Genomic DNA, 55646 nt, shown 5'->3' on the forward strand with positions numbered 1-55646 from the left:
CGGTCGGCGTCGACGAGGTGGACGCCACGAGTTGGCACGACAGCGGCCTGGGCTTCGTCCGCTGTCTGACACGCAAACGTATCGACACGCTGGTGACCCGGTTCGACTGCGGAGCCGTCAATCGGGACCTGTTGTTCTTTATCGGCGGCGAGTGCGAACAGGTCGAGCACTGTCGCACAACCGCTCTTGGAATTCCGCATGACCGATTGCCATGCATGCGGTGTCGCATACGCCGTGCATGTCGAACGCCATTGTACCGTTTCGCGTCGGTTCGATGGTTCGGTTCTGCGCAGATCCGGGCCCAACGCATGCTCATGGCGCGGACGGGGTCTAGCGCGGCGTCGATCGAGTCCTCAAACTCGCGCCGGACACGGCGTTCGCCGATATGGTGGGAGCGCTCGATCTCATGCTCGACGTCCGTGCGGTTGATAATTTTAAAGTATGGCGAAATTCGGCGATGGATGACGTCCTAGTTTCCCCGAGGTGCCGGTCCGGATATTCACCGAGGCAATGAACCTAGCTCAATGATCCCTTGGCGTGGCGGAGCGTTGTTTCGATGCATCCTACTGCCATCAGGAGATAGCCATGAAGATCACGCGTAATGCATCGTCGCCGTCGATGACGGGCCAGGTTCCCGCCAATTTTTCCGGCACCGTCCGGATCGACAATATGGCGCAGCCGAACGCGCCTGGGCGTGCGTCGACCGCGGTCGTGACGTTCGCGCCCGGCGCGCGGACGGTGTGGCATACGCACCCGGCCGGCCAGACGATCGTGATTACGGCGGGCAAGGGCTGGGTTCAGCGCGAGGGCGAACCGCGCGAGGACGTCGGCCCAGGTGATACGGTGTATTTCGATGCGGGCGAACGGCATTGGCATGGCGCGACGGCAACGACCGGGATGAGCCATATCGCGATCACCGAAGCCGTCGACGGCAAGAATGTCGATTGGCTCGAACCGGTAACGGACGACCAATATGCGAGCTGATTGGTTGAGCGTGCTGCGGTCGCTGCCGATCGCGGCGACGCTGCTGGCCGGAACATCGGTCGGACAGGCACAGACCGTCGTCCGGCGCGACTCCGTCGAGGCCAGACCGGGGCCGGCCAAGACCTTTACGGGTCGCGTCACCGTGCGAAGACTGACGAACCCCACGCCCCCCGGACAAGCCGGAACTGCGCTGGTCGCCTTCTCGCCTGGTGCGCGGAGCAATTGGCACACGCATCCGGCGGGCCAGACGCTTTACGTCACGCAAGGTTGCGGTTGGACGCAGGAAGACGGCGGACCAGTCGCCCGCATCTGCCAGGGCGATATCGTTTACGTGAAACCGGGGGTGCGCCATTGGCACGGTGCGACAGCGACGACCGGCATGAGCCATCTTGCGATCAGCGAGACGCTTGCGGGTGAGAACGTGACTTGGCTTGAGCCCGTCACGGAAGCTCAGTTCAAGGGCCCGCAACGCTGAGCGGCCCCGACGATCGGCAAATTGGCCAGGCGACGTTGCCCAACAGGGCGGATCTCGCCGATTTTGCCTATGTCCTGGCGATTGCCCGGCACCGCAATTTCCGTCTTGCCGGGCTGGAGATGGGGGTGAGCGCGTCCGCGCTCAGCCATTCGCTCAAGGCGCTCGAGGGGCGCCTCGGCGTACGCCTGTTCAATCGTACGAACCGATCCGTCACGTTGACCGCCGCCGGGGAGGAGCTGCTTGCGGCGATCGACGCGCCGCTCGCGGCGATCGGGCAGGCTGTCGAGAATCTTGCCCGGTTCCGGGACAAGCCGGCCGGGCACATTCGCCTCAACGTCGTGGCGGACGCGGCGACGCTGCTGCTCGGGCCCGTAATGCCGGTGTTTCTCGATCGCTATCCCGACATCGCGGTCGATATCGTCGCCAGCAACCGTCTGGTCGACGTGGTTGGCGAGGGGTTCGATGCCGGGATCCGCTATGGCGGCACGGTGCCCGAGGACATGATCGTTCAGCGACTGTCGCCGGATCTGCGCTGGGTCGTCGCTGCGTCCCCCGGCTATCTCGATCGGTTCGGCGTACCGACACGTCCCGAAGACCTGCTCCATCATCGCTGCCTCGGTGTGCGCCTGGGGGACGACCGCATCTACCAATGGGAATTCGAAGGTCCCGAGGGAGAGTTCGCGATCGCGCTGCCCAGCCGCGTCACGGTGAACGAAACGCCGACGATGCAGGCGATGGCGATCAACGGCGCGGGCATGATGTACGGGACCGAACCCGCCTTCGCTCCCCACGTCGCACAGGGCAGCCTGCGGCTTGTGCTGGAGGACTGGTCGACGACCGGCCCTGCATTTCATCTCTATTATTCCAGCCGGCGGCAGGTGCCTGTTCCGCTCCGGCTGCTGCTTGACCTAATCCGGGAACTACGTCCCCTCGGATGACGACCCCGTCGATTAATGAGTCAGCTTCATCGGGGCATGGACGCAAGTGCCGGTAATCAGCGGCATGCGGCGGCATTATCTGACTATCGACAGCGCGCCGTTTCTCGACCGCTCGCTGACGTCAACAACTGTGACCAGGAGAAGGCCACATGGCAGGCGAACCGACCAACGCACGCGATACCTTCGGCGATATCGCCCCCAAGCTCGCGGAAATTACCGACAAGGTGCTGTTCGGCGATGTATGGGCGGACGACACGCTGTCGCCGCGCGACCGCAGCCTCGTCACAATCGTCAACTTGGCGGCGCTGTATCGGCACCACGAGCTTGGCTTCCATCTCAAGAAGGGAATCGAGAACGGCCTGACTCAGGACGAGATCATCGCCGCGATCACGCATACAGCCTTCTATGCGGGCTGGCCGACCGCGATGACCGCGATCCAGGTCGCGCGCGACGTCTTCAAGGACAGCTGAGTCATGCCGCATGCCCTGGTAAGCGTGGTGGCGGGGCATCCCTCGCCGCCCAGCAGGCGCTCGCGGCACGGATCGTCGCTGCCGTTACCTACACGGTCGATAGCGAGGTGGACGAGGTAAGTAGCTGAATGTCGATCCGTCTCAGAGCCCCAGCGGACGCATCTCCCGGATGAGTTCGATCAGCAGTCTGAGGCCGGTCGGCACCTGGCGACGGCTGGAGTAATAGACGTGGTAGCCGGGGCCCATCGTCGCCCAGTCCTCTAGCACCAGTTGCAGTTCGCCTCGTGCGAGGTGGGGCGCGAAGGATGCTTCCATCCCGTACATCAGGCCGGTCCCCGCGAGCGCCATGGCCAGCATGGCCCGGCCGCCGTTGACGAGGATCTTGCTCGGTACGGGAACGGAGAACTCGCCCTCGGGACCTTCGAACTCCCACCGATAGATATGGGCATTGCCGAGACGGATCCCGAGGCAATGATGCTGGTTCAGATCGGACGGATGCTGCGGAACGCCGAACTTATCGAGATAGGCGGGGGACGCGACCACCACCCAGCGAAGTTCGCCCGACAGACGCTGCGCCACCATGTCCTCGGGTACCGTCCCGCCGTACCGGATCCCGGCATCGAAGCCGTCGTCGATCACGTCGGTCATCTGATCCAGCGCGGCGATGTCGATCTCGATATCGGGATACCGCTCGATGAAGACCGGCATGATCGGCGCCAGCAACAGCGGTGCGGCTTCCGCGGCCACGTTGAGTCGAACCCGCCCGGTCGGCGCGTCACGATAGCGGTTGAGCCCTTCGACCGCCTGATCGATCGTGCCGAACGGTTCCGCCACCTTGTCGCGCAGTTCCTCGCCGGCCGCGGTCAGTGTGACGCTCCGGTTGGTGCGATGCAGCAGGCGGACGCCAAGCCGGGCCTCGAGCCCCTTCAATGCGTGACTGAGCGCCGATGCGCTGACTCCCAGTTCGAGCCCGGCAAGCCTGAAGCTTCGATGCCGGGAGATTGCGAGGAAATAGGTGAGGTCGGCAAGATCGGATCGACTGGTCGGCATGGGGTATCCTGCGCTGTGCGGCTGCGATCAGAGTCTGAACGTTTCATCGTCTCCATCTTGCCGAAACGCTACCCGCGATCACGGAAAGGGGCTCGGCGTCGTAAGTATCGGAGACCTGCAGTATCTGCACGCCCGGAGACAGCGAGGGAGCTTTCGCGCTCGGACCTCAGTTGTGCTCGGGAGCAGCGTCGTGCTGTCGGATGGTGACCTGGACATCGCCTGGGCTGGCTAGATCGGCGTAGGGCTCGTCGATCCGACCGATGACCACGAGGCCCGGAGAGCGCGGGCCATCCTTGTGATACAGCGCAATGTTCCCCCAGGGCGCGTAATACCCGATCTCTCCCGCGCGAGGTGTGACCGTGGCCGGTACACCGTCGCGGGTCAGTGGCCGGGGCAGCGTGGCGATCTTCTCTGTCGCGGCATAATCGGTCAACGTCAGGTCGATCGGGAGTTGCGCGAGAAAGTCGCGTGCCGATGGGCTGTCCGAGATTTGCGCGGTCCACTGGTGGGTTCCGGCATCGATGTCGATCTTCGTCATTGCCGATACCTCTCGGGCGGTGCCTCTACTGGATTTCCGGTTTTGGTCGCCGTCGTGGCGGGTTGGCCGTACGCCGCCAACGAGGCTGACTCGCTACCAGGTGTCACACGATCTCCGGCAGGCTGGCGAGGTGCTTCTCGAGCGTCATCGGATATTCGCGCACCCGCATGCCGGTCGCATTGTAGACCGCGTTGGCGATTGCTGGCGCCACGCCCGTGAGGCCCAGTTCGCCGACGCCCTTTGCCTTTAGCGGCGACATGGTCGCGTCGACCTCGTTGATGAAATGCGCTTCGAGATGCGGCACGTCGGCGTGAACCGGCACTTCGTAACCGGCGAGATCGTGATTGACGAAGAACCCGAAGCGGGTGTCGACCGCCATCTCCTCCATCAGCGCGGCACCGATACCCATCGTCATCCCACCGATCACCTGGCTGCGCGCGGTAGTAGGATTGAGAATTCGCCCGGCCGCGCAAACCGCTAGCATGCGGCGGACGCGGACCGCGCCGGTAAAGGCGTCCACGGCGACCTCGGCGAAATGCGCGCCGACGGTCTGCTGGGCATATTGCTTGCTCAGGTCGCCATATTCCATGGAGTCTTCAGCGACGATCTCGCCGTCCTTCGCTGCATCGGCGAGCGCGATCGAACGGCCCGCCGAGCTGACGCGGCCGTCCGCGAACGTCACGTCGGCCGTGTTGAAGCCCATCCGCTGCGCCACCAGGTCGCGTAGCTTCGCGCAGGCTGCGTAAACACCCGCGGTGGTCGACGCTGCGCCCGCCTGACCGCCGGAGCCGGGCGTTTCGGGGAAAGTGGAATCGCCGAGCTTCGCGGTCACATGGTTGAGGGGCACGCCCATCATCTCTGCGGCGGTCTGCGCGACGATCGTGTAGCTGCCCTGGCCGATGTCGGTCATGTCAGTCTCGACCGTGACGCGACCGTCCTTGCCGAGCCGGACGCGCGCACCCGCCTTCATGATCGGCGCGCCGCGGATCGCGCTGGCCATGCCCATCCCGATCAGCCACTTCCCGTCGCGCCGGCTACCGGGTTTCGCGACCCGCGCATTCCAGCCGAACCGCTCTGCGCCCTCTTTCAGGCACTGCACGAACGGCCGGGTCGAGAAACGGCGCTCGGGCTTTTCGGGATCGACCTGCGTGTCGTTGGCGATCCGCAGCGCGACCGGATCCATGCCGAGCTTCTCGGCCAGTTCGTCCATCGCGACCTCGAGCGCCATCATGCCCGGTGCCTCGCCCGGCGCGCGCATGGCGTTGCCCTCGGCGAGATCGAGGGGCGCGAGATAGCGACGCAGCAGTCGGCTCTCGCCGGCGTACATCAACCGCGTGGGCAGGGTGGTAGGCTCGGTACGGCCCCCCGCTAGATTGCCCGACCAACTGTCGTGACCGATCGCGACCAGCTTGCCGTTCTTCGCCGCGCCCAGCCGGACCCGCTGGATCGTCTTCGGCCGATGGATCGTGTTGTTGAACATCAGCGGGCGTTGCAGAACCAGTTTGACCGGACGCCCTGATACCCGGGCAGCGAGGGCAGCCAGCGCGAGATCGCTCTGCGTCGTGCCCTTGCCGCCAAAGCCGCCGCCGATGAAGGCAGAGTGCAGGCGGATATTCTCCTTCGGCGTGCCGATGATCAGGCCTAGATCGCGGCAGCCCCAGTTCATCGACTGGATCGAGGTCCAGCAGGTGAGTTTGTCGCCATCCCACCGTGCGATCGTTGCATGCGGCTCCATCATCGCATGCGCGTGATCGGGGACGGTGTAGGTCTCGTCGACCTTGACCGGGGCACCGGCGAACGCGGTCGCGAAGGCGCCGACCGACAGTTCGCTCGGGCCGCCGAACGCTTCCTTCGGCGCGATCGGGCTCGCTGGCTTCTGCGCGGCGAGATCAAAGCGACCATTGCCGCGCGCGTAGCTGACGCGGATCAGGGCCGCCGCGGCGCGCGCCTGTTCGAACGTATCGGCGACGACGACCGCGACCGCCTGGTGATAATGATCGACCATCGGCCCGGCGAGGACGCGCTGGACGTAGAATTCGCCCTTGCCGATCGGACCCGAATTCTCGTGCGTAACGATCGCGCTGACGCCGGGTGCGGCGCGGGCGGCGGTCGTGTCGATGCGCTCGATCCGTCCCTTGCCGATCGCCGCGCCGAGGATGTAGCCATAGGCTGCACCCGGTGCGACGTCGTGATGCTCCGCCGCATAGCGCGCGGTGCCGGTGGTTTTCAGGGGACCTTCGACGCGAGGATGGGCGCGCCCCACGACTTTCAACTGGTCGATCGGCGTCGTGCCTGCGGGCGTGTCGAACTTCATGCAGGGGTCTCCAGATCGGCGAGGAACCGGTCGTGCGTCATCGGACGCGAGAACATAGGGAAGGTCTTCGTGACCGCCGCCTCTTGCTGTTCGGAACTGAGCGTCGCGGTGCAATCGGTCAGCGTGACCACGCGGAAGCCGCGTTCATAGGCCGAGCGCATGGTCGATTCGACGCAGCAATTGGTGAGGAAGCCGGCGATCACGAGATCGGTGATGCCGCGCTGGCGCAGGATGAAATCGATGTTGGTGCTGGCGAAGCAGTCGAGGCCGCGCTTGCCCTCGACCACGATGTCGCCGTCGGCCGGTGCCATCGCATCGGCAATCGCCGCGCCCCAGCTGTCCTTGCGGAAGGCCTGCGCCTGCTTGATGCCGGCCAGAATGCCGTAAGGCTCGGACGGCATCTCGGGATAGCCGGCCGCAAAGTTGATCGGCGCGTGCATCACGGTCACGCCGCGCGCACGCGCCTGCTCCACAACAGCCCGGCTGTGCGCGAGCATGTCGGTGTCGGCCATCACCGCCTTAACCGCGTCATGCTGCGCGCCGCCTTCGCTCACGAAGTCGTTCTGGTACTCGATCAGCAACAGGGCGGTCTTTTCGGGTATCATCGTCTTGTCTCCCATTCGCCGTAAATCCAGCCGCCCCGTGCAGCGTAGCTCACGCCACCGCCGGCAACCGGTCGAGATGCTTGTCGAGGGTCAGTGGATAGTCGCGAAGGCGGACGCCGGTCGCGTTGTACACGGCGTTGGCGATCGCCGCGCCGACGCCGCACAGGCCGAGCTCGCCGATACCCTTGGCCTTCATCGGATTGGCCTTGTCGTCGGCCTCGTCGAGGAAGATCACCTCCTGATGCGGGATGTCGGCATGGACCGGCACCTCGTAGCTGGCGAGGTCGTGGTTGACGAAGAAGCCGAACCGCTTGTCGACAGCCAATTCCTCCATCAACGCGCTGCCGACACCCATCGTCATTGCCCCGATCACCTGGCTGCGCGCCGATGTCGGATTGAGGATGCGTCCGGCCGCGCAAACCGCGAGCATCCGGCGCAAGCGGGTGGCACCGGTATAGGTATCGACGCCGACCTCGACGAAATGCGCGCCGAAGGTCGAAATCTGCCAGCTCTTGTCGAGAGTGCCGTATTCGATCTTGTCCTCGGCAACGAGCTCGCCGGCCGACGCCGCCTGGCGAAGATCGGCCGACCTGTTGCCGCTCGTGACCTTGCCGCCGTCGAATACCGCATCGGCCGAGTTATAGCCGAGACGTTGCGCCACAGCCTCGCGCAGCTTGACGCACGCGGCATAGACGCCGGCGGTAGCGTTGGCGGCGCCGAACTGGCCACCCGACCCGGCCGAGACCGGGAACGCGGAACTGCCGAGCTTCACGACGACCGTATCGAGCGGTACGCCCATCATTTCCGCCGCGGTCTGGGCAATGATCGTGTAGCTGCCGGTGCCGATGTCGGTCATGTCCGTCTCGACCGTGACGATGCCGTCCTTGCCGAGCCGGACTCGCGCGCCCGACGTCATGTTCATGTGGTTGCGGAACGCGGACGCCACGCCCATTCCGACCAGCCAGCGACCGTCACGAACCTGGCCGGGCTGCGCATTGCGGCGCGACCAGCCGAACTGCTGCGCGCCTTCGGTCAGGCAGCGCACCAGCTGGCGCTGCGAGAAGCGCCGCTTGGGGTCCTTCGGATCGACCTGCGTGTCGTTCTTCACGCGGAAGGCGATCGGATCCATTCGCAGCTTTTCCGCCATCTCGTCCATCGCGACTTCGAGCGCCATGAGGCCCGGCGCTTCACCCGGCGCGCGCATCGCGTTGCCCTCGGGCAGATCGAGCACGGCCAGCCGCATCGACGTCAGGCGGTTCGCGCCAGCATAAAGCAGGTTCGTCTGGAGCACCGCGGCTTCCGGGCTGCCGTTCGGCTGGTCGCCCGAACCGCTCTCATGCGCGATCGCGATGATCGTGCCGTCCTTGGTCGCGCCGATACGGATGCGCTGGCGCGTGGCTGGACGGTGGGTCGTGTTGTTGGCCATCATCGGCCGGCTCATCGCGAGCTTGACCGGACGACCCGCCGCCTTCGCGCCGAGCGCCGCCAGCACCGCATCGCTGCGTAGGAACAGCTTCCCGCCAAAACCGCCGCCGACATAGGGCGACAGGAAGGTGACCTTCTCCTTGGGCATATTCAGCGTGGTGGCGAGATCGGTACGTCCCCAGTCTATCATCTGGTTCGACGTCCACACGGTCAGCGCATCGCCGTTCCAGGCGGCGATCGAGGCGAACGGCTCCATCATCGCATGGCTGTGATCCGGCGTGGTGTATTCGGCGTCGAGCTTGACCGGCGCGGATGCGAACGCGGTCTCGAAATTGCCGACCCGGTCCTCGCCCTTGCCGGGCTTTTCGGCATCGGTCAGCGGCGCCGTCTTCAGCGCGGCGTCGAGATCGAAGCGGCCTTTCACCCGCGCGTAATCGACACGGACCAGACCCGCAGCCGCACGCGCCTGCTCGAACGTCTCGGCGACGACGACGGCCACTGCCTGGTGGTAATGATCGACATCGAGCCCGGCCAACAGCTTGACGGTGTTGAACTTGCCCTTGCCAAGCTTGCCCACGTCGGCAGCCGTCACGATCGCGATCACGCCGGGCGCGGCCTTGGCGGCGGCCGTGTCGACTGCATTGATGCGTCCCTTGGCAACGGCCGCGCCGACGACATAGGCGTACGCGGCGTTCTCGATCTCATCGCGGTGCTCATACGCATAGGGCGCCAACCCGGTGGTCTTGAGCGGACCGTCGATGCGGGTTTGCGCGCGCCCGACGACCTTCATGCGATCGATCGGGTTGGCGGCGGCGGGTGTTTCGAACTTCATGGGCTTATGCCTTCGCTTCGGCGAGGACCGAGGCCAGCGCACGGGTGGCGAGCGGCAGCTTGAACGCGTTGTCCTTGGTCGGTGTCGCGCCCTGGAACGCGCGCGCCGTCACCGCGGCGGCACCGCGTGGCAACAGCGCATCCGCCGCCTCGACACGCCAGGGGCGGGGGGCCACGCCGCCGAATGCGACGCGTCCGGTCCCGTCGGGCTGGATCACCGCGGCGATCGACACCAGCGCATAGGCGTACGAGGCGCGATCGCGCACCTTCTCGTAGAAATGCTTGCCGCCGAGTGGCTTTGGCAAGGTGACGGCGGTGATCAGTTCGCCCTGCTTCAGCACGGTATCCTGCTGCGGCGTATCACCCCACAACCGGTGGAAGTCGGCGATCGGGATCGAACGGCGCTGACCGGTCGCGTCGATGGTCTCGACTACCGCGTCCAGCACGCGCATCGCGACCGCCATGTCGCCCGGGAACGTCGCGATGCAGCTGTCGCTGACACCGATCACGCCCAACTGGCGCGAATACCCACCGATCGCGGCGCAACCCGAACCCGGCTTGCGCTTGTTGCACGCCATGTTGGTGTCGTAGAAATACGGGCACCGCGTACGCTGGAGCAGATTGCCCGCGGTCGACGCCTTGTTGCGCAACTGGCCCGAGGCGCCCGCGACGATCGCGCGGGTCAGCACGCCATAATCGCGGCGGACGCGCTCGTCGGCGGCGAGGTTCGTGTTGGTGACCAGCGCGCCGATCCGCAGGCCGCCGTCGCGTCTCGCCTCGATTTTGTCAAAGCCGAGATCCTGCACGTCGACCAGATGCGTCGGCGTCTCGACCTCGATCTTCATCAGGTCGAGCAGGTTGGTCCCGCCCGCGATGAACTTGGCAGCCGGGTTTGCCGCAACGGCACGCGCGGCGCCGCTCGCATCCTTGGCGCGCTCATAGGTAAAGGCTCTCATGCTTTTGCTCCCGCGACTTCGGCCATGGCCTCGGCGATGTTGGAATAGGCACCGCAGCGGCAGATGTTGCCGCTCATCCGCTCGCGCATCTCGACGTTCGTCGCGGTCGGCTTGGTCATCAGGTCGCCCTGCGCATGGCTAGGAACCCCACGCTTGATCTCGTCGAGGACTGCAACCGCTGAGCAAATCTGCCCCGGCGTGCAATAGCCGCACTGATAGCCGTCATGCTTGATGAAGGCCGCTTGCATCGGATGCAGCTTTTCGGGTGTGCCGAGGCCCTCGATCGTCGTGATCTCGTCGCCTTCGTGCATCACCGCGAGGCTGAGGCAGGAATTGATCCGGACGCCGTCGACCATCACGGTGCACGCGCCACACTGGCCGTGATCGCAACCCTTCTTGGTGCCGGTCAGGTGGAGATGCTCGCGCAACGCGTCGAGCAGGGTGGTCCGCGGATCGAGGCTGAGTTCGCGCTTCTCGCCATTGACCTTGAAGCGCACCGGCATGGTCGGCACGGCGTCCGCCTTGGGCGCCGTCGTGGCGGCGGCACCGGCTGGCGATGCGACGATCACGGCAGTCGCCGCGCTTCCCGCGAGCAGCCCACGTCGCGAAAATTCCACTTCAGATACGCTGGGCATGGGCTTCGCCTTCCTTCCTGTCGAACCGCGCGTCCGCGGTAAGGGTCTGATTTACATCAACGATTGTCGAGGACTGTAACGCACTGCCACCGCGTTCGGAGCGTGCGTGTTGTTCAATGGAACCATGAGGATGGCTCATGGTCGCTGCTTCGTATGCCTGGACCACCTGCGCCATGATCGAGAGCGCCAGCGTCCGTGGGTCGCGGGTCGCCTTGATCAGACCGACCGGTCCGACGACCCGCGCGATATCATCCGGAATCGCGCCCGCTTCGCGCAGGCGCCGCTGGCGTTCGAGATGCGTACGCAGGCTGCCCATCGCGCCGACGAAGAACGGGCGCTGTTCGAGGACCTGGAGCAGAAGCGGTGTCTCCCAGTCGTGATCGTGGAACAGCGTGATGACGGCCGTCCAGGAATCGACCACCAACTCGTCGACGCGGCCGACGAAGCGGAGAAGCGCGGCGGACATGCCCTTCTCCCGTGCGTCCTCCACCAGCGAGTTCTGCGGGCTCAAGAGCATGACGTCGGCGCCGTAGGCACGGGCGATGTCGAGCATCGCGGCGGGTTCCGCGCCATGTCCCATCACGATCAACCGCGGGACCGGATCGTGCCGCACGATGAACGCGGTATCGCGCCATAGCGTGCGATCGTCTTCATCCGAACGGGCGGCAGTCAGATCGCCATCAATGATGAGCCGAAGCGTGAGCGGCTCGCGCCGTTCCAGAACGGCGATGGCGCAATCGATCTGCCGACGGTCTGGCGCCGGCGTGAACAGCAGGTCGATGCCTCCGCCGCAGGGCAACCGAATGTCTATATAACGCGAACCGTCGCCGTAGCGCACGTGTCTCGCCCGCCCCTCGGCAAGCACCTCCCGCGCCTCGGCGATCACAGCGACTTCGACGCATCCGCCGGAAAACGATCCAAGCGACCGTCCGTTTTCGGCGACCGCCATATGCTCGCCCGGAGCGCGCGCCGCGCTGCCGGTGACATCGGTCAGCGTCACCAGCGCGGCCCGCTCCTCGCGCTCGGCACAGTCACGCAGGAAGTGCAGGATCGCCAGCGCCTGCTTCATGCAGTCGCGGCCTGCGCATGCCCGGCTGCGCCACGATGCGCGCGACCGATCGCCAGGGCGGCGACCGCTGCGACTGCGAGGAGGCCGGCGCTGGCCAGGAACTCGGCGCGTGGTCCGGCCGTATCGAAGACGATGCCGCCCATCGTCGCGCCGAGCGTAATCGCAAGCTGCACGATCGCGACCATCAGCCCGCCGCCGGCCTCGGCCTCGTCGGGTACGGTGCGCGCCAGCCACGTCCACCATGCTACCGGCGCGGACGTGCCCGCAAAACCCCAGACCGCGAGCAGGATCCCGACGGCGACGACCGACGTCCCGACGACCGTCAGCGCCACCGCCGTGGCCGCCATCAACGCGGGCAATACAGCGAGAGTGAGGAACAGTCCCCCGTTCAGCACGCGGCCGATCAGGACCGTGCCGATGAACCCCGCCACGCCAAGAATGAGCAGCATGACAGACAGCATCGCCGGGGTGACGTGCGTCACCTGCTCGAGGAACGGGCGGAGATAGGTGAACAGCGAGAACTGCCCGATGAACAGCATGGCGACGGTCAACAAGCCAAACACCACGGGCGGCCGGCGAAGCAGCGAGAACATGCCGCGGGCGCTCTGCCGTTCCGCCACGGGAAGGCTCGGCAGCGTAACGGCCTGCCAGATCACCGCTGCGACCGCGACGGGGACCACGCAGAAGAACGCGCCACGCCACCCGATCAGGCTGCCGACGAAGCTGCCGAGCGGCGCCGCGAGCACGGTGGCCAGCGCATTGCCGCCGCTGATGACGGCGAGCGCCTTCGGGACCGACCGGCTCGGCACCAGTCGCATCGCGATCGCGGCGGACATCGACCAGAACCCGCCGATCGCGACGCCGAGAAGAGCGCGCCCGGCCATGAACACCAGATAGCTCGGCGCGAACGCAACGATGGCACCGGATAGCACCAGCATGCTGGTCAGCACGAGCAGCACGATCCGGCGGTCCATCCTGCCCAGAACGGCAGACAACGACAGGCTGGTGATGACTGCGAACAGTCCGGATACGGCGATCGCCTGCCCGGCCTTGCCCTCGCTGAGGTTCAGCGTCTGCGCGATCGGGCTGAGCAGGCTGACGGGCATGAACTCGGACGCGATGAGCACGAAGCTGCACAGCGCCATTGCGTAGACCGCACCCCAGCGGGCGGGCTGATCGTCGATACGCGCGGCGTCGGTTTCCGCAACCGCGGCGATGGGACTTGCCATGACGGCTCTCCTGAGTGTGTCGAATGCGCCCGGACCCGTTGTCGAGGGGGGATCACGACGGATCCGGGCACTCGCGCCGTGTCGGTTCGGGGACGAACATTAGGCTGCGAAGACCCGTAATTTAGGGTAAGTCGATCAGGCCGACAATTCGGCCAGAGGTTGATGCCTTGGTGAGCGTTGCTCATGCACGCGCCCGTGAAACTCTAAGTTGTCAGGCTGGCGTGACCCGATACCGAAGCCAGACGATCCCGCCGTCCATGACCTCATGGCTCATCAAAGCCAGGGTATCGATAGGTAACCGGGCCGGCTCCGACGCGCCAGAGCCATCGAAAGCGGCGGGGGCGCCTGATGCGCCATCGACCGCGGGAACGAGCATCAGGCTGATCTCGTCGACAAGGCCCGCACGAAGAAAGCCGCCGTTGATGTGACCGCCGCCTTCAAGGAGCAGGCGGTCGATCCCGAGTTCGGCAGCAAGGACCGCTACAACCTCTTGCGGGTCGAGGTCGGTTTCCCCGGCGAAGACGTATCCGACGCCGTCCTCGCGTAATCCCGCGAGATGCGCGTCGGATACGGCCTTGGTCAGGACGACGACGATCGGATCGCCACCAACGTCGCTGCGTCCCCACGCGATCTTGCCCCGTGCATCCAGAACGATGCCATACGCCTCGATATCGGTCCTGGGCAGCCACACCGTCCGGGGAAACTTCGCTTCGGGGCGATCAGGATACGCTTCTCGCTTGGCGAATTCCTGGCCGGTGACGCGCCCGACGAGCCACGAAGCACCGCCAAGCTGGTCATGCAGTTCCTCGTACAGTGCATGCGAATGCGCGCCGCTCGGCGTCCAGCGTTCGGGCAGAATCCTGCCGTCGATGCTGCTGGCCATGTGACAGATGATATGCGGCTTCATGTACGGGAATCCTGGAACTGGCTTCGAATTGGACTCGCAAATAACGACCGCGGCGGCCGGCCTGCCCAATGAGGGTGCTGCATCGGATCGGTGAGGGGATTTCATGGAAGCGGCATCGATCGACTTCGTTCTGGACCGGGTCCGCAGCGAACAAGCTGCTCAGCGTGAAGGAAATAAAGATGGCCGACCAGAACCAGAGCTATGCAGGCAAGATCGCCTTCGTCACCGGCGCGGCCAATGGCATCGGCCGCACCACCGCGATCGCCTTCGCCAAGGCCGGTGCCCATGTCGCCGTCGTCGATCTGAACGGCGACGGCGTGGCCGAGGTCGTCGTGGCGATCGAGGCCGCGGGGGGCAGCGCGCTCGGTATCACCTGCGACGTCTCGAAGAGTGAGGACGTTCGCGCCGCGCTCGACAAGACCGTCGAGGTCTTCGGCGGAATCGACATCGCCTTCAACAATGCAGGCATCGAGCAGCAGCAGATCCCGCTGGCGGACCTCGGCGAGGAGGATTTCGACCGCATGACCGCGATCGATCTGCGCGGCGTGTTCCTGTGCATGAAGTACCAGATTCCGCTGATGCAGAAGCGCGGCGGCGGCGCGATCGTCAACACCTCGTCGGGCGCCGGCGTCGTCGGGATCGCGGGGCAGGCTGGGTACGTCGCGGTCAAGCACGGCGTGATCGGGCTCAGCAAGTCGGCCGCGCTCGAATATATCGGCGACAACATCCGCGTGAACGTCATCTGTCCCGGCATCATCGAAACGCCGATGATCACCGACCGCGTGTCGGGCGGCACCGAGGAAGGCCAGAAGACGATGATCGCGCAGGAGCCGATCGGCCGCATGGGCAAGCCCGAGGAGATCGCCGCCGCCGTCCTCTACATGTGCTCTGACGCCGCGGCGTTCATGGTTGGCCATGCGATGGTCGTCGATGGCGGCCAGACCATTGGTCTCGGCGGCTGACCCGACCGGCGACCAGGTGTTGTCGGCGGCGGATTGGCGGTCACGAGCGAGGATGCGGTTGCTATCCTCTCGGGCAGGTCCGGGATCAATAGGCGAGCGGATCTCACTATGTTGATCAAGTACCGACCGGTTGTCCGGTCCGGTCCTTTCCGGGAAGGCAGTGGCGCGACGATCAAGATATTTCGCCCCGCTGAGTGAAGTGTCACTGATATCGTCAGGCCGACAGGCATGGCGAAATGGCGGTCTAGGTGGCTACGAACGGAACGATATCAGCATGCGGTGACCGCGGGGCATACCGTCCGAAGGTCGCGAGAGCATGGTTGAGCCGGTTCTGCGGCTTGCAACGGTCGGACGAGGCACCGAGCTCGGTCTCGCCCAGGAAATGATGAAGCATTCCAAGCCGTGACACGAGTGCTTGCTGTAGACCGATTTCTCACGCGGGCTGAATACCGCTGCCAGTGAGATGGCGCGCGCGCCAGTAAGTTTGACGAACTATCTTTCTCGACTCAGCATCCCCACGACGCCGAGCGTGCTCGACCAATGACCGAATTGTGGCGCTTTGATAATGATCGAGGGTGGAAGCCGATGCTGTGCTGGCGCCAACAGCGGAGACGGGCGTCGGATGACGTTACTCCTAGAGACGGAGCCGGGATAACATGCGTCGTAATCCCGGTCCGATCCTCAGGCGGCCTTTGCTGCCATGCGTGCGGCGAGTTTCTCTTCCTCGGTCCACACCTTGCGGACGCGCTCCTTTGGCACCTTGACCTGCTTGACGGGGCCACCGCCGAGCACCGGCGCGCGCTTGGTCGAGTGCCGTGCAACCTCGCAATGCCACTCGTGATCGTCCTGAACGGTCAGCGTCCGGCCGATCTCCCGCTCGACATCGTGCAGCCACGCGCGCTGCTCGGCATCGCACAAGGTGATGGCGAAGCCGCTGCGTCCAGCGCGACCGGTCCGGCCGATCCGGTGGACATAGCTTTCCGGCAGGCTCGGCAGATCATGGTTGAACACATGCGTCACGGTATCGACGTCGATGCCCCGCGCCGCGATATCGGTCGCCACGAGCACCTGCACGGTGCCAGCGCGGAAGGCGTCGAGCGCGCGCTCGCGTTGGCCCTGCGACTTGTTGCCGTGCAGCGCCTCGGCCGTGATGCCAGCCTCGCCGATAAACGCACAGACGTCGTTGGCGATATTCTTCTGCAACGTGAAGACGACCGCCTGGCCCATGTTCGGCGTCTGCAACAGCGCCAGCAGCGCCGCCTTCTTGTCGGCCGCGTCGAGGAACATCACCGACTGGTCGATCCGGTCGACGGTGGTCGATGGCGGCGCGATCTCGACCCTGGCGGGATCGCGCAGCAGGCTGTCCGCCAGCGCGGCGATCGACTTGGGCATCGTCGCCGAAAACAACAGCGTGTGCCGATCCCTCGGCAGCGTCGCGACGATCTGCTCGATCGGCTTGGCGAAACCCATGTCGAGCATCTGGTCGGCCTCGTCGAGGACCAGCGCCTCGAGCTGCGACAGATCGCACAGGCCCTGCTCGATCAGATCCAGCAGGCGCCCCGGTGCCGCCACGATGATATCGACGCCATCCTCGAGCGTCTTGACCTGGTGGAACTGGCTTACCCCACCGAAGATCGTCATGACGCGGGGCTTCAGATGCCGACCGAAGCTTTCGAAGCCGGCGGCGATCTGCGAAACGAGTTCGCGGGTCGGCGCCAGGACCAGAATGCGGGCGCCGCCCTTGGGCGCGGGGCGGGTGTTCGCAGCAAGGCGGTGGAGCAGGGGCAGCGCAAAGGCTGCGGTCTTGCCGGTACCGGTTTGCGCCATGCCAAGCACGTCACGACCTTCGAGCAGCATCGGGATCGACTGCGCCTGGATCGGCGTCGGGCTGGTATAGCCTTCTTCCGAGAGCGCCCGCAGCAAAGCCGGCGCGAGCGAGAGATCGGCGAAAGTCATGGTCATGATTGCGTGGCGCCTCCAGCGCTGAGCGAGGCTGCGCCTGGTCGGGCTTAGCGGTATCCGAAGCGCGGGCTGTTAGGTAAAATGCTGCACTGCGTCAATATGCGATGCCGCTTTTTGGCCTCTCGGTCACGCGGTCGACGTCAGCATATCGAGAAAGGCGCGGATTTTCGCGCTAGACAGCCGGCGCGAGTGCTGGAGCGCCCAGATCTCGACCTTGGGGCCGTCATCGACGCCCCAGACGACGAGTTTGCCGGCTGCAATATTTTGCGCAGCGAGCAGCTTGGGCATGAGCGCGACGCCTGCGCCCGCAAGAACCGCATCCTGTACCATCAGGAAAGACGAGAACCGCAACCGCATCTGCGGGATGAGCATGCGCATGCCGTGCTCCGTCCTGATCCGCCACGGCGCATCGTGCGAGGTGGCGATATGCCCGACCGCCGGCACGGCCATCGCATCGTCGTTCCGCGCCGACACATCGCGCGACATGTCGGGCGATGCGACCAGAAGGCGTTCGTCTTCGAGGATGCGGCGCCCTACCAAGCGCTCGTCGGGATTGGGGTTGATCCGGAGTACCAGGTCGTAATTGTCTGCGACCGGATCGGCCATCCGATCCTCGGCGACGATCTCGAGCGTGACCTGCGGGTAGGCCCGGACGAACTCGGCGCCCACCTTGGACAGCAGGACATGCGCGAGAACGATCGGCGCGCTGATCCGGAGCGTACCGCGCGGCACTGATGCACCCGAGGCGACGGCGTGCTCGGCATCGGCGATCTCGGCGAGGGGGCCTTGGGTCTGTTCGTGCAACGCACGGCCTTCGGGAGTCAGGCGCAAACTGCGCGAGCCGCGGTCGATCAGCCGGACGCCCAGATAGGCTTCCAATTCGGTGACCTTGCGCGACAGAGTCGCCTTCGGACGGTGGGCCGCGCGGGCTGCCAGGCCGAAGCCTCCGTGGGAGGCGACGAGATTGAAGTCGGCCAAGGCAGCGAGATCCATGGACTGTTCCATTTTCAAGACGATGTGTCCTGATAATGGCATCTGTCGTGCAAAATCGGAACGTCTATCTTGCATTCAGCGGCGACGAGGTCGTCCGACGATCAAGGAGATGTTCGATGACGATATTGGTAACGGGCAGCACGGGCACCATCGGTACGCAGGTACTGGCTTTTCTCGACGGGCACGGCGCGGACGTCCGCGCGCTGACCCGTATGCCGGAGAATGCGCATTTCCCGGACGGCGTCGTCGCCGTCAAAGGTGATCTTTCGGATATCGACAGCGTACGCGCCGCGCTGAAAGACGTGAGCACGCTGTTCCTGCTCGCGCCCAACGCACCCGATGAACTGACGCAGGCGATGTTGACGTTGGATGCTGCGCGCGCTGCGAGCGTGAAGGGCATCGTCTATCTGTCGGTGTTCAAGGGCGAAGCCTATGCCGACGTACCGCACTTCGCAAGCAAGATGACGGTGGAGCGGATGATCCATGCCTCGGATCTGCCCGTCACGATCCTGCGCCCGGCCTATTTCATGCAGAACGACCTTCGGCTGAAGGACGCGCTGTCCAGTGGCGGCGTGTACGGCATGCCGATCGGCGGCATGGGCATTTCGATGGTCGATATCCGCGATATCGGAGAAGCCGCCGCCAAGGAATTGCTGCGCCGCGAGCAGTCCGACGTATCGCTCCCGCGCGAGACATATGAACTGGTCGGTCCCGACGCTCTCACGGACGAGACGATCACCGCGCTGTGGAGCACGGTGCTGGGGCGGTCGATCGGCTATGTGGGCAACGACCTAGACACCCTCGAACGGCAAATGAAAGCGTTCGGACCGGCGTGGCTTGCCTATGACATGCGGCTGATGATGCACCGCTATCAACAGGATGGTGCGATCGCCACCGACGACGAGATCGCCCGCCTGACGACCCTGCTCGGCCACCCGCCGCGTGCGTATCGCGACTTCGCAAAGGCCACCGCCGCAGCCTGGGCGACAGTCTGACTTCACCACAACCGTTATTATGGAGACGTCCCATGACCAGCATATTGTTCGTCGGCCAGAATCCCGAGACCGTGGACTTTTCGGATCCGTCACTGCCGCCCGGTTTCGACGCCGGCAAGATCAATGCCGGGATCGCCATCGCGGTCGAGAAAATCCGGGAACGCGGATGGCAGGGCGATACCTGCATGATCACGCCCGATGCCGCGGGCAGCGCTATGCTGGAAACGGCGCTGCGCCAGTCCTCGTATGATTGCGTGGTGATCGGTGCCGGCCTGAGGCTACCTCCCAGGAATCTCGGCCTGTTCGAGACCGTGTTGAACCTCGTCCACACCGTCGCACCAAGGGCTGCGATCGCCTTCAACACGCGGCCCGAGGACACGGCCGATGCCGCAGGCCGGCGGCTGCTCGTGCGCTGACGGCCGGTGCCATGGCCGGGCAGGGGGCGTGGAGGAACAAAGCCGCTTTACCGTTCACCCGCCAAATTCGAGACCTGCGCATGCCGAGACTCGCGGCGCGGTTTGGTGTGGCACTGGTTCACGATGGCGGCGGCGACACCAGCGGCGTCGCCATTCCAGCATCGCCTTGTCGACGGCCAAGGCCTTTGTTCATGACGCCGGGCCCGGGCCCGGGCCCGAGCATGTCGGCATGGCGCCGGACGGACGATAGAGCATCGCGACGTTACACCGCGCGTAACGCTTGCCGAACTCCTCCATGATCCCGGCGTCGTGGACGAAGCCGAGCTTCTCATACAGGTGGATCGCCGCCGCGCTTTTGACATTGCTGAGCAGATAGAGGCGGTCACAGCCCAATGCCTCGGCACGTGCGATGATCGCGTGCAGCAGGAATTCGCCGGCCTTCCTGCCACGCGCGCTGTGCAGCACGCCCATCTTGGTCAGTTCGAACTGACGATCGCCGGTTTTCAGCAGCGCGCAGGTGCCGACCATGCCAAGGGTCGGATCCTCGACGAACAGGATGTCGCCGCCCGGCGAGATGATCCGGTCCCGTGGATGTCGAAGCATGTCGATGTCGGTCTGTTCCAGCTGGTACATCGCTTCGATCCATTCGGCATTGATGTGGTAGAAGTCCTCCGCCAGCGCATCGCTGAAACGCCTGATCGCAAGACCGCCGGAGGGGCGTTGATCCAGCGGGCGATCCGCAAGCGCACGCTCGGTCGCGTCGATCAGGTCGAGCAGCGCGGGTGCGTCGCACACTTCGTTCACGGCAGCACGCAGGCGTGGCCACAGCACCGTGGTGGCTAGGTCCATCGCCTCGTCGCCTTTAGCACTGAGTGCCAGCGTCTTGCTGCGCTGATCGCGCACGTCGCGGCTCGTTTCGATGAGCTCCATCTCTACGAGCCGGGTCAGCATCCGGGTCACTGCCGGTTGGCTGATGCCCAGGATCTTGACCGCTTCGCCGACCGTCATCGGGCCTTGGCGATAGAGCGCGGTAAGGAGCGGCATCTGGCTCGGCTGGGTCGGCAGTCCGCAATCAACTGCGATCCGTTCGGCACCCGCCTGCAATCGCTCGGCTAACCTTTTGACACGGCTGCCCAACATGACAGCGCCCTCGATTGCCAACACGTCCTCCATTCTCACTCTCCGCCGCAACCCTATAACACGGTATATACCGTGTTATATTGGAGGGTGAAAGTTATAATCGATATATCGAGGTATCGTTCGCTCGAGGCGTGCCGCATAAGACACGTCCGGCCAGCGTAAGGCGATCGCGTGGCGGCACACACCTACCGAACGTCGTAGGTCAAAAGGACGGTGCCGTGCGGCATTGGCTTCGCACCGCGGAAGGCTAATTTCACCGTGCCGGCCAGACCGTCGGCACCATGCGACACAATGCCTTGCACGCTGTCGCCGCCATCGAGCGCAGGCGCGATCAGCACCTGAAGCTCGTCGACGAGACCGGCTGCGATCATCGATCCGTTGATCCCGCCACCGCCCTCAAGCAGCAACCGACGAATGCCGAAATGCGCTGCCAATGCGTCGAGGGCGGCTGCCAGATCGATCTGTGCAGTATCGGCCACGACGTAGGACACGCCATCTTCCGCAAGCTCCGCTAGATGCGCGTCCGGCACGTTGCTGCCCAGCAGCACGATGACGTGATCGCCGCCGATATCGCCCTTGTCGAAATGCAGCTTGCCCGATCGATCGACCGCGACCGCATAGCTGTCCGCAGTGGCCGCGATGTGGACGGGGCGCGTCACGGGCCCTGCAACGACGGAGGGATGCGCTGAGGCCTTCGACATTTCGGCCATCGTCACCCGCCCCACGAGCCAAGCGTCGGCCGACATCGCGTCGTGCAAACCCTCGTAGACCGCGCTCCACTCCTCGCGCGTCCCGTCGGGACTTTTGGTGTAGCGACTAGGATGCAGACGGCCATCGACCGACGAGATCATCAGGCAGGTCACGTGCGGCTTCATCAGGCGTCCTCTCGCATGGTTCGGGCCGCATCAATCGTTTCGATCGACGCAGCGGTGTCAAAGCGACGCAGCATCCGGTATCGTTCCACCGCGTCGGCAGCGGAGCCGACCGCGCGTCCCCTCAGTGTTGAGGGAAGGATAGTGGACAGTGAGCTTGAGACCGCCACGTGCAGCCGCTGCACGGGTGCCCGAAGGCACGAGGATCGTCGGCATCGAACGCATGTCGCGCGCCTTTACCAAATATCACCTGGACGATGGACGCGCGCTTCATCGGTTCAAGCATCCGGAACCGCACGCCACTCCGCACGATCATCCCTGGTCGTTCGAGACCGAGATACTCGACGGCGGCTATGTCGACGAAGTGTTCCACCTGAACGCGGACGGAAGCTGGCACAGCGAGCATTGTCATCGCGTGCCCGGCGAAACCTACCGCGTCGACGCCAACCACATCCATCGCATCGTCGCTTTGCCGGACGGCGAATGCTGGACGCTCGTCCGCGCCGGCCGCACCGAACGCGAAACCCGCTTCTGGCGCTTCGGCGACAGCGTCCAGTATCGCGCCTGGCACAGCAGGAAATGGCTTGGCTCGGGTTGACCCATTCGGATTTCACGACGTCCGCGGTAAGGGGACGGTAAACCGTAATTTGGGAAAGTCATGGTGCACCCGACTGGATTCGAACCAGTGGCCTCTGCCTTCGGAGGGCAGCGCTCTATCCAGCTGAGCTACGGGTGCCGGATGGTCCGCCTAGCAAAGCAAACCGGGGTGCGCCAGACGTTTTCGCGATCAGGCCTCGCCGGTTGCCGGATCGATGTCCAACTCCGGTGCCGGACTCGCGAGCGATCTACCCTTAGGCGGCGACGTCTTGGGTTTGTACGCGCAAAGATCGCTGACGATGCAGCGCCAGCATTCCGGGGTCCGCGCCTTGCAGACGTAGCGGCCGTGCAGGATCAGCCAGTGATGAGCATGCAGGCGGAACGGTTGCGGGGTCGCCTTGTCGAGCTTCAGTTCGACCGCGAGCGGGGTCTTGCCGCGGGCGAGGCCGGTACGGTTGCCGACGCGGAAGATATGCGTGTCGACAGCGAACGTCTCCGCACCGAACGCGACGTTGAGGACCACATTCGCGGTCTTGCGACCCACGCCGGGCAGGCGTTCGAGTGCGGCGCGGTCGTTGGGCACCTCGCCGCCATAGTCGTCGATCAGCATCTGCGAGAGCGCGATGACGTTCTTCGCCTTGGTGTTGTAGAGCCCGATCGTCTTGATGTGGCGCTTCAGCTCGTCGATGCCGAGCGCGACCATCTTCTCGGGCGTATCGACCTCGCGGAACAGCGCGCGCGTCGCCTTGTTCACGCCGACGTCGGTCGCCTGCGCCGACAAGGCGACCGCGACGACCAGCGTGTACGGATTGACGAATTCCAGCTCGGTCACGGGGTGCGGATCGGCTTCCGCCAAACGCGCGTAGAACTCGATGACGTCGGCCTTCTTCACGCCCTTAAAGCCCGAGCACGTCTCCCATCCGGTAGCGTCCGGCGGGCTGTCCCGCGAGCCAGATCGCCGCACGCACCGCACCGCGCGCGAAAATCGAGCGATCGTCGCCGCGGTGGTTGAGTTCGATCCGCTCGCCTTCGCCCGCGAAGATCACGCTGTGGTCGCCGATCACCGATCCGCCGCGCAGTGACGCAAAACCGATCGTGCCTTCGGTCCGCGCGCCGACGAGCCCCGCGCGGCTGTCGACGCGGAGTTCGGCGAGCGTCGTGCCGCGGCCCTTGGCGGCGGCGTCGCCGAGCAGCAGCGCGGTCCCCGACGGCGCGTCGACCTTGTGCTTGTGGTGCATCTCGACGATCTCGACGTCCCAGTCGGACCCGAGCCGCGCGGCGGCCTCGCGGACGAGAATGCCGAGCAGGGTGACGCCGAGCGAGGTGTTGCCGGTCTGGAGGATCGCGATGTCCTTCGCCGCGTCGTCGATCATCGACTGGTGCTGCGGCGACAGGCCGGTCGTGCCGATGACGATAGCGGTACCAGCGGCGCGCGCGGCGGCGAGATGCGCCTCGACCGCCGAGGGCGTCGAGAAATCGACCAACACGTCGGCGATCCGGGCGAGCGGGTTCGGGTCCTCGCGCGCATCGACGCCGCCGGCGAGCGATGCGCCGGCCGCTTCGATCGCCTCGACGATCGCGCGGCCCATGCGTCCTGCGCTACCATAAATGCCGATCGAGGTCGTCGTGATGGCGGATGGGGCGGGTTGGGGCGCGAGCGTTTGCATGCGCGGCGCTTTGCACCAACCCGGCCCTTGGGGACAGGGGCGAACGGCAGGCCGAGTTATTTCTTCGCGGAATTGGCGCAGGCGGTTGGCGGCTCAAGCCTTTTCGACGAGCGTCCGGACCAGGTCGAGATCGGCGGGCTTGTCGACGTCGACCGCGGCCAGGCCGAATGGGCTGGCGACGGCGGCTGCGTCGAGGCCGGCGAGGCGACCGAGATGCGCGATCGCCGCGACCAGCGTCAGGCGGCCCGACAGATACCGAATCAACGTGCCGATCCCGAGCCGGCGGACGATCCGCCACGGCCGCTTGCGGTCCGCCTCGACCTGGGCCCAGAGATCGAGTGCGGCGACCGAGCGCGGCGTTGCGAAGTAGAACAGGTTGCACCCCGACCACGCGCCGTCGGCAAAGCGCAGATAAGTGCGGCGCGTGCCCGGCGCAGCGGCTTCGATGACGTCCTGACGTGCGAGCAGGGCGCCGACATCGGCCTGTGCGGGGACGTCGGCGAGGAAACGCGTGACCCATTCGGGCTGCAGCAGCGCGTGGTCGGCGGTCGTGACCAGCAGGGGGGCGCCGAGCGCTTCGATGCCGTCGCGGACGCTGCGGCTGGGACCGGATGCCGCGTCGAGCACGATGAGGCCGAGCGCGGTTGCCGCTGCACGGACCGCGTCGTCGGAGACCGATACCGCGATCGTACGCGCGCCGGCTTCCCGCAAAGCCTCGGCGACGCGGGCCAGCAACGTCTCGCCGTCGAGCACGATCAGCGCCTTGTGCGACACGCCCGCATAGGTCGCGACCGGATCGACGCCGCCGCGCGAGCCGGCGAGGATCAGCGCGTTGAAGCCGCGACCATCCGCGCTCATACCGTCTTCGGCCCGGTTTGCGCGCGCGCCCGCCAGACTCGCCAGAACACGCCCGGCGCGGCCAGGATCGGGTGCTTTTCGCGCCACGGGGTCAGCGGCACCGCGACGCCGGTATGCCGCTCGACCTTCCACACGCCGTAGCGTGCGGCCCCTTCGAAGGTGAACGCCGCCCGGATCAGCCGTGCGACGTTGAGCGGCTTGCCCGCACGTCGGCGACGGCCCCACGCACGCAGCAACGCGTTCCGTCGCGCTGCCGACAGATCGGGTTTCAGCATGCCCGCCTCGTCGCGATAGGCGATCCCGTCGGCGGTCCAGGCGAGCGGCAGGAGTTCGGCGTAGCGACCCGGATCGAAGCCGAGGATCTGGCCCTCGCGGCCCTTGCGCTCGACGCGGAGTTCGGCGGCATAGGTCTGGCGGAACAGCGCCCGCCAATAATCGTCGGCGGTACCGGTCTGGGGGCCGAGCGCGGCGGCAAAGCGCGCGGCGGACTTCGCCGCATCGCCGATCGCCACGGCGACCTTCGACGCGGTTGCCGGATCACGGACCCAGACGAGCGCGGAGGGTTGGACGAAGCGCGTCCAGATCGTCGTGTCGAGCGTCTGCGCGGCGGCGGCCTTCGCAAACGTCGCCAGCCGCATCGTCGCGATCTTCGCGCGTAGCGTCTCGCCGTGCAGGTCGAACTCGCGGTAGCTGACGGTCGGCCAAAGCCCGCGCTCGGGCGGGCCGGCGGTCAGCACGTAGAAATCCAGCACTCCCTCGGTCTCGCCGGTGCGCAGGTTCGAGCCGTAGAACAGTACCGCCGCAGTCTCGGGCGCTTCCCCTGCAAGTATCGCCGCGACGTCACGGACGGCGGCGATGGTCGGGACGTGCAACTGGCGGCGGACGACGTCGCCGAGCGTGATCACGGGACGACGAAACGCAGCGCGCGTGCCTCGCGGATGGTCAGGTCGCCACCGGGATAGACTTCGCCGTCGAGGATGAAGCCCGAGTCCATCGACAGGTCGAAGCTCGGCGAATCGATCCGGTGATACCCCGCACGATCGAGCCACGCGGCCGGCGATCCGGCGACGATCAGCGGCGTCGCGGCGGCGAGCCAGCGCGGCGGCGCATCGACCAGCAAGGTCTTCAGTCCGGCGCGCGGCACGCCGAAAGGTCGTATCCCGATCGGCATCCGCTTCAGCGTCGACGCGAGAAGGATATAGCGGGCGCGATCGCTTTCGGCATTCCTGCCTGCGGCATGGACGCCCTCGTCACCGCGGGACTGGAAGCGGATCCGCATCCGGTTGCCCGCGCGCCACGAACTGTTCGCACCACCGAACAAGGTCTGGAGGATCGCCCAGCACAGCGCCAACCCGACCGCAACGCCGTTGAACGCTCCTGCGCGGTGGGTGCGCTGCGCGAGCGCAGTGGCGTCGACGAACGCGCCCGCGCCCAGCAGGAAGCCGTGCAGGCGCATGCCGGTGTCCTTGCGGACGACCTCGATCGGATGGCGGATCTTGACGTTCCCGTCGCGCGCCGCGCTGAGCGCCTGATCGAGCGTCCAGTCATCGGGAATACCGAGATCGAGCGCCAGCGCGTTGGTCTTGCCCGACGGCACGATCGCCACGCGGGGGGCTGCACCGGTCCATACGCGTGCAGCGGCGGTCATCACGTCGCGGATCGTGCCGTCGCCGCCGTCGATTACCAGCAACTCGATGCCGTGCCGCGCGAAATCGGTCAGCACTTCGGCGAGTTCGGCCTGCGTGCGCGGGGTCACGGCCAGCACGGTACCCGACAGGAACGGCTTGGTCGCTTCGACGCTGCTACGATTGCGGTGGCTTTTCGGGTTGCAGATGATGCCGGTACGGATCTTCGCCGCCGCATCGCGCGGACTCACGCCGGCCTGTTCGGGGTCGGTCGAATCGATCATGCCCTCGGGCCGCCAGACCGGCAGGGCCGGCGGCGAAAGAGGGTGCCCGCCAAAGGCATGAAAGTTCGAAACAGCATCAGCCACGATATAGGATACCTATCACGGCGCATAACCGCTACAAATTTGTGTCAGGAAGATTTCCATTCCGCTGCGACCAGCAGATTTCGGATCACCGGCGGTACCGCATTTTCATCCGCACGATCGTTCCCGTTGCCGGCAACGCGGTACGGACCGCTTCGAAAGACGGCAGCCCGATCGAGGTCGGCGCATCGTTGGAAAAGCCGAAGCCTTCCTTCGGCGCGAACAGCGTCCGGTTGAAATCATGGTCGCTATTCTCATCGTGATACTGCGCGATCGCGTAATGTCCGGGCTTCAGCCAGAAGCACGCATGCGGGCTTGCTGCGGACACGCGCGCGCGTGCCAGCTTGCCGCCCTTTGCCAAGAACCGTTTCTTATCATCGGGATAGAGTGTGAAGGCCACTTCGCCGACAGCGTTGTGCATCGCCGTCGCCTCGACGATCAGCTTTGCGTTGCCGTTACCGGGCACGCCTTCGCACGCCTCGGAAGCTTGCGCCGAGACGGGCATCAGCAGTGCCGCCGCGCCCAAGCTCAAAGACATTACACTCTTCATGATAGGGCTTAGGCGCGAAAAAGATGGCCGAAGCACGGCGCGCACATGACATTTGCGACGCGAACGAGGCGTTCGTCGCGAGGTTACGTCCTATCGTCTATCGAATGCGCCTTACGCGGGACGACATGTCTTATGCGAGCCAGCTTACCAGCGTTTCGCCCCTGGCCTTGCGGGCAATAGCCTGCACCAACCGCACGCTATGGACCACCAGCGAGATCGCGGTCCATGCGGCCACCCCGATGATTCCCCAGTCCGGTCGCGTCACCAGCAATCCTGCGAACAGGATCACCATGTTCGGATTGCGTCGCGCGGTGATCAACCGGAACCAGCTGTCGAACCGCTTCCAGACATGGATGTGCATCCCGAACCGAACGATGAACGCCCCCTCGATCAGGCGTTGCGCGACGTAGCCGAACAGCATCGTACCGATCACGACCCAGAACATGCCGTCTTCGAGCGGCCGGCCGTAAGGTGCACACCCCGCCGCCCAGGCCCACCACCAGAAGGGGGGATGCACAAGGTCAACGCCGTGATCCCACGCGTTCCCCAGCTTGGACGCGGTAATCGTGCACCGGGCCAGTTTCCCGTCGACGGTGTCCAGCACCATGAAGACCAGGCCCGTGGCGAGCCCGGTCCAGAACCAGCCATGCCAGAACGCGACCGTCGCGACGATGCACAGGACCGATCCCAGCGCGGTCACCTGGTTCGGCGTGATCCCGGCGCGCGCGCAGAGCCGCGTGATCGCCAGCGCCCATTCCGGCCACAGATATTTGGTCAGCAGGTCGGTGACGCCCTTATACGCACCGACATAGCTCGCGCGCTCGATCGCCGGGACTGCGGCGGGGGTGAGCAACTCGGCGAACGGCTTTTCCCGTTTACGCAGCGCTTCGTTGAGAATACCCTCTTCCGCCTCTGCGGCGATGACGGTCAGCCCGGTCACCAACGGCGCCTCGCCGAGCATCGCGGCAATCATGCGCGCGCGTTCGTCGCTATCACGGACATGCGCGAGAACGGGGACGCCGGTACGCGTGACGACCGTGCCGGGCCGCGTCTTCAGATACGCGACCCACATCGGATCGAATGCATAGGCAAGATTGGCCAGGATCGCCGGGCCGGCGTCGCTCTTATGCCCGTCGTTCTTGTCGCCGCCGTCCGTATCGCCATCGTCCGTATAGGTTGTCAGGCCTTGCGCGACGCCGATCCGGCGGACGCGTTCGGTATTGGTCATGCCCCATAACAAGGTGGCATTGCTTCTGACGGAGACGAGTGCTGGCGTGTCGTGCATGGGGTGCCGATAGCCGATTGCGGACGAATTGCGAACGCCGCCGTAGACCGGTCAGCGTCGCAGGGCTGCGATCACCTCGCGAGCGGCACGTTCCGGGGCACGGCCGGACACGTCGCCCAAGGCCTCGTCGACGAACCGGACTTGAAACGCGGTATAGTCGGGATGCACCATCGGCGCGCGCTCGATCGCGGGAAGCAGGGCGGCAAGCGACTCCACGACCTCTCCCGCGTCCCACATCGCGTAGGATGCGTCGCCCTTCCAGTCTGCGTCGAGCGCGTTCAGGAACACGCAGGGTCGCGGTCGCATCAGATATTCGACGACCTGGCTCGACGTATCGCCGAGATACAGGTCCGCGGCGGCGGTATAGCTGCCGTCGACCATCGCGAAGCTGTCGAGATCGGCATGGATTCCGCTGCGCCCCTCAAGGCTGGCGACGAACGCGGGCAACGCCGGCGCACGCTCGACGAGACGCTGGTGCGGTGCGAAGATCAGGTTGAAGCGGCCGTCCGCCAGAATGCGCTCGACAACTTCCGGCCCCCAGCGCCACCAGGACGACCGGTGCGCCTGCCAGTGCGGGTTATACAGGATCACCGGCTTGGCATCCGCGAACAACCGGGCGTGCGGGGTCCGCTGGCGAAAGGCGGCCTTCACATACCCCGTCGTGACGATCCGCGCGGGATCGTCGCCGCCCGCGATCAGCGCACCGCGGTCGCGTTCGGCGGCGACCAGCGTCCGCCATCCCGCGCGCCGTCGCCAATGCCCGCGCGCCATCATCGATCCCGCACCGTGGAAGGTGTCGATGAACCGCGTCCGCAACGGCAGTATCGCCGGCAGCCACAGGCTCGTCTGTTCGGCGCAGACGACCACCGCGGTCCGCGCGAGATACGGCGCGAGGCGGATCAGCATCGGCAGCTTGGCGGGCAGGGGGGGATTGCGACCGTCGGCATAGCCGGCAAGGCTGCGGAAGCCGGGCGCCCGCCGGATGCGGACCGTCGTTATCCCCGCATCGCGAACCCAGGCGCCCAGCAGCGTCTCGTGCATCGACGTGCTCACCCAGAGGTCGATCGGCAGGTCCGGCTCGACCGCGACCAGCGCCTCGACGATCGGATAGAGATGCGGGATCAGCAGCGTCTCGCCGAGAAACAGGAACGCGACCTTCTGAGTCATGATCCTGGAAAACTCTCCGCAGGCGCGTCATGGTCGTGCTGCCACAGCGCGATGTCTTCCGGGCGGTCGATCTCCTGCCAGCGGACATTCCCTGCGATCCGCACCGTGCGGACGCCGACGGTCTCCGCGACGCGCCGGACGACAGCGTGATGATAAGCGTGGATGCCGTCCTCTTCACCGATCACCGCGCGCAACGCCTCGGCATAGGCGCCGCCGCCGGTCGAGACGATCAGGCCGAGCGACCGATCGGTGGCCTGGTGCCCGACCAGATGCTTGCCGACCGCCACGACAGCGTCGCCGTTCGCCTCGACCAGCATATCGTCGAGCCCCGGCGTCACCAGCGGCTCGATGACCAGCTTCACGCCGGATGCTCCATCGGCAAGCGCCGCGCGCAAAATGGCCGCATCGAACAGTGTGTCGCCGTTCATCAGCGCGAACGGCGCTTCCAGATATCCGCGTGCCGCCCAGACGCTGCCAATGCTGTTGGCGATTCCCCAGAACGGATTGAACACGAGCTCAGAGGGTACGCCACCGTCGCGCGCCGCCAGATGCGCCGCAACCTGCTCGATCCGGTAGCCGCCGACGATCACCGCTCCCTCGAACCCGGCCTCTGCCACCGCGTCGAGCTGATGATCCAAGATCGCACGACCACCGACCTGCACGAGGCATTTCGGCGTCGTCAGCGTCAACGGCAGCAGTCGTGATCCGTGACCGGCAGCAAGGATGATGGCCTTCATGGTCGCGGACTTACGCACGAAGTGTGGCAGGAAAAAAGCTGCTACGTATCGTGCGATCATGCTGCACTGCAGCGGAACTCGCATGCCCACCCGGCCGTTGCGCTCAAATGCGCATGTTCAGATCGCTCCACATACCCCCCGAATGGGTCTGGCTGGAGAGCGTCGCCGTCGTCTCGGCGGCCGTCCTCGTCGCGCTGGTCGCGCATTGGCTGACGATGCGGATCGGCGGCCATGCACAGCGGCGCTCGACCGCCAAGACCGACGGCCTCGTCCTCGCCCGCGTGCGCCGCCCGTTGCGCGCGGTATTCGTCTCGGTCGCAGTCGCGTTCGTCGCGCGAATCCTGCCGATGGACAACGACATCGAGGATCTGTGGAAGCAGTTGCTCGGCTTCCTCGTCCCAGCACTGCTCGGCTGGCTCGCGGTCGCGGCGCTGCGCGCGTTTCAGGACGTCATCGAGATCCGCGCCGACATCTCGGTCGAGGACAATCTTCGCGCCCGCCGGAAACGCACGCGCGCGGCGATCCTCGGGCGGATAGGCACGTTCTTCATCATCTTCGTCAGCGTCTGCCTGATGCTGCTCAGCGTCCCCGGCATCCGCTCGATCGGCGTCACGCTGATGGCGTCGGCGGGTATCGCCGGCCTCGTCGTCGGTGCCGCCGCGCAGCCCGCGCTGAAGAACCTGATCGCCGGCGTGCAGATGGCGTTCACCGAGCCGATCCGGATCGACGACGTGCTGATCGTCGACGGCGAATGGGGGCGCGTCGAGCAGATCAACCTGACCTTCGTGGTCATCAAGATCTGGGACGAACGCCGCCTCGTCGTGCCTGTGTCGAAGTTCCTCGAACAGAGCTTCCAGAACTGGACGCGCGAGACCAGCCAGTTGATGGGCTCGGTGTTCTGGTATCTCGATCCGTCCGCCGACGTGCCGCGGCTGCGTGAGAAACTGGGCGAGATCGTCACGTCCAACCCGCGCTGGGACAAGCGGTTCTACAATCTCCAGGTGACCGACGTGAAGACCGACTGCATCGAGCTGCGCGGGTTGATGACCGCGAAGGATGCCGCGATCGCGTTCGACCTGCGCTGCGACGTGCGGGAAGCGTTGCTGAAGTATATCCGCGAGGAAATGCCTGAGGCTATCCCGAGAAACCGCCTGCTGATGGCGCCGGACCCGGTGGCGCGCCCCTAGACGAATCCTCCCCCGCCAGGGGGAGGTGGCGCCGAAGGCGACGGAGGGGGAGGCACGCGCCACGTACGTTCCGTGTCCTCCCCCTCCGTCTAGCAAGTGCCAGCCACCTCCCCCTGGCGGGGGAGGATTGAATTACGCCTCGACGTGCTCCGGCACTGCCTCGAGCGCAGTGATGAACAGCTCGCACCACCACATCACGTCCTCCTTCCGGACGTTGTCGATCAGCTTCTCCCACCGCGCTTTCCGTTCGGCGAGAGGCATCTTTAGCGCCCGGTCGATCGCGTCGGACATTTCCTCCGGACTGTACGGATTGACCAGCACCGCGTCCTTCAACTGCGTCGCTGCGCCCGCAAAGTGCGACAGCACCAGCACGCCCGGATCCTCAGGGTCCTGCGCCGCGACATATTCCTTCGCAACCAGGTTCATCCCGTCGCGCAACGGCGTCACCAGCCCGACGCGAGCCGCGCGATAAATCCCCGCCAGCACATCGCGCGGGAACCCCTGGTTGACGTAACGGATCGGCGTCCAGTCGATGTCCGAATATTCGCCGTTGATCCGCCCCGACATCGAATCGAGGTTCGCGCGGATCTCCTGATACGTGTCGACCTTCTCGCGCGAAGGCGGCGCGATCTGGAGCATGTAGACCAGGCCCCGCCGATCCGGGTGCGACCCCAAGAACCGCTCATACCCAGCGAACCGCTCGGCGAGACCCTTCGAATAATCGAGCCGGTCGACCCCGACGATCAGGCTGCGCCCGGTCGCCGACATGTACATCCGCTCCTTGGCATGCCGCGCCGCGTCGCTGTTCGCCGACTTCTCGAAGTCCGCGGTCTCGATCCCGATCGGTGTCGTGATCGCCTTGATCGTGCGGTCGCCGACCGTCACCCAGCCATCCTCGCCGACCACGCCGTCGAGCTGGCTCGTCACGTAATGCAGGAAGCTGTCGAGCCAGTCCTGCGTCTGGAAGCCGATCACGTCGTACGCGAACATCGATTCGACCAGCGCACGGTGGCTCGGCAGCGACAGCAGCATCGCCATCGGCGGCCACGGGATGTGGAGGAAGAACCCGATCTTGTTCTCGACGCCGAGCTTGCGGAGTTCCTGGCCAAGCGGGACGTGGTGGTAATCGTGGACCCACACCAGATCCTCGGGCTCGATCAACGGCAGCACCGTCTCCGCGAACCGCTTGTTGACGCGAGCATAGCCGCTGGAGAAATCGCGCTCGAACTCGGTCAGGTCGATCCGGTAGTGGAACAGCGGCCACAAGGTCCGGTTCGCATACCCATTATAATATTCGTCGAAATCCTGCTCTTCGAGGTCGATCGTCGCGGTGGTGACGCCCTTGCCCTGCTGGAAATTGATATGTCCGGTGAAGGTCTCGGTGGTCGATCCCGACCAGCCGAACCACACCCCGCCCTTTTCGCGGAGTGCCGCGAGCAACGCGACCGCGAGGCCGCCCTGGTTGCCCGAAGGCGCATCGACCGACTGGACGCGGTTCGAGATGACGACGAGGCGGCTCATCGGACAGCGCTCCACGGCTTGCTGAGCAGGACCGCGCAGTTGATCAACCCCACCAGCGAATAGGTTTGCGGATAATTGCCCCACAGTTCGCCGGTATTCGGATCGATATCCTCCGACAGCAGCCCGGCGGGCGTCCGCCGTGCGACCATCTCGCAGAACAGCGCGCGGGCGTCGGCGGTCCGGCCGGTCGCATGCAGCGCCTCGATCAGCCAGAAGGTGCAGACGTTGAACGCGGTGTGCGGCAGGCCGAAATCATCCTCGGTCGCATAGCGCAGCATGTGGCTCCCGCGCCGCAGACCCTCCTCGACCGCCTTCAGCGTCGACTGGAAGCGCGGATCGTCGGGCGCGAAGAAACGCAGGTCGAGCAGCTGGATCAGGCTCGCATCGAGATCGTCGCCACCGAACGTCGCCGAGATACGCTGCGTATCCTCGCGCCACGCCGATTGCTCGATCGTCGTGCGGATCGTGGTCGCACGCTCTTCCCAAAACGTCCGGCGATCTTCGAGCCCGAGAACCTCCGCCGCATTGGCCAACCGGTCGCACGCCGCCCAGCACATCGCCGCCGAATAGGTGTGGACATGCGCCTTCGTGCGCAGCTCCCACAGCCCTGCGTCGGGCTTGTCGTACGTCTCCCACGCGCGGTCGCCGACCAGTTCGAGGCTCTTGAAGTCCTCCTCGCTCGACATCCGGAACAGGCGCTTGTCGAAGAACGCCTGGACGTCGGACAGGATGATCTGGCCGTATGCGTCGTGCTGGATCTGCTCGTACGCCTGGTTGCCAACGCGGACCGGGCCCATCCCGCGATAGCCGGGCAGGTCGCTCTCGATCCGCTCGATCAGCGTCGCCTCGCCGCCGACCCCGTAGAGTGGCTGGACGTGCCCCCCCTTCGACGCATCGACGATGTTGCGCAGATATTCGAGATACCCCTCGAGTACGTCGAGCGCACCCAGCCGGTTGAGCGCCTGCACCGTATAATAGGCATCGCGGATCCAGCAGTAGCGATAGTCCCAGTTCCGCTCCGACCCCTCATGCTCGGGGATCGAGGTGGTGAGCGCGGCGACGATCGCGCCGGTTTCCTCGTGCTGGCACAGCTTCAGCGTGATCGCCGCGCGGATGACGACGTCCTGCCATTCGACCGGCGTCGCGAGCCCGCGCACCCAGTGGCGCCACTCGTCCTTGGTCCGCGACAGCATCGCTTCGGCCGCCTCGTGCAGCACGCCCGCGAAACTCTCGTCGGGGCCGAGGAACAGGTGCATCTGGCGCTCGAGCCGGAACCAGTTCTCGCCGACGATATGCCCGACCGGCGCATCGGTGGTCAGCCGCAGCGTCTGGTCGTCCATCAGGAAGCGGATGTGGTTCGAACCCTGCGTGTGCTCGGTCGGCTTCCCCCAGTTCGTCGCGACCCGCATCCTAACGCGAATGCGCGGCGAGCCCGCGACCGGCTTGACGATCCGCACGAAGCTGGTCGGGCGATAGGTCCGCCCCTCCCGCACGAAGCGGGGGCAGAAATCGATCACCTCGACCGCGTTGCCAGCCTCGTCCTCATGCCGTGTCACCAGGATCGGCGTGTTGCGGATATAGGCCTGCGTGGTTTTCGCACCGCCCTCGAGTTCGATCGCCCAGAATCCGGTCTTGGGCGCATCGCCACCGAGCAGCGCGCAGAACGCGGGGTCGCCGTCGACGCGGGGCACGCAGCCCCAGACGAACGTGCCGGTCTTGTCGATCAGCGCGGAGACCTGGCAATTGCCGATCGGCCACAAGTTCATGTCGGCTTTTTGGGTAGGTGCGGTCATCGTGTTTCCAACATGGGTGTTTCCAATATGGCAGCAATCCAGTCGCGAAGTGCGGCAACGTCGTCCAGGCGGTAGGTGGCGGCGGTAGGCCGTTGCTCGCCGATCAGCACGCCCGCCCCGCCAAGGTCGCGCGCGGCCTCGAACCCGTCCTCGTCGGTGACGTCGTCGCCGAAGAAATACGGCACGCTGCCCACCATTGCCGGGGCATCGATCAGTTTGCGGAGCGCGGCGCCCTTGTCGCCGGGGGTGCGCAACTCGACCATCATCTTGCCGCGCTGAAGTGTGAGGCCGTGGGCGGCGGCGAGATCCTCGGCGAGGCGGACGGCGGCGGATTCGAAGTCCGGCGCCATCCGGTAATGCAGGCCGGCGCCGAGGCTCTTGGCTTCGTAGACGAGTCCGTTGGCGTCGGCGAAGTCGCGAAAGGCGTCGGCGGCGGCTTCGAGCGAGGCGGGGCGCTCAGCGGCAACATGGCCGTCGTCGGGCGTACGCGTTTCGGCCCCGTGGCTGCCCGCGACCGCGAACAGATGTGCGTGGCGCCCGAGCATCGCGTCGAGCTGCGCGATCGACCGCCCGCTGATGATCGCGACGCGACCGGGGAAACGCTCGGCGAGCGTATCGAGCGTATCGAGCAGCATCTGGCTCACCACGACCGCATCCGGCGTGGCGGCAAGGTCGACGAGCGTCCCGTCGAAATCGAAGAACAGGCTCACGGCGTCAGGCACGGCAAGGGGCGGCGCGAGGACATCAGTCGCGGGCTGGCGTTCGGCTAGCATCATCCCTGAACCCCTAGCGCCACCGCTCCGTTCCGCTGCACTGCAAAATTGGAACGGGTGCGGTTTGATTCTTGGGGGGTGGGAGGGGGGGGCTTCACACCTGCACCACCACCCCGGCGAAGGCCGGGGCCCAATTGGAAAGGCAGTTGTAATAGCCCGCAGTCATTTATTAGCCCGGTCCGCCCAATTGGGCCCCGGCCTTCGCCGGGGGGGGGGTAGCGGATGCGGCCCTCACACGCCTCCGTCATGCCGGGCTCGTTCCGGCATCCACCGTTCCGCATCCTCAGGACCCAGAGAGAATGCGGAACGGTGGACTCCGGAACAGGTCCGGGGTGACGGAAGCGCCAGCAAACCTTGTTTCCCCGCGAAGGCGGGGACCCAGACTGGACTCCCGCCTTCGCGGGAGAACAAGTAGCGGGGGCTCAAGTTAAACAGTGCGTACAGGTCCCATCGGGATAGCAGCCACGCAAGTCCGCGGCGCCGGCGCTAGATGAAGCCGCCCCCCTCCACCCCACCTGCGACACCTCGCGACACAAAACCGCTGGACTAGCCCCAGCCGCTTGGTCATGCCTGCCGCCCATGTCCCGCGTCCGCGCCCTCCTCATCGCACCCGTCTCCGCGGCCGTCCTGCTAGCCGGCTGCACCGTCGGCCCGGACTACCACCCCAAGGCGGCGGCAGAGCTCGGCGTCCCCGACGCATACTCGGTCACTTCCGAGACCAAGCCCGAAGACCTCACCCGCTGGTGGCAGAAGTTCGACGACCCCGTCCTCGGCCAGCTCGTCGAGCAGGCCGCCGCCGCCAACCTCGACATCGCGCAGTCCGTCGCCCGCCTCCGCCAGGCCCGCGAAAGCCTGCTCCAGAACCGCGCATCGCTGCTCCCGACGGTCAACGGATCGGCCGGGTATCAACGCAACGAGAACGTCCGCGGCGGCGGGCGCTCGTTCACGTTGCCCGACGGCACCGTCGTCGATACAGGTGGCGGCGGCGCGAACAGCTTCACGCTCGGCGCCAGTGCCAGCTACCAGGTCGGCGTGTTCGGCGAGATCCGCCGCACCGTCGAGGCGAGCCGTGCCGATTACGCCGCGTCGGGCTACGACTACGCCACCGTGCTCATTTCCGTCGAAAGCGAGGTCGCGCGCAACTACGTGCTCGCCCGCTCGTACCAGCAGCAACTCGCCAACGCCCGCGCCTCGCTCGCGATCCAGGACGACAATCTCGAGATCGCCGGCTTCCGCGTCCAGGCGGGGCTCGTCTCCAGCGTCGACGCCGAACAGGCCCGCGCCCAGCGTGCCCAGACCGCCGCGACGATTCCCAGCCTCGACCAGCAATACGCCGCGGCGGTCGCCCGCATCGGCGTGCTGACCGGCCAGGCACCCGGCGCGCTCCGCACTATGATGGCACCGGCCAAGGCGATCCCGACCGGCCCCGCCGCGGTCGGCGTCGGCATCCCCGCCGACACGCTGCGCCAGCGCCCAGACATCCGCTCCGCCGAACGCGCGCTCGCCGCCGCCACCGCGCGGATCGGCGTCGCCAAGGCGCAGCTCTATCCCGCGCTCGCGATCACCGGCAACCTCAACACCAACGCGACCTCGATCGGCAACATCGGCGACGCGATCACCGGCAGCCTCTTCGCCGGCCTGACCCAGGCGATCTTCAACGGCGGCCGTCTGCGAAGCCAGGTCCGCACCAGCGAAGCCGCCGCCGACGGTGCGTTCGCGCTCTACAAATCGACCGTCCTCACCGCGCTGGAGGATGTCGAGAACGCCGTCGTCGCGCTCCAGACCGCGCAGGAACGCGAGCGGCAGTTCGCGATCGCGCTCGACGCGTCGAACAATTCCGCGATCCTCAGCCGTAGCCAATACCGCACCGGCCTCACCGATTTCACCACGCTCAACCAGCAGGAAACCGCGCTCCTGTCCGCGCGCAACGGCGCCACGCAGGCGCGCGCCGACGCGGCGACCGCGTTGATCGCACTCTATGCCGCACTCGGCGGCGGCTGGGACTCCACCGTGATCCCGCAAGCGCCCATATCCAATCCAGAGGCACGCTGATGGCCGACGCATCGATCGACGACTTCCTCGGCGTAAAGCCGCAGGCCCCCTGGAAACGCTACGTAAAATGGGTCGTGATCGCGGTCGGCGTGGTCCTGCTGTGCCTGCTGCTCGCAAAGTGTTTCGGCGCGAAAGAACAGACGCAATATTCCACGCAGGCCGCGCAGCGCGGCAACCTGACCGTCAGCGTCTCGGCAACCGGCAAGCTCGCCCCGACCACGCAGGTCACGGTCGGCTCGCAGCTGTCGGGTCTCGTCACCAAGGTCGTCGTCGACGTCAACGACCGCGTCACCGCCGGCCAGCCGCTCGCGCTGATCGATCCCGAACAGCTCGACGATCAGATCCGCCAGACCAGCGCGCAGCTTGCTGCGAACCAGGCGCAGGTCGCGCAGGCACAGGCCACCGTCGCCGAATCGCGGGCACAGCTGAACCGCCTCGAAGAGGTCTCGCGCCTCTCGGGTGGTCGCGTGCCGTCGAAGACCGAGCTCCAGACCGGCCGCGCCGACTACGCGCGCGCCGTCGCGGCGCAGAAGGTCGCCGAAGCCAACGTCGTCGCCAGCCGCGCGCTTCTCGCGCAGAACCAGACGCAGCGCGCCCGTGCGATCATCCGCTCGCCGGTGACGGGGGTGGTGCTCGCGCGCCAGATCGACCCAGGCCAGACCGTCGCCTCGTCGTTCAACACGCCGACGCTGTTCGTGATCGCCGAAGATCTCACCAAGATGAAGCTCGAGGTCGCGATCGACGAAGCCGACGTCGGCGAGGTCAAGATCGGCCAGAAGGCCAGTTTCACCGTCGATGCGTTCCCAGGCCAGACCTTCCCCGCGACGATCAGCCGGGTCGATCTCGGCTCGAACCTGACGGTCAGCTCGGCCACCTCGTCGACCTCGACCACCGCGACCTCGACCACCGGGCAGGTCGTCTCGTACGCCGCCGACCTGACGGTGGGTAATCAGTCGCTGACGCTGCGCCCCGGCATGACCGCGACCGCGGACATCGTGACGTCGGACAAGCGCAACGTCCTGCTCGTCCCCAACGCCGCGTTGCGCTTCAAGCCGACCGCGGCGTCCGGCGATGCGGGCGGCGGCATCGCCGGCTCGCTGACCTTCCGTCCGCGTCGTGGCGGCGGTGCGGAGCGCACCGCGACGGTCGCTCGCGGCGCGCAGCAGACGATTTACGTCAAGGGCGCGGACGGTACGCCGCAGCCGGTGCAGATCACCACCGGCGACACCAACGGCACGATGACCGAAGTCCTGTCGGGCAATCTTCAGCCCGGCGCGCAGGTCATCACCGGCCAGTTGGCGAGCGGCGGCGACGACGCCAAGCGCAGTGGCGGCCCACGCCGCTCGGGTGGCGCCAGCAAGGGCGGGGGCGGTGGCCAGTAACGCGCCGCTCACCGCCGAACCGCTCATCTCCCTGCGCGGCGTCACCAAGACGTACGGGCAGGGCGCGACGATGTTCCAGGCGCTCAAGGGCGTCGACCTCGACATCGCGGCGGGTGATTTCGTCGCGGTGATGGGGCCGTCGGGGTCGGGCAAGTCGACGACGATGAACATCCTCGGGTGTCTCGACGTGCCGAGCGACGGCACCTTCCTGTTCCGCGGTCACCACGTCGAGACGCTCGACCGCGACCAGCGCGCGTTGCTGCGGCGGAAATATCTCGGCTTCGTGTTCCAGGGCTTCAACCTCCTCTCGCGCACGTCAGCGCTCGAGAATGTCGAACTGCCGTTATTGTATCGCGGCGACGAGAAGCGCGCGCGCCGGGACGCGGCGATGGCGAGCCTCGACACGGTCGGCCTCGCGGACTGGTGGGATCACACCCCCGCCGAACTCTCCGGCGGCCAGCAACAGCGCGTCGCGATCGCCCGCGCGTTGGTGACCAGCCCCGACGTGCTGCTCGCCGACGAGCCCACCGGCAATCTCGACAGCGAACGCTCGGTGGAGATCATGCAACTCCTCACGCGGCTGAATGCGGAGAAGAACATCACGGTCCTGATGGTCACGCACGAACCCGACATGGCCGCGTTCGCGAGGACGGTGGTCCACTTCAAGGATGGCTTGGTAGAACGCATCGAAAGCCAGCACCGCCAGGGCGAAAGCGTGAAATCGTGAGCGCCCTGTCTTCCCCCCTCCCGCAAGCGGGAGGGGCCGGGGGTGGGCACGCGCTCACGTCGAACGCAACGCCAGCGACAGTCGCGCGCATTTTAACCGCGGCGTTTGCCGAACCCGCGAGCCCACCCCCCAACCCCCTCCCGCAAGCGGGCGGGGGGGCAGAAGTCTTGCGCGGGGAAGAAGTCTAATGTTCGGCACAACCCTAGTCCTCGCGCTCCGCTCGATCCGCCGCCACCTCCTGCGATCGTTCCTCACCATTCTCGGCATCGTCATCGGCGTCGGCGCGGTGGTAACGATGGTCACGCTCGGCAAGGCGACCACCGCCGCCGTGCAGCAGTCGATCTCCGCGCTCGGCACCAACATCCTGCAAGTCCGCCCCGGCCAAGGCTTTGGTCGTGGCGGTGGCGGCCCTCGTCCGCCCGACTTCAAGCCCGAGGACGTCGCCGCGATCGCCAACCAGATCGCGGGCGTCACCGCGGTCGCGCCGCAGGCCAGCGCCACCGCCACCGCGATCTACGAGGGCGCCAACTGGTCGACCACTATCAACGGCACCACCGACGCCATCTTCCAGGTCCAGCCATGGCCACTCGCCTCGGGCCGCCGCTGGACGCCGGTCGAGGAAAGCGCCGGTGCCGCGGTCTGCATCATCGGCAATACCGTCTCGAAAAACCTGTTCCCCGGTGGCGACCCGGTCGGCCACCGGTTCCGTATCGGGTCGATCAGCTGCGATGTGATCGGCGTGCTGACCACGCGCGGCCAGGCCGGGTTCGGCGGCGATCAGGACGACACCGTGGTCATGCCGATCAAGGCGGTCCAGCGGCGCTTCACCGGCAACCGCGATATCCGCCTGATGCTGGTCGGCGTTGACGAGCGTTTCTCCACCAGCACCGTGCAGGCCGGAATCACCGACCTGCTCCGCGAACGCCGCACCATCACCGGCGACAAGCCCGACGACTTCAACATCTTCGATACCAAGCAGATCTCCGACACGCTGACCGGTACCACGACCCTGCTCACCGGCATCGTCGCCGCGGTCGCCGGGATCAGCCTGGTCGTGGGTGGGATCGGCATCATGAACATCATGCTGGTATCGGTGACCGAGCGCACGCGCGAGATCGGCATACGCTTGGCCATCGGCGCAGTCGCACGCGAGGTGCTGTTGCAGTTCCTCGTCGAGGCGATCGCGCTGTCGTGCCTCGGCGGCGTCATCGGGCTGATCGTCGCGCAGGCCGCGATCGCGATCATCGCGCCGCTGATCAAGGTTCAGTGGCTGTTCGTGCCCGAGATCAACATCTTCGCGTTCGCGATCTCCGCGGTGATCGGCGTCGTCTTCGGCTATTTCCCGGCGCGGCGCGCCGCGGCGATGAACCCTATCGACGCGTTAAGGCACGAGTGATCGCCGCCTTGGGATCGCGGACCAGCGCCTGCAGCCGGTCCAGATCCTCGGGCGTATCGATATCGATCAACTCTGCGGGCGCGGTAACGACGTGCCGCCCCGCCTTTACCAGGTCACGCGCGCCCGCATCGCCGTCGAGCGTCAGCAGGAAATCGAACCGCTCGCGCCCGAACAGGGCAGGGGGGCTCGGCTTCTCGCCATCGCTCGATGCGACCACCGCATCCGCGCTGTCGGCGGCATCGAGCATCCGGTAGATATGCGCCGCAGTCACGCGCGGCATGTCGGCGAGCGCGATCAGTACCGCCTCTGCGCCCTCGTCCTTGGCGCACTGCACGCCGAGCTTCACCGACTGCGACATGCCCGACGACGGATCGTCGTTATGCACCACCTCGAAATGATGGCTGATGAAGTCGAGCTTGCAGCCGTCGGTCACCACCAGCCGCCGCTTGAACGGGATGTTCTCGAATGCGGTGACGACGTGCATGCCCAAAGGCTTGTTAAGGAACGGCACCTCCAATTTGTTGGGGATGCCGAACCGCTCAGAGCGCCCGGCCGCGAGGAGGATGAGAAAGACGTTTTCAGCGGCGATCATTGAACGCTCCTATCATCGCCGCCGCCACCGACAGCGCAATCTCCGACGGTCCGATCGCGCCGATGTCCAGCCCGACCGGCGCATCGATCCGGTCGATGTTCTCCGCCGTAACGCCCTCCGAAGCAAGCCGCTCGCGCCGCGCCGCATGGCTCTTGCGGCTGCCGAGCGCGCCGACATAGGCGGCATCGGACGCGAGCGCCGCGATCAGCGCGGGGTCGTCGATCTTGATGTCGTGGCTCAGCGTCACGACCGCGGTCGAGGGACCGGGGCGGAGCGCGGCGATCGCCTCGTCCGGCCAGCGATCGTCGAGCGTCACGCCCGGAAACCGCTCCTCGGTGAGGAAGCGCGCGCGGGGGTCGATCACCACCGTCTCGATCCCGAGTTCGCGCGCCAGCCCCGCTAACGCCTGCGCGATCTGCACCGCGCCGACGATCAGCAGGCGGCGCGGCGGGTCGTAGCGGTTGACGAACACCTCGCCCGTTTCAAGCGGCCGCGCGTCGCTATGCCCGGTCTTGAGATCGGTCGTCACGGTCAACGCATCGCCCAAGTCGCGCGCGTCGGCGATCCGGTCGAACAGCTCGGGATCGAACCCCTCGGCCGACACCGGCTGCACCATCACCGCGATCTCGCCGCCGCAGGGTAGCCCCACTTCCCAAGCCGCCGCATCCGCTACGCCGTAGTTGCGCACCTGGAACGGCGCCCCCGCGATCACCTCGGCCGCGGTGGCGAGGATGTCGCTCTCGACGCACCCGCCGGACACCGATCCCTCGAACCGTCCATCGGCATGGACGAGCATGTGACTACCCTTGGGCCGCGGCGCGGAACCCCAGGTCGAGACGACCGTGGCGATCGCCATCCTCTCGCCCTTCCAGGTCTTCGCAGCAGCGAGCACGCTATCGTTTTCGGCCATGTCTCTTCTTCTTCCGTCATGCCGGGCTTGTTCCGGCATCCACGGTGCCGCAAACCCTCAGCGTTCGATGTGCGGTCCGGTGGACCCAGGAACAAGTCCGGGGTGACGGAGGAGTTCCGTCAGATGGCAGGCAACCCTTCGAGCAGCTTGTCGAGCGTCACCGGAAAGTCCCGAACCCTCACCCCCGTCGCGTTGTAGATGGCATTCGCTACCGCAGCCCCCGCGCCAGAAATCCCAAGCTCCCCAACGCCCTTCGCCCCCACCGGGTTCGCGGAGTCGTCGATCTCCTCGATGAAATGCACTTCCAGCTGCGGAATGTCGGCATTCACCGCGACATGATATTCGCCGAAATCGGGGTTCACGAACGCCCCGGTCCGCGTATCGACGATGCCCTCCTCGCTCAGCGCATAGGCGATCCCCCACGCCATCCCGCCGGTGATCTGGCTCGTCGCCGTCTTGCGATTGAGCACGCGGCCGACGTCGAACACGCCCAGCATCCGCCGCACGCGCGTCTCGCCCGTCACCGCGTTGACCGCGACCTCGACGAAGTGCGCGCCGTGGCTCGCCTGGCTGGTACGCTTGCTCTCGGCACCCGGCCCGGTCTTGCCCATCGCCACGATCGGTTCGCCGCGGACCAGATCGGCGAGCCTTACCGACCGACCACCAGCACTCACGCAGCCATCGTGCAGGCTCAGATCCTCGGGCGCGGCATTCATCCTGAGCGCCAGTTCGCCGAGGATATCCTCGCACGCCAGCACCACCGCCGAACATGCGCTGCCCGCCCCGAACGACCCGCCCGACCCCGCGCTCGGCGGGAAGTCGGTATCGCCGAGCCGTACGTTCACTTCGGCGACCGGCAGCCCGAGCATCTCGCCCGCGGTCTGCGCGAGGATGGTGTACGTCCCCGTGCCGATATCGGTCATGTCGCACTCGACCGTCGCACGGCCGTCCGCCTCCAGCCGTACGCGCGCCTGCGCCTCGACCGTGAAGTTGCCGCGCAAGCTCGCCGCCATGCCGATCCCGACCAGCCATTCGCCGTCGCGCACCGAGCCCGGCGCCGGCACCGTGTCCGGCCAGCCGAACCGCTCGGCGCCTTGCGTGTAACAATCGAGCATCCGCCGCGTGGAGAACGGCTTGCCGCTCACCGGATCGGTCTCGGGTTCGTTGCGCCGCCGCAGCTCGATCGGATCGATCCCGAGCTGCTCGGCCAGTTCGTCCATCGCGCACTCGACGCCGAACGTCCCGACCGCTTCGCCCGGCGCCCGAACCGCACCGCTCGCCGGCAGGTCGACGCGCACCAAGTCGGTCTTGAACCGCCGCGCGTCGCCTCGGTACAGCGGCAGCGTCCCGAACGGCACCGGCTCGAGAAACTCGCCATCGTCGTTCTGCGCGACGACGCTCTCATGCCCCATGCCGAGGATCACGCCGTGCTCGTCGGCAGCGATCCGGATCCGCTGTGTCGTGTGCGAACGGTGGTGGACCATATACGCGGTCTGGCGGCGAGGGAGAGCAACCTTGACCGGCCGCCCGACGACCTCTGCCGCGATCGCGGCGAGGATCGCTTCCGGACCCACACCGGTCTTGCCTCCAAAGCCGCCGCCGACATACGGCGCGAGCACGCGCACCTTGTCCGCATCGATCTTCAGCGCCTTCGCGATCGTCTTGCGCGCGCCGCCGATCACCTGGTTGCTGGAGCGCACGGTCAGCTTGTCGCCCTCCCACCACGCGGTCGTCGCATGCGGTTCCAGTGCGGCGGGGAAGTGCACGGGCGTCGTGTAGGTCCGGTCGAACGTCACCGCGGCATTCGCCATCACCGCGTCGAGATCGCCCTTGTCGATCGGCGGCAGGAAGCCGATCTTCGGCGCGGTATCGACCGGCTGAGCCTCGACGTCGAACCGATCCTCGCCCGCCTCGGTGCGAACCACGACCAGTGCCGCGGCATCGCGCGCGATCGCCTGGTCCTCCGCGACGACGATCGCGACCGGCTGGCCAAGGTGGAGGATGACGTCGGTATCGAACAGCGGCATCGCGCGCGAATTGGACTCGCCGGCGGGCATGCGCGGGTCGTTATGAATGACGGCGATGACACCGGGCAAAGCTTCGGCGGCGCTGACGTCGATACCGAGAATGCGCCCGCTGCCAACTGGCGTCCCGACGATCGCGGCATAGGCGATACCGTCCGGCGTGCCTTCATACGCATAGTCTGCAACGCCGGTGACCTTAGCCGGTCCCTCGATCCGATCGAGCCCAAGCCCGAGAACGCCCTGCTTCGCGCGGTCGAGACCACCCGGCCGGAACGCCGCATCCATCACGTGTTCGTTCATTCTGCGTCCTCGGGTGGAGGGAAGGATATGGGTAGGGTGGGGGTGTTTGACGAGGGCGCCACGCATCCCCCAAACACTACCCCGGCGAAGGCCGGGGCCCAATTGGGGAACGAGAGTAACGGAGAACAATTCTCCGTTATCAAAGCCCTCCCAATTGGGCCCCGGCCTCCGCCGGGGGGGTAACTGTTACAGGAGCTAAGCTTTACTCAGCCTCGCCCTCAAACAGCCGGCAACTGATCCAGCAACTTATCCAGCGTAATCGGGAACTCACGCACCCGGATCCCCGTCGCATTATACACCGCGTTCGCCACCGCAGCGCCAGCGCCCGAGATCCCCAGCTCGCCGATGCCCTTCGCGTGGATCGGGTTCGCATGGATATCGCGCTCGTCGACGAAGTGGACGTCCATCTGCGGCACGTCCGCATTAGCCGGCACGTGGTATTCGCCGAGGTCGTGGTTCACCAGCTTGCCGGTCCGCGTGTCGTGGATCAGGTCCTCGGTCAGCGCGGTGCCGATCCCGAACGTCATCCCGCCAAGGCACTGCGACCGCGCGGTCTTCGCGTTGAGCACGCGCCCCGCCGCGAACGACCCGAGCATCCGCCGCACCCGCGTCTCGCCGGTGACCACGTTGACCGCGACCTCCGCGAAATGCGCGCCGAACCCGGCCTGCGTCGTCTCCTTCTCCTGCTTGCCCGGCTTGATATGCCCGGTAGCCTCGAGACCCTTGCCGACCAGCTCGCCGATCGGGGTCGAGCGGTTGTCGCCGATCGCCTTGCCGTCCTTCAGAGTCAGGCCGTCCTCGTCGACGCCAGCCGCCTTGGCCAGCTTCCCACGCAGCATCTCGCACGCAAGATACACCGCCGTACCCGACGAGGTAGCACCCCAGGACCCGCCCGAACCCGCCGCCGGAGGATCATTGGTATCGCCCAGCGACATCGTGATGTTCTCCACCGGAATGCCGAGGATCTCCGACGCGATCTGCGCCAGGATCGTGTAGCTGCCCGTGCCGATATCGGTCATCGCCGACGACACCGTCGCCGAGCCGTCCGGGTGGATCTCGACCTTGGCGGACGATTCCATCATCATGTTGCCGCGCACCGCCGAGGCGACGCCCATGCCGATCAGCCACTCGCCCTCGCGCCGCGACCCGGCCTTCTGGCGCTTGTCCCACCCGAACTTCTTCGCACCCTCGTCGAGCGCGCGCGTCAGGTTGCGCGACGAATACGGCACGTCCTTCTCAGGGTCGATCTTCGGATCGTTGCGCTTGCGCAGCTCGATCGGATCCATTTCGAGCTTCTCGGCCAGCTCGTCCATCGCGCCTTCCAGCGCGAGCATCCCGACCGCCTCGCCCGGCGCGCGCATCGAGCCCGACAGAACGAAGTTCACGTCGACCACCTCATGCGTGATCAGCCGGTTCTCACCGCCGTACAGCAGGTGCGTGCCGATGCCCGCAGGCTCGAAATAATCCTCGGTCGGCTGGTTCGACGTCAACGTCTCGTGACCGATCGCCAGCAGCTTGCCGTCGGCATCCGCCGCAAGGCGCACATGCTGCTCGGTATTCGACCGTCGCACCGTCGCCTCGAACACCTGCGGCCGCGACATCACTGCCTTGACCGGACGGCCAAGCTGCTTCGCCGCAATCGCCGCCGCGACGCTCTCCGGCGCGATGCCGAGCTTCGATCCGAACCCGCCGCCGATATAGCGCGCGATGATCCGCACCTTCTTTTCGGACAAGCCCAGCGACTTCGCCAGCTGCTGCGCATCCGACGTCGGCATCTGGTACGCGCCGTACAGCGACAGCGAACCGTCCTCTTCCCACACCGCGGTCGAGGCATGCGGCTCCATCGCCGCCGAGTTCTGGCTCGGCGTCACATAGGTCGAATCGATCGTCACCGCCGCCTCGGCCATCGCCTTGTCGACGTCGCCCTGCTTGAAATGCGCGGGCGTCGCATCGTCCGGTGGCGTCCGCGTCTCGTCGCGGTGCGCGGCGAAGTCGTACTGGCCATCGGCCTCGTCATATTCGATCGGCAGGCGCGCCGCGGCATCGCGCGCGACCTCGAAGCTCTCCGCGAGCACGATCGCGACGATCTGGCCGAAGAACGCGATGTCCTTCACGCCCTGCGTCGGTGCATCGGTCGCGCCGCCCTGTGCCGAGACGCGGATGAACTGGTCGAAATCGGTGACGACGTCGATCACGCCGGGGATCGCCTTAACGGCGTCGACGTCGATCGAAACGACCTTGCCCGCCGAGATCTTCGTGCCGACCAGCACGCCATACGCCATGTTCGCGAACTGGTATTCCGCCGCATAGGTCGCCGTGCCCGTGACCTTCAGCGGCCCGTCGATCCGGTCGAGCGGCTTGCCGATGACGCCCTGGACGCCCGTATCCAGAAGACTGTCCGGATGCGGCTTGTCCATCGTCAGGCTGTTCGTAGTGCCAAGACCAAACATGCTTATGCTCCCGTGACGTTGCGCAGCGTCGCGATCAGCGTGCGACGGGCGAGGGGGATCTTGAAGTCGTTCGAGCCATAGCCCTTGGCGTCGGCCAGCAGCGCGGTCGCTGCAGCCTCGAACACGGCATCGGACGGCGCCTTGCCGACCAGCGCCGCCTCGACCGCCGGATTGCGCCACGGCATCGGCCCGAGCCCGCCGAACGCGAGCGAGGCCGACGCGATCACGCCGTCCTGCACATCGACGATCGCCGCCACCGAGACGAGCGCGAACGCATAGGACGCACGATCGCGCACCTTGCGGTATTCCTGCTTGCCCTTGACCGGCGCCGGCAGCTCGATGTGCGTGATCAGTTCACCCGCTTCGAGCGCGTTCTCGATCTGCGGCGTATCGCCCGGCAGGCGATAGAAGTCGTGGATCGAAATCCGCCGACGATCGCCATCCGCCTTCAGCGTCACGATCGTGGCGTCGAGCGCACGCATCGCCACCGCCATGTCGCTCGGGTGCGTCGCGATGCAGTGCTCGCTCGTCCCCAGCACGGCGAGGATGCGGTTGAAGCCGCCGATCGCCGAACAACCGCTACCCGGCTCGCGCTTGTTGCACGCCGCGGCCGTGTCGTAGAAATAATAGCACCGCGTCCGCTGGAGCAGATTGCCCCCGGTCGACGCCTTGTTGCGCAACTGCCCCGAGGCACCTGCCAGCAACGCGCGGCTCAGCACCTCGTACTTGGCGACGACGCGGCGGTCGGCAGCGAGATCGCTGTTCGGCACCAGCGCACCGATCGTCAGCCCGCCATCCTCACGCTCCTCGATCTTCGCGAGATCGAGCCGCGAGATGTCGACCAGCTTGTCCGGAGTCTCGACCTGCAACTTCATCAGGTCGAGCAGGTTGGTGCCGCCCGCGATGAACTTGGCGCCGCTCGTATCGATATCCTTGACCGCAGCCTCGGGCGTAGCGGGCTTCTCGTACGTGAAGGTCTTCATGCCACCAGCTCCCCGCGCGCATTGGCTTCCATTGCGGCGTCCTTCTCGTCTGCGGTCCGGCCGGCGGGCTCGGCACCGCCGACTTCGCGGATCGCATCGACGATGTTCGGGTACGCGGCACAGCGGCACAGATTGCCGCTCATCCGCTCGGAAATCTCGGCATCGTCGAACTTCGGATCGGTCAGGTCGCCCGACGCATGGCTGGCCCAGCCCTTCTTGACCTCGTCGAGCATGCCGACCGCCGAACAGATCTGCCCCGGCGTGCAGTATCCGCACTGATATCCGTCATGCCGCACGAACGCGTCCTGCAACGCGTGCAGGTTGCCCGGCTGGCCGATGCCCTCGATCGTCGTGATCTCGTCGTCCTGGTGCATCACCGCGAGCGTCAGGCAGGAATTGACGCGGCGCCCGTTGATCAGCACCGTGCACGCGCCGCACTGGCCATGATCGCAACCCTTCTTCGAGCCCGTCAGCCCGAGATGCTCGCGGCACAGGTCGAGCACCGACGTACGAATATCGGGCTCGGCGTCATATGATTGACCATTGATCGTGAAATGCATGGCGGTGCCCCTGGTTGAATGTGCCGGGAATGTACGGATTTCGAGGACTTAACGCCGATGCGACCAATCGTTTCCTATTGCGACAGGCTCTCATACATAGTTGCGCTGGCACTGGCGGCGACGAGCGGGCATGCTGTTGCGATGACGCCAGCTTCTCCCCGATTATCGCCCCCGATCGTGATTGCGCACCGCGGTGCGAGCGGTCTCCGGCCCGAGCATACGCTGGCGGCCTATTCGCTCGCGATCGATCAGGGCGCCGACTTCATCGAGCCCGATCTGGTGCCGACCAAGGACGACGTCCTCGTCGCGCGCCACGAGAACAACATCGCCGAGACGACCAACGTTGCCACCCATCCCGAGTTCGCCGCGCGGAAAACCACCAAGACGATCGACGGCCAGACGATGACCGGCTGGTTCGTCGAGGACTTCACGCTCGCCGAACTGAAGACGCTGCGCGCGAAGGAACGCCTGCCCAAGCTGCGCCCCGCGAACACCGCCTATGACGGCCAATTCGCAATCCCGACGCTCGCCGAGATCATCGCGCTCGCCAAACGTCGTACGGCCGAGACGGGCCGGACGATCGGCATCTATCCCGAGACCAAGCATCCGACCTATTTCGCCAAGATCGGCCACCCGACCGACGCGAAACTGGTCGCCGAACTGCGCGAGGCCGGCTGGGATTCGGCCAAAGCGCCCGTCTTCATTCAGTCGTTCGAGGTCGCCAACCTCCAGCGCCTCCACAAGATGACGAAAGTGCGCCTGATCCAGCTCATGGACGGGGAGGGCGGTCCCGCCGATGGCGCGCAGCCGAGCTACAAGGCGATGATTACACCCGAAGGCCTGAAGGCGGTCGCGGCCTACGCCTACGGCATCGGTCCGAACAAGAGCATGCTCTGGACCGACGCGACCCCCACCATGCTGGTCGCCGCCGCGCACGCCGCCGGGCTGCGCGTCCACCCCTGGACCTACCGCGCGGAAAACTATTTCGAACCGACCCGCTTCCGCCGCGGCACCGACCCCGCCGCCCACGGCGACATCGCCGCGGAGATCGACGCAGGGCTTGCACAAGGTATCGACGGTTTCTTCACCGACTTTCCGCTATACGGGGCCCAAGCGCGCGACCGAGCCCAGGGAACTGCGCGTGCAGGAGTAAAGTAAATGCGTAAGGTTCTTCCCGTACTCGCGGTGCTGCCGTTCCTCGTAAGTGGCTGCATCAGCACGGCAACCTCGATCGTGAAGGCGCCGTTCCAGGTGGCCGGCAAGGCGGTCGACTGGACCACCACCAGCCAGGAAGAATCGGACCGCAACTACGGCAAGAAGATGCGCAAGCAGGAAGCCGAAGAGGGCAAGCAGCGCAAGGAACTCGCGAAGCGCTGCAAGCGCGACCCAAAGCGCTCGGAATGCGGGCAGTACCAAGGGTATCGCGCCGGGAACTGAGCGGCCTGATACCCGTCCCCCCTTACTACCACCCCGGCGAAGGCCGGGGCCCAATTGGGCAACCGAAGTAACGTCGCTGCCCTCAGTCAGCAACGTCCCCCAACTGGACCCCGGCCTCCGCCGGGAAGGCGGCTTAGTCCGCCAAAGCCTTCGCCACCGCGATCAGAACCGCCGGTTTCAGCTGCACGCCGAGATGCCCGCTCCGAACCTCCACCGCAGCTCCTGCCGCGTCATGGCATATGAAACCGTTGACCAACCCGTCGGACCGGCTCCAGATCGCGGTCGACCGTATCGGTAGCGGCGCGGCAATCCCCGCACTGCGTGCGATCACGGCCGGATCATCGAGCCGCTCGCCCGTCATCCATTCAAACGCTCGCCAGACGTTGGTCGCCCTGGCAGAGCCAGCAAAAGGCGAGCTGACAGTTATAACGGCGCGCACTAGATCAGGGCGCCGGTGCGCGACCAGCCGCGCCATGATCCCACCTAGACTCACACCGACGAGCGTGACCGGCCCGGCATGTGCTGCCAACGCCTCGATCCGCGCTATCAAATGCTCGGCCTCCACGCCGACCGTCCGTACGCGAGATTGCGCCCCAATCCCCAGCCGGTCGCGCGGTAGCCGAGCCGTTTCAGATAGCCCCGCATCACGAAGTTCGAGCGGTCGGTGTTGAACAGCCCCGGAAGCACCATCACCGCCCTCCCGTCACCGCGAGGTACCGCAGCCAGCGCCGGACGATGGCGCCACCATGTTGCAACCGTCCACGCCGCGCGCGGCAACTCTGCCGCCCAAAGCGCTTTTGACGGCGGCTTCAAAACCACCCCATCACAGTAACCGGAAACGGCGTCCAAGCTCCAACCTTCACCCCCGCAAACCGAAGCGCATCACCCGTCCAGCTGTTACACGTCCGCACCGCGCTATAGCGCCCGTTGGCATCATAAAACGCATCATACCCTGCATACCCCGGATACCGCGCACCCCCGTCGCGAAAGCTCGCCCGGATATACGCCGCCAACCGCCGATACTGCGCCGACGTCACCACGATCTCCCGAGCCCCGTCCCCCGCGCGCGGCCTCGGCAGATGATCGACATGCATCAACGTCCGATTACTCCCGGTCGCCGCAGCCAACACCGTCCGCAGCTTCACGTCGGTCCAGGTCGGCGTCTCGAGATAAAACGTCTTCTCCCCCCACCCGAACGACACATGATCGAACGCACCATAGCGCGGATCGCGCAAATCCGCCGCCCGAGCCACCCCGCGCCAATCGACCCCGGCGGCCAGCTTCGGCACGATGATCCCGGTATGCACGCCGTTGCTCTCGACGAAGATATGCACGCCCTCGGCCGGCGCCCGCCAGTCGCGATTGCTCGGGATCGACCCGCCGACCAGCCCTGCCACCGCATAGCTCGCAACCACGCCGAACACCGCCGCGATCGCCCGTAAAATCCATGTAACCCAACGCGTTTCCGTCTTCATTCCGTCATGCTAGACCAGCCGCATGGCCAATGACACACACGTACTGAGCACCCCGCCCGAAGGCGCGCCCGACTGGACGATCCCGCAGAACTGGGCGGATTACACCGCTGAGGATCACGCGACGTGGGACACGCTGTTCGCGCGCCAGTCGAAGCTGCTCCCCGGCCGCGCCTCGAACGCCTGGCTGCGCGGGCTCGACGTGCTGAAGCTCTCGAAGCCCGGCATCCCTGATTTCGAGGAGCTGTCCGAGCGCCTGACCAAGCTCACCGGCTGGTCGGTCGTCGCGGTCCCCGGCCTCGTCCCCGACGACGTGTTCTTCGATCACATGGCCAACCGGCGGTTCGTCGCGGGCAACTTCATCCGCCGCCCCGATCAGCTCGATTATCTCCAGGAACCCGACGTCTTCCACGACGTGTTCGGCCACGTGCCGATGCTCGCCGACCCGGTCTTCGCCGACTACCTCGCCGCCTACGGCCGCGGCGGCCAGCGCGCGCTCGGCCTCGACGCGCTGAAGTATCTCGGAAGGCTCTACTGGTACACAGTCGAGTTCGGCCTGATCTCCGAACCCGAAGGCCTGCGCATCTACGGCTCCGGCATCGTCTCCAGCTACGCGGAAACGCGGTTCGCGCTCGACGATCCGAGCCCCAACCGGATCGCACTCGACCTCGCCCGCGTAATGCGGACCGAATATCGGATCGACGATTTCCAGCAGAACTACTTCGTGATCCCGAGCTTCGAAGAGTTGCTGCGGCTGACGGTAGAGACCGACTTCGCGCCGCTGTACGAGGAACTGAAGGCGCTCCCGGATATCCCCGTCGCGCGGATCGAGCCGGGGGATGTGATAATCACCGAGGGCACGCAGGAGTACGCGAACGCGAAACTCAGCGCATAAACCAGAAGCACCACCCCGGCGTAGGCCGGGGCCCAATTGGGCGAACCTCCGAGATCGAACCGCACCGCTATCCCAATTGGGCCCTGGCCTACGCCGGGGTGGTGTTAGGTATGGGGCGAGGGCCGCCATCCCTAAAGCTTGTTCCCCCGCGAAGGCGGGGGCCCAGACTGGACCCCCGCCTTCGCGGGGGAACAAGCTTCTGCTGGGAAGGGGGTACTCTAGATATCCAGCGCCCACCCATCGCGCCCCTTAGGATCGAACGGCCCTTCCGCCACGAACCGCCCCGCCCCAGCCTTCAGCCGAAGCACACTCCAATCCCCCCGCCGGTCGACCGCCTCCAGCGAACACCCACAAGCCTCATACGCCGCCACGACCCCAGCCCGCTGAGTCTCCAGCAACCCGGCCAGCACGATCGTCGCCCCCACATCCGAAATCGAAGCGATCTCCGGCGCCATCGACACCAGCGGCCCCGCCAGAATATTCGCGATCACCAGATCATACGGCGCGCGAACCACGATCGCATCGTCCAGCGCACCGTCCGCCACAACGAGATCGATCCCCTCGACCCCGTTGAGCGCCGCATTCTCCGCCGTCACATCGATCGAGACCGGATCGATATCCGTCCCCATCACCTTGGCCCCAGGCCAAAGATGCGCCGCCGCAAACGCCAGCAACCCCGTCCCCGTCCCGATATCGATCACGTTCGCAAAGTCGGCGCCAGCCAACCCGTCGAGCATCGCCAGACACCCGCTGGTCGTCTCATGATGCCCCGTCCCGAACGCCCGGCTAGCCTCGATCAAAAACGCCCGCTTTTCCGCCGGCACCGCGCCCGCATGCGCACCCGTGTGCACGAAGAACCGCCCGACCGACAAAGGCGCGAGCCCGGCCTGGCTCATCGTCACCCAGTCCGCATCGCCCAGCCGCTCGACCGCGATCGCGGCCCCAGTCGCACTCGGCACCAGCGCCCGCACCGCCGCGACCGTGTCGGCCGCCGGCTCATGCTCGAAATACGCATCGAGCCGCCACGATTCGACGTCGTCCTCGATCTCTTCGGTCGTCATCAACACGCCGTCGATCGTCAGATCGTCGCTCGCATCGATCGCCTCCGCCTCCGCGCGCGTGCAGGGGAGGGTGAGTTTCCAACTATCGGACATAGCTCGCCCCATTCACGTCGATCACCGACCCGGTCATCGAGGCCGGCGCCTCCAACGCCAAAAACTTCGCTGCCGCCGCGATCTCTTCCGGTGCAGCAACCCGCCCAAGCGGAATATCCGCCAGCAACGCATCGCCGCCACGGCTCGACAGATAGTCCTCCGCCATCCCGGTCATCGTGAACCCTGGGCACACCGCAAATGCGAGGATCCCCTCCCGAGCATACCCCCGAGCAATTGTCTTGGTCATCGCCACCATCCCCGCCTTCGACGCGGCGTAATGCCAATGCGCCGGCGAATCTCCGCGATACGCCGCCCGGCTGGCGATATTGACGATCCGCCCGCCGACACCGCGCGCCTGCCAGTGCAGCACCGCCAACCGGCACAGTTCCGCCGAAGCGGTCAGGTTGATCCGCATCGTCCGCTCCCACTGCGCGGTCCAGTCGTCATCGGCGAGCGGCGCCGCCTCGAACACGCCAGCATTGTTGATCAACACGTCGATCGCGCCGCCCGCCTGCTCCAGCGCAGCGTTCCACAACGCAGTCGGCCCCGCAGGATCGCTAAAGTCGGCCGGGATACCGCTAGCGGTCCCATGCCCGATGACGGTCGCGCCGGCCTCGGTCAGCGCCGCATGAATGGCCGCGCCGATACCGCGGCTGGAGCCTGTAAGAAGAATGGTCATGCCGCACCTCTAGCGCGCCCCACGACGCCTCGTCACGCCAATCCCGCACCCACGGACGATAGCCCGCGCCTAGGCCGCAACCTTCGCGACGAAATCGCCCGCGCTGTTCTTCAGGTTGCTGAGCCGCCCGTCGAGCACGTCGAACCCGCGACCCACCCCGTCGATCTCGGTCGCGACCGTCTCGGTATCCTCGCGGATCGCGGCGATCGTGTTGGACATCGAATCCGCCGCGAGTGCGGTCTCGTCCACCGCCGCGGTGATCGCGGTCACCGTCTGCGCCTGCGCCTCCATCGCGTAACGAATGCGGTCGGCGCTTTCCTGCACCTCGGCCACCGTCGACTTGATCGACGCATTCGTCTCCACGGTCGAGCGCGTCGCCGACTGGATCGCGGCGATCTTCGCGGCGATGTCGTCGGTCGCCCGCGCGGTCTGGTTGGCGAGGCTCTTCACCTCCTGCGCCACCACCGCGAACCCGCGCCCGGCATCGCCCGCGCGTGCCGCCTCGATCGTCGCGTTCAGCGCGAGCAGGTTGGTCTGCCCGGCAATGTCGCGGATCAGCCCCAGGATCGACTCGATCGACTTCGCATGATCGCTCAGCGTTTCCGACATGCCGACCGCCTGGCCAGCCTGCGCCGATGCCCGATTGGCGATCTCGGCCGCAGCCTCCACTTCGGTCCGCGCGTCCTCGATCGCACGGATCAGGCCGGCGGCGGTCTGTGCCGCCTCGCGCATCGCCACCGCG

At 66.1% G+C, this 55646-nt stretch carries 54 protein-coding genes and 1 tRNA gene (1 of these 55 running past the window's edge); 16 read left to right on the forward strand and 39 right to left on the reverse strand.

The window, feature by feature from the left end:
* Nucleotides 1-585 precede the first annotated feature (585 nt).
* The 4 genes from O6X71_RS13105 (at nucleotide 586) to O6X71_RS13120 (ending at nucleotide 2867) form a co-directional block, all read left to right on the forward strand.
* Nucleotides 586-984 carry a (R)-mandelonitrile lyase gene (locus O6X71_RS13105; protein WP_353466250.1) on the forward strand — a complete coding sequence of 133 codons (399 nt, stop codon included), beginning with the start codon at nucleotides 586-588 and terminating at the stop codon, nucleotides 982-984.
* Entirely contained in the window at nucleotides 974-1459 is a 486-nt protein-coding gene (locus tag O6X71_RS13110) for a (R)-mandelonitrile lyase (protein ID WP_353466251.1), read from the forward strand. Before O6X71_RS13105 ends, O6X71_RS13110 begins: the two co-directional genes overlap by 11 nt.
* Nucleotides 1460-1494: 35 nt before the next feature.
* Nucleotides 1495-2397, forward strand: a complete 903-nt coding sequence (locus O6X71_RS13115; protein ID WP_353466252.1) for a LysR family transcriptional regulator — start codon at nucleotides 1495-1497, stop codon at nucleotides 2395-2397.
* 149 nt (nucleotides 2398-2546) lie between these two features.
* Entirely contained in the window at nucleotides 2547-2867 is a 321-nt protein-coding gene (locus tag O6X71_RS13120; RefSeq protein ID WP_353466253.1) for a carboxymuconolactone decarboxylase family protein, read from the forward strand.
* A gap of 141 nt (nucleotides 2868-3008) precedes the next feature.
* Here the strand turns inward: O6X71_RS13120 and O6X71_RS13125 are convergent, their stop codons facing one another.
* The 10 genes from O6X71_RS13125 to O6X71_RS13170 all read right to left on the reverse strand — a co-directional run bounded on the left by O6X71_RS13125 (nucleotide 3009) and on the right by O6X71_RS13170 (nucleotide 14426).
* Nucleotides 3009-3917: a LysR family transcriptional regulator gene (locus tag O6X71_RS13125; protein WP_353466255.1), complete on the reverse strand. Its 909-nt coding sequence runs from the start codon at nucleotides 3915-3917 to the stop codon at nucleotides 3009-3011.
* A 166-nt stretch (nucleotides 3918-4083) separates the two neighbouring features.
* Complete coding sequence (locus O6X71_RS13130) at nucleotides 4084-4455, reverse strand: cyclophilin-like fold protein (RefSeq protein ID WP_353466256.1); 372 nt, start codon at nucleotides 4453-4455, stop codon at nucleotides 4084-4086.
* Between the two features lie 103 nt (nucleotides 4456-4558).
* Nucleotides 4559-6769, reverse strand: coding sequence for an aldehyde oxidoreductase molybdenum-binding subunit PaoC (gene paoC, locus O6X71_RS13135; RefSeq protein ID WP_353466257.1), 2211 nt, complete (start codon nucleotides 6767-6769; stop codon nucleotides 4559-4561).
* A complete protein-coding gene (locus O6X71_RS13140) occupies nucleotides 6766-7374 on the reverse strand; it encodes a cysteine hydrolase (RefSeq protein ID WP_353466258.1) in 609 nt (202 codons plus the stop codon). Before O6X71_RS13140 ends, paoC (O6X71_RS13135) begins: the two co-directional genes overlap by 4 nt.
* A gap of 49 nt (nucleotides 7375-7423) precedes the next feature.
* Entirely contained in the window at nucleotides 7424-9631 is a 2208-nt protein-coding gene (gene paoC / locus O6X71_RS13145) for an aldehyde oxidoreductase molybdenum-binding subunit PaoC (RefSeq protein ID WP_353466259.1), read from the reverse strand.
* Nucleotides 9632-9635: 4 nt separating this feature from the next.
* Nucleotides 9636-10586: an FAD binding domain-containing protein gene (locus tag O6X71_RS13150; protein WP_353466260.1), complete on the reverse strand. Its 951-nt coding sequence runs from the start codon at nucleotides 10584-10586 to the stop codon at nucleotides 9636-9638.
* The gene (paoA, locus tag O6X71_RS13155) at nucleotides 10583-11221 is read right to left on the reverse strand and encodes an aldehyde dehydrogenase iron-sulfur subunit PaoA (RefSeq protein WP_353466261.1); all 639 of its coding nucleotides are present in this window, start codon (nucleotides 11219-11221) and stop codon (nucleotides 10583-10585) included. The genes O6X71_RS13150 and paoA overlap by 4 nt, the downstream gene beginning before the upstream one ends.
* The gene (locus tag O6X71_RS13160) at nucleotides 11205-12290 is read right to left on the reverse strand and encodes an XdhC family protein (protein WP_353466262.1); all 1086 of its coding nucleotides are present in this window, start codon (nucleotides 12288-12290) and stop codon (nucleotides 11205-11207) included. Before O6X71_RS13160 ends, paoA begins: the two co-directional genes overlap by 17 nt.
* Nucleotides 12287-13519, reverse strand: coding sequence for an MFS transporter (locus O6X71_RS13165; protein ID WP_353466263.1), 1233 nt, complete (start codon nucleotides 13517-13519; stop codon nucleotides 12287-12289). Before O6X71_RS13165 ends, O6X71_RS13160 begins: the two co-directional genes overlap by 4 nt.
* A gap of 211 nt (nucleotides 13520-13730) precedes the next feature.
* A complete protein-coding gene (locus tag O6X71_RS13170; protein ID WP_353466264.1) occupies nucleotides 13731-14426 on the reverse strand; it encodes a RibD family protein in 696 nt (231 codons plus the stop codon).
* A gap of 179 nt (nucleotides 14427-14605) precedes the next feature.
* Here O6X71_RS13170 and O6X71_RS13175 point away from each other — a divergent pair, with 179 nt between their 5' ends.
* The gene (locus O6X71_RS13175) at nucleotides 14606-15388 is read left to right on the forward strand and encodes a glucose 1-dehydrogenase (RefSeq protein ID WP_353466265.1); all 783 of its coding nucleotides are present in this window, start codon (nucleotides 14606-14608) and stop codon (nucleotides 15386-15388) included.
* A 681-nt stretch (nucleotides 15389-16069) separates the two neighbouring features.
* Here the strand turns inward: O6X71_RS13175 and O6X71_RS13180 are convergent.
* Both O6X71_RS13180 and O6X71_RS13185 read right to left on the reverse strand, forming a co-directional pair.
* Nucleotides 16070-17350: a DEAD/DEAH box helicase gene (locus tag O6X71_RS13180; RefSeq protein ID WP_353466266.1), complete on the reverse strand. Its 1281-nt coding sequence runs from the start codon at nucleotides 17348-17350 to the stop codon at nucleotides 16070-16072.
* A 126-nt stretch (nucleotides 17351-17476) separates the two neighbouring features.
* Complete coding sequence (locus O6X71_RS13185) at nucleotides 17477-18343, reverse strand: LysR family transcriptional regulator (RefSeq protein ID WP_353466267.1); 867 nt, start codon at nucleotides 18341-18343, stop codon at nucleotides 17477-17479.
* A gap of 116 nt (nucleotides 18344-18459) precedes the next feature.
* Between O6X71_RS13185 and O6X71_RS13190 the strand changes: the two genes are divergently transcribed.
* Nucleotides 18460-19338, forward strand: coding sequence for an NmrA/HSCARG family protein (locus tag O6X71_RS13190; RefSeq protein ID WP_353466268.1), 879 nt, complete (start codon nucleotides 18460-18462; stop codon nucleotides 19336-19338).
* Between the two features lie 32 nt (nucleotides 19339-19370).
* Entirely contained in the window at nucleotides 19371-19754 is a 384-nt protein-coding gene (locus tag O6X71_RS13195) for a hypothetical protein (RefSeq protein WP_353466269.1), read from the forward strand.
* A 189-nt stretch (nucleotides 19755-19943) separates the two neighbouring features.
* Here the strand turns inward: O6X71_RS13195 and O6X71_RS13200 are convergent, their stop codons facing one another.
* Complete coding sequence (locus O6X71_RS13200; RefSeq protein WP_353466270.1) at nucleotides 19944-20927, reverse strand: bifunctional helix-turn-helix transcriptional regulator/GNAT family N-acetyltransferase; 984 nt, start codon at nucleotides 20925-20927, stop codon at nucleotides 19944-19946.
* Between the two features lie 152 nt (nucleotides 20928-21079).
* A complete protein-coding gene (locus tag O6X71_RS13205; protein WP_353466271.1) occupies nucleotides 21080-21769 on the reverse strand; it encodes a dihydrofolate reductase family protein in 690 nt (229 codons plus the stop codon).
* Between the two features lie 148 nt (nucleotides 21770-21917).
* Here O6X71_RS13205 and O6X71_RS13210 point away from each other — a divergent pair, with 148 nt between their 5' ends.
* A complete protein-coding gene (locus tag O6X71_RS13210; protein ID WP_353466272.1) occupies nucleotides 21918-22364 on the forward strand; it encodes a hypothetical protein in 447 nt (148 codons plus the stop codon).
* Nucleotides 22365-22425: 61 nt separating this feature from the next.
* On the opposite strand, the gene O6X71_RS13215 is transcribed toward O6X71_RS13210, so the two are convergent.
* The 10 genes from O6X71_RS13215 to O6X71_RS13260 all read right to left on the reverse strand — a co-directional run bounded on the left by O6X71_RS13215 (nucleotide 22426) and on the right by O6X71_RS13260 (nucleotide 30617).
* A tRNA-Arg gene (locus O6X71_RS13215) sits at nucleotides 22426-22502 on the reverse strand.
* 51 nt (nucleotides 22503-22553) lie between these two features.
* Entirely contained in the window at nucleotides 22554-23255 is a 702-nt protein-coding gene (gene nth, locus O6X71_RS13220) for an endonuclease III (RefSeq protein WP_353466273.1), read from the reverse strand.
* A 4-nt stretch (nucleotides 23256-23259) separates the two neighbouring features.
* The gene (gene dapB / locus O6X71_RS13225) at nucleotides 23260-24030 is read right to left on the reverse strand and encodes a 4-hydroxy-tetrahydrodipicolinate reductase (protein ID WP_353466275.1); all 771 of its coding nucleotides are present in this window, start codon (nucleotides 24028-24030) and stop codon (nucleotides 23260-23262) included.
* Between the two features lie 93 nt (nucleotides 24031-24123).
* A complete protein-coding gene (locus tag O6X71_RS13230; protein ID WP_353466276.1) occupies nucleotides 24124-24888 on the reverse strand; it encodes a nucleotidyltransferase family protein in 765 nt (254 codons plus the stop codon).
* Complete coding sequence (locus tag O6X71_RS13235; protein WP_353466277.1) at nucleotides 24885-25793, reverse strand: hypothetical protein; 909 nt, start codon at nucleotides 25791-25793, stop codon at nucleotides 24885-24887. The genes O6X71_RS13230 and O6X71_RS13235 overlap by 4 nt, the downstream gene beginning before the upstream one ends.
* Entirely contained in the window at nucleotides 25790-26797 is a 1008-nt protein-coding gene (locus O6X71_RS13240) for a diacylglycerol/lipid kinase family protein (RefSeq protein WP_353466278.1), read from the reverse strand. The genes O6X71_RS13235 and O6X71_RS13240 overlap by 4 nt, the downstream gene beginning before the upstream one ends.
* Nucleotides 26798-26966: 169 nt before the next feature.
* The gene (locus tag O6X71_RS13245) at nucleotides 26967-27416 is read right to left on the reverse strand and encodes a DUF2141 domain-containing protein (RefSeq protein WP_353466279.1); all 450 of its coding nucleotides are present in this window, start codon (nucleotides 27414-27416) and stop codon (nucleotides 26967-26969) included.
* Between the two features lie 142 nt (nucleotides 27417-27558).
* Complete coding sequence (locus tag O6X71_RS13250; RefSeq protein ID WP_353466280.1) at nucleotides 27559-28713, reverse strand: CDP-alcohol phosphatidyltransferase family protein; 1155 nt, start codon at nucleotides 28711-28713, stop codon at nucleotides 27559-27561.
* A gap of 51 nt (nucleotides 28714-28764) precedes the next feature.
* Nucleotides 28765-29880 (reverse strand): hypothetical protein, encoded by a 1116-nt coding sequence (locus tag O6X71_RS13255; RefSeq protein ID WP_353466281.1) that lies wholly within the window; start codon nucleotides 29878-29880, stop codon nucleotides 28765-28767.
* Entirely contained in the window at nucleotides 29877-30617 is a 741-nt protein-coding gene (locus O6X71_RS13260) for a phosphocholine cytidylyltransferase family protein (protein WP_353466283.1), read from the reverse strand. Before O6X71_RS13260 ends, O6X71_RS13255 begins: the two co-directional genes overlap by 4 nt.
* 107 nt (nucleotides 30618-30724) lie before the next feature.
* Here O6X71_RS13260 and O6X71_RS13265 point away from each other — a divergent pair, with 107 nt between their 5' ends.
* Nucleotides 30725-31804 (forward strand): mechanosensitive ion channel family protein, encoded by a 1080-nt coding sequence (locus O6X71_RS13265; RefSeq protein WP_435368487.1) that lies wholly within the window; start codon nucleotides 30725-30727, stop codon nucleotides 31802-31804.
* A gap of 132 nt (nucleotides 31805-31936) precedes the next feature.
* Here the strand turns inward: O6X71_RS13265 and O6X71_RS13270 are convergent, their stop codons facing one another.
* From O6X71_RS13270 to otsB, 3 genes are read right to left on the reverse strand one after another with little or no spacing between them, the layout of a single operon-like run.
* Entirely contained in the window at nucleotides 31937-33325 is a 1389-nt protein-coding gene (locus O6X71_RS13270; RefSeq protein ID WP_056060743.1) for an alpha,alpha-trehalose-phosphate synthase (UDP-forming), read from the reverse strand.
* The gene (locus O6X71_RS13275; RefSeq protein ID WP_353466285.1) at nucleotides 33322-35118 is read right to left on the reverse strand and encodes a glycoside hydrolase family 15 protein; all 1797 of its coding nucleotides are present in this window, start codon (nucleotides 35116-35118) and stop codon (nucleotides 33322-33324) included. The genes O6X71_RS13270 and O6X71_RS13275 overlap by 4 nt, the downstream gene beginning before the upstream one ends.
* A complete protein-coding gene (otsB, locus tag O6X71_RS13280) occupies nucleotides 35115-35891 on the reverse strand; it encodes a trehalose-phosphatase (protein ID WP_353466286.1) in 777 nt (258 codons plus the stop codon). The genes O6X71_RS13275 and otsB overlap by 4 nt, the downstream gene beginning before the upstream one ends.
* A 579-nt stretch (nucleotides 35892-36470) precedes the next feature.
* Between otsB and O6X71_RS13285 the strand changes: the two genes are divergently transcribed.
* The 4 genes from O6X71_RS13285 (at nucleotide 36471) to O6X71_RS13300 (ending at nucleotide 41448) form a co-directional block, all read left to right on the forward strand.
* Nucleotides 36471-37943, forward strand: a complete 1473-nt coding sequence (locus O6X71_RS13285; RefSeq protein WP_353466287.1) for an efflux transporter outer membrane subunit — start codon at nucleotides 36471-36473, stop codon at nucleotides 37941-37943.
* A complete protein-coding gene (locus O6X71_RS13290) occupies nucleotides 37943-39325 on the forward strand; it encodes an efflux RND transporter periplasmic adaptor subunit (protein WP_132896869.1) in 1383 nt (460 codons plus the stop codon). Before O6X71_RS13285 ends, O6X71_RS13290 begins: the two co-directional genes overlap by 1 nt.
* Nucleotides 39326-39395: 70 nt before the next feature.
* Nucleotides 39396-40052 (forward strand): ABC transporter ATP-binding protein, encoded by a 657-nt coding sequence (locus O6X71_RS13295; RefSeq protein ID WP_353466562.1) that lies wholly within the window; start codon nucleotides 39396-39398, stop codon nucleotides 40050-40052.
* A gap of 187 nt (nucleotides 40053-40239) precedes the next feature.
* A complete protein-coding gene (locus O6X71_RS13300) occupies nucleotides 40240-41448 on the forward strand; it encodes an ABC transporter permease (RefSeq protein ID WP_107952041.1) in 1209 nt (402 codons plus the stop codon).
* On the opposite strand, the gene O6X71_RS13305 is transcribed toward O6X71_RS13300, so the two are convergent.
* From O6X71_RS13305 to O6X71_RS13330, 6 genes are all read right to left on the reverse strand, one after another.
* Nucleotides 41423-42040, reverse strand: a complete 618-nt coding sequence (locus O6X71_RS13305) for a nucleotidyltransferase family protein (RefSeq protein WP_093396750.1) — start codon at nucleotides 42038-42040, stop codon at nucleotides 41423-41425. The genes O6X71_RS13300 and O6X71_RS13305 overlap by 26 nt on opposite strands.
* Complete coding sequence (locus O6X71_RS13310; protein WP_353466288.1) at nucleotides 42027-42950, reverse strand: XdhC family protein; 924 nt, start codon at nucleotides 42948-42950, stop codon at nucleotides 42027-42029. The genes O6X71_RS13305 and O6X71_RS13310 overlap by 14 nt, the downstream gene beginning before the upstream one ends.
* A gap of 119 nt (nucleotides 42951-43069) precedes the next feature.
* Nucleotides 43070-45274 (reverse strand): xanthine dehydrogenase family protein molybdopterin-binding subunit, encoded by a 2205-nt coding sequence (locus O6X71_RS13315; RefSeq protein WP_353466289.1) that lies wholly within the window; start codon nucleotides 45272-45274, stop codon nucleotides 43070-43072.
* Between the two features lie 218 nt (nucleotides 45275-45492).
* Entirely contained in the window at nucleotides 45493-47724 is a 2232-nt protein-coding gene (locus tag O6X71_RS13320) for a xanthine dehydrogenase family protein molybdopterin-binding subunit (RefSeq protein WP_353466290.1), read from the reverse strand.
* A gap of 2 nt (nucleotides 47725-47726) precedes the next feature.
* On the reverse strand, nucleotides 47727-48707 hold the full coding sequence (locus O6X71_RS13325; protein WP_107952046.1) for an FAD binding domain-containing protein: 981 nt from the start codon (nucleotides 48705-48707) through the stop codon (nucleotides 47727-47729).
* Nucleotides 48704-49267: a 2Fe-2S iron-sulfur cluster-binding protein gene (locus O6X71_RS13330; protein ID WP_082441359.1), complete on the reverse strand. Its 564-nt coding sequence runs from the start codon at nucleotides 49265-49267 to the stop codon at nucleotides 48704-48706. The genes O6X71_RS13325 and O6X71_RS13330 overlap by 4 nt, the downstream gene beginning before the upstream one ends.
* A 141-nt stretch (nucleotides 49268-49408) precedes the next feature.
* Here O6X71_RS13330 and O6X71_RS13335 point away from each other — a divergent pair, with 141 nt between their 5' ends.
* Nucleotides 49409-50425: a glycerophosphodiester phosphodiesterase gene (locus tag O6X71_RS13335; protein WP_353466291.1), complete on the forward strand. Its 1017-nt coding sequence runs from the start codon at nucleotides 49409-49411 to the stop codon at nucleotides 50423-50425.
* Nucleotides 50426-50704 carry a hypothetical protein gene (locus O6X71_RS13340; protein ID WP_353466292.1) on the forward strand — a complete coding sequence of 93 codons (279 nt, stop codon included), beginning with the start codon at nucleotides 50426-50428 and terminating at the stop codon, nucleotides 50702-50704.
* A gap of 133 nt (nucleotides 50705-50837) precedes the next feature.
* Here O6X71_RS13340 and O6X71_RS13345 read toward each other — a convergent pair whose 3' ends face one another.
* The 3 genes from O6X71_RS13345 to O6X71_RS13355 form a co-directional block, all read right to left on the reverse strand.
* Nucleotides 50838-51269, reverse strand: a complete 432-nt coding sequence (locus O6X71_RS13345; RefSeq protein WP_353466293.1) for an alpha/beta hydrolase — start codon at nucleotides 51267-51269, stop codon at nucleotides 50838-50840.
* Complete coding sequence (locus O6X71_RS13350) at nucleotides 51251-51394, reverse strand: hypothetical protein (protein ID WP_353466294.1); 144 nt, start codon at nucleotides 51392-51394, stop codon at nucleotides 51251-51253. The genes O6X71_RS13345 and O6X71_RS13350 overlap by 19 nt, the downstream gene beginning before the upstream one ends.
* Nucleotides 51395-51513: 119 nt before the next feature.
* The gene (locus tag O6X71_RS13355) at nucleotides 51514-52179 is read right to left on the reverse strand and encodes a TIGR02117 family protein (protein ID WP_353466295.1); all 666 of its coding nucleotides are present in this window, start codon (nucleotides 52177-52179) and stop codon (nucleotides 51514-51516) included.
* Nucleotides 52180-52201: 22 nt separating this feature from the next.
* Between O6X71_RS13355 and phhA the strand changes: the two genes are divergently transcribed.
* Nucleotides 52202-53071 carry a phenylalanine 4-monooxygenase gene (phhA, locus tag O6X71_RS13360; protein WP_353466296.1) on the forward strand — a complete coding sequence of 290 codons (870 nt, stop codon included), beginning with the start codon at nucleotides 52202-52204 and terminating at the stop codon, nucleotides 53069-53071.
* A gap of 218 nt (nucleotides 53072-53289) precedes the next feature.
* Here the strand turns inward: phhA and O6X71_RS13365 are convergent, their stop codons facing one another.
* From O6X71_RS13365 to O6X71_RS13375, 3 genes are all read right to left on the reverse strand, one after another.
* Nucleotides 53290-54225: a 50S ribosomal protein L11 methyltransferase gene (locus O6X71_RS13365; protein WP_353466297.1), complete on the reverse strand. Its 936-nt coding sequence runs from the start codon at nucleotides 54223-54225 to the stop codon at nucleotides 53290-53292.
* Complete coding sequence (locus tag O6X71_RS13370; RefSeq protein WP_353466299.1) at nucleotides 54215-54904, reverse strand: SDR family NAD(P)-dependent oxidoreductase; 690 nt, start codon at nucleotides 54902-54904, stop codon at nucleotides 54215-54217. The genes O6X71_RS13365 and O6X71_RS13370 overlap by 11 nt, the downstream gene beginning before the upstream one ends.
* A 69-nt stretch (nucleotides 54905-54973) precedes the next feature.
* A protein-coding gene (locus tag O6X71_RS13375) for a methyl-accepting chemotaxis protein (RefSeq protein ID WP_056061736.1) crosses the window boundary here: on the reverse strand, nucleotides 54974-55646 show its 3' portion. Its footprint extends 671 nt past the window's final position; 673 of the gene's 1344 nt are visible here — the last part of the coding sequence; the start codon falls outside the window, past its right edge; its stop codon occupies nucleotides 54974-54976.

The sequence above is a fragment of the Sphingomonas faeni genome (assembly GCF_040407505.1).
Taxonomy (GTDB): Bacteria; Pseudomonadota; Alphaproteobacteria; order Sphingomonadales; family Sphingomonadaceae; genus Sphingomonas; species Sphingomonas faeni_E.

What these genes read in the sequence shown, in the direction of transcription:
- O6X71_RS13255 (WP_353466281.1), bottom strand. Translation starts at nt 29,880, where the DNA reads ATGACTCAGAAGGTCGCGTTCCTGTTTCTCGGCGAGACGCTGCTGATC.
- paoC (WP_353466257.1), bottom strand. Translation starts at nt 6,769, where the DNA reads ATGAAGTTCGACACGCCCGCAGGCACGACGCCGATCGACCAGTTGAAA.
- O6X71_RS13325 (WP_107952046.1), bottom strand. Translation starts at nt 48,707, where the DNA reads ATGAAGACCTTCACGTACGAGAAGCCCGCTACGCCCGAGGCTGCGGTC.
- O6X71_RS13320 (WP_353466290.1), bottom strand. Translation starts at nt 47,724, where the DNA reads ATGTTTGGTCTTGGCACTACGAACAGCCTGACGATGGACAAGCCGCAT.
- O6X71_RS13240 (WP_353466278.1), bottom strand. Translation starts at nt 26,797, where the DNA reads ATGATCGATTCGACCGACCCCGAACAGGCCGGCGTGAGTCCGCGCGAT.
- O6X71_RS13315 (WP_353466289.1), bottom strand. Translation starts at nt 45,274, where the DNA reads ATGAACGAACACGTGATGGATGCGGCGTTCCGGCCGGGTGGTCTCGAC.
- O6X71_RS13340 (WP_353466292.1), top strand. Translation starts at nt 50,426, where the DNA reads ATGCGTAAGGTTCTTCCCGTACTCGCGGTGCTGCCGTTCCTCGTAAGT.
- O6X71_RS13110 (WP_353466251.1), top strand. Translation starts at nt 974, where the DNA reads ATGCGAGCTGATTGGTTGAGCGTGCTGCGGTCGCTGCCGATCGCGGCG.
- O6X71_RS13335 (WP_353466291.1), top strand. Translation starts at nt 49,409, where the DNA reads ATGACGCCAGCTTCTCCCCGATTATCGCCCCCGATCGTGATTGCGCAC.
- otsB (WP_353466286.1), bottom strand. Translation starts at nt 35,891, where the DNA reads ATGCTAGCCGAACGCCAGCCCGCGACTGATGTCCTCGCGCCGCCCCTT.
- O6X71_RS13300 (WP_107952041.1), top strand. Translation starts at nt 40,240, where the DNA reads ATGTTCGGCACAACCCTAGTCCTCGCGCTCCGCTCGATCCGCCGCCAC.
- O6X71_RS13205 (WP_353466271.1), bottom strand. Translation starts at nt 21,769, where the DNA reads ATGAAGCCGCACGTGACCTGCCTGATGATCTCGTCGGTCGATGGCCGT.
- O6X71_RS13275 (WP_353466285.1), bottom strand. Translation starts at nt 35,118, where the DNA reads ATGACCGCACCTACCCAAAAAGCCGACATGAACTTGTGGCCGATCGGC.
- O6X71_RS13125 (WP_353466255.1), bottom strand. Translation starts at nt 3,917, where the DNA reads ATGCCGACCAGTCGATCCGATCTTGCCGACCTCACCTATTTCCTCGCA.
- O6X71_RS13130 (WP_353466256.1), bottom strand. Translation starts at nt 4,455, where the DNA reads ATGACGAAGATCGACATCGATGCCGGAACCCACCAGTGGACCGCGCAA.
- O6X71_RS13265 (WP_435368487.1), top strand. Translation starts at nt 30,725, where the DNA reads ATGCGCATGTTCAGATCGCTCCACATACCCCCCGAATGGGTCTGGCTG.
- O6X71_RS13170 (WP_353466264.1), bottom strand. Translation starts at nt 14,426, where the DNA reads ATGAAGCCGCATATCATCTGTCACATGGCCAGCAGCATCGACGGCAGG.
- O6X71_RS13245 (WP_353466279.1), bottom strand. Translation starts at nt 27,416, where the DNA reads ATGTCTTTGAGCTTGGGCGCGGCGGCACTGCTGATGCCCGTCTCGGCG.
- O6X71_RS13290 (WP_132896869.1), top strand. Translation starts at nt 37,943, where the DNA reads ATGGCCGACGCATCGATCGACGACTTCCTCGGCGTAAAGCCGCAGGCC.
- O6X71_RS13120 (WP_353466253.1), top strand. Translation starts at nt 2,547, where the DNA reads ATGGCAGGCGAACCGACCAACGCACGCGATACCTTCGGCGATATCGCC.
- O6X71_RS13250 (WP_353466280.1), bottom strand. Translation starts at nt 28,713, where the DNA reads ATGCACGACACGCCAGCACTCGTCTCCGTCAGAAGCAATGCCACCTTG.
- O6X71_RS13105 (WP_353466250.1), top strand. Translation starts at nt 586, where the DNA reads ATGAAGATCACGCGTAATGCATCGTCGCCGTCGATGACGGGCCAGGTT.
- O6X71_RS13355 (WP_353466295.1), bottom strand. Translation starts at nt 52,179, where the DNA reads ATGAAGACGGAAACGCGTTGGGTTACATGGATTTTACGGGCGATCGCG.
- dapB (WP_353466275.1), bottom strand. Translation starts at nt 24,030, where the DNA reads ATGCAAACGCTCGCGCCCCAACCCGCCCCATCCGCCATCACGACGACC.
- O6X71_RS13230 (WP_353466276.1), bottom strand. Translation starts at nt 24,888, where the DNA reads ATGAGCGCGGATGGTCGCGGCTTCAACGCGCTGATCCTCGCCGGCTCG.
- O6X71_RS13330 (WP_082441359.1), bottom strand. Translation starts at nt 49,267, where the DNA reads ATGCATTTCACGATCAATGGTCAATCATATGACGCCGAGCCCGATATT.
- O6X71_RS13140 (WP_353466258.1), bottom strand. Translation starts at nt 7,374, where the DNA reads ATGATACCCGAAAAGACCGCCCTGTTGCTGATCGAGTACCAGAACGAC.
- O6X71_RS13350 (WP_353466294.1), bottom strand. Translation starts at nt 51,394, where the DNA reads ATGGTGCTTCCGGGGCTGTTCAACACCGACCGCTCGAACTTCGTGATG.
- O6X71_RS13200 (WP_353466270.1), bottom strand. Translation starts at nt 20,927, where the DNA reads ATGGAGGACGTGTTGGCAATCGAGGGCGCTGTCATGTTGGGCAGCCGT.
- O6X71_RS13195 (WP_353466269.1), top strand. Translation starts at nt 19,371, where the DNA reads ATGACCAGCATATTGTTCGTCGGCCAGAATCCCGAGACCGTGGACTTT.
- O6X71_RS13370 (WP_353466299.1), bottom strand. Translation starts at nt 54,904, where the DNA reads ATGACCATTCTTCTTACAGGCTCCAGCCGCGGTATCGGCGCGGCCATT.
- O6X71_RS13295 (WP_353466562.1), top strand. Translation starts at nt 39,396, where the DNA reads ATGTTCCAGGCGCTCAAGGGCGTCGACCTCGACATCGCGGCGGGTGAT.
- O6X71_RS13190 (WP_353466268.1), top strand. Translation starts at nt 18,460, where the DNA reads ATGACGATATTGGTAACGGGCAGCACGGGCACCATCGGTACGCAGGTA.
- O6X71_RS13180 (WP_353466266.1), bottom strand. Translation starts at nt 17,350, where the DNA reads ATGACCATGACTTTCGCCGATCTCTCGCTCGCGCCGGCTTTGCTGCGG.
- O6X71_RS13365 (WP_353466297.1), bottom strand. Translation starts at nt 54,225, where the DNA reads ATGTCCGATAGTTGGAAACTCACCCTCCCCTGCACGCGCGCGGAGGCG.
- phhA (WP_353466296.1), top strand. Translation starts at nt 52,202, where the DNA reads ATGGCCAATGACACACACGTACTGAGCACCCCGCCCGAAGGCGCGCCC.
- O6X71_RS13150 (WP_353466260.1), bottom strand. Translation starts at nt 10,586, where the DNA reads ATGAGAGCCTTTACCTATGAGCGCGCCAAGGATGCGAGCGGCGCCGCG.
- O6X71_RS13185 (WP_353466267.1), bottom strand. Translation starts at nt 18,343, where the DNA reads ATGGATCTCGCTGCCTTGGCCGACTTCAATCTCGTCGCCTCCCACGGA.
- O6X71_RS13260 (WP_353466283.1), bottom strand. Translation starts at nt 30,617, where the DNA reads ATGAAGGCCATCATCCTTGCTGCCGGTCACGGATCACGACTGCTGCCG.
- O6X71_RS13310 (WP_353466288.1), bottom strand. Translation starts at nt 42,950, where the DNA reads ATGGCCGAAAACGATAGCGTGCTCGCTGCTGCGAAGACCTGGAAGGGC.
- O6X71_RS13285 (WP_353466287.1), top strand. Translation starts at nt 36,471, where the DNA reads ATGTCCCGCGTCCGCGCCCTCCTCATCGCACCCGTCTCCGCGGCCGTC.
- paoC (WP_353466259.1), bottom strand. Translation starts at nt 9,631, where the DNA reads ATGAAGTTCGAAACACCCGCCGCCGCCAACCCGATCGATCGCATGAAG.
- O6X71_RS13160 (WP_353466262.1), bottom strand. Translation starts at nt 12,290, where the DNA reads ATGAAGCAGGCGCTGGCGATCCTGCACTTCCTGCGTGACTGTGCCGAG.
- O6X71_RS13175 (WP_353466265.1), top strand. Translation starts at nt 14,606, where the DNA reads ATGGCCGACCAGAACCAGAGCTATGCAGGCAAGATCGCCTTCGTCACC.
- O6X71_RS13270 (WP_056060743.1), bottom strand. Translation starts at nt 33,325, where the DNA reads ATGAGCCGCCTCGTCGTCATCTCGAACCGCGTCCAGTCGGTCGATGCG.
- paoA (WP_353466261.1), bottom strand. Translation starts at nt 11,221, where the DNA reads ATGCCCAGCGTATCTGAAGTGGAATTTTCGCGACGTGGGCTGCTCGCG.
- O6X71_RS13165 (WP_353466263.1), bottom strand. Translation starts at nt 13,519, where the DNA reads ATGGCAAGTCCCATCGCCGCGGTTGCGGAAACCGACGCCGCGCGTATC.
- O6X71_RS13305 (WP_093396750.1), bottom strand. Translation starts at nt 42,040, where the DNA reads ATGATCGCCGCTGAAAACGTCTTTCTCATCCTCCTCGCGGCCGGGCGC.